The following is a 57,671-nucleotide window of genomic DNA, read 5'->3' on the forward strand; positions in this document are numbered from 1 at the left end:
GAAGCAGTGGCGGGGCATCGCGACCCGGTACGACAAGACCTCTCAGTCCTACAGAGCAGCCGTCACCCTCGCCTCACTCCTGATGTGGGCATGACATTTGAAGACACGCCCTAGCCCAACTGGTGACCGACACCGTCAGGGCCGCGGTCGCGGCGATGAAGTCCCTGCGGAGCATGCGCCCTCTCCCATCCGCCAGGCCGCCGAGTAGCGCCAGGTTCTGCGGCAGCTCCCAGCCCGCGCTGTTGCGGCAGTCCTGCAGGAGCCGGGTGAAGCGCCCGCCGGTGCCCAGGACTTCGTCATAGGCCGCGACCACGTCGGCAGTCAAGGCCCGGTTTCCGTTCTCGACGTTGCGCAGGTAGCTCTCGGCGTACCCGGCGCCGGCGGAGAACCGCACCCAGACCAGGCCCGAAGCGCGTCGGGCCTGCCGCAGTTGCTCGCGAATCCGGTCAGGCGTCACAGGGGTACCTCAGGAATGGGATCGGTGCTGGATCGGGTCGTTCCATTGTCCCGTCCCGGACCCCGGGATGTACTCGATCCACAGGGTTTTCTCCCTGGGGCCGCAGGTGCGCAGCCGCCCCTGCCCCGGCGCGTGCCCCCCTTCAGGCACAGGTCCGCGCGATGCGGCTCGTTTCGACACCGATTCTCAGGAGTGACAGATGAGCACGCCCACCATCGAGCAACCCACCACCGGCGTTGCGCCCGTCCCGCACGACTCCGGCGCCGGCGAGGGTCCCGGCGCGGCCGACCCGTTTGCGTTCGACATCGGTTTCATCGAGGGCACCCCGGCCAGCGAGTCGATCCTGGCATGCAGCACCGGGGACACCTGCGGCAGCTCCTGCCCCAGCGCCTGCGCCACCTCCTAAACCGACCAGGCCAGCAACCCGGTGGTGCGGGTCGGCCGGCCCGATCCGCGCCACCGCACCCACCAGAGGAAGGGAGGGCACAGATGACGCGTTCTCGACGCACCCTGTACCGGGGGACCGGACAGGGGATGCTGCGCGCGGCGGTCGCCCGAACGGTGCCGGACATGGCGCCGTGGCCGCAGGCCGACGCGCCCATCGAGCAGTGGCGGGCGTGGCTGGACTCCGTGTGGGCACAGGAGTCGTTCCGGGAGGCGGTGGAAGCCGCCAGCCCAGACCTGGCCGGCCGGGTGCAGGCCCTGGTGACCGGGCACACGCCCAAGCCACGGCGGGTGCGGCGGGCGGCGCTGGCCCTGGCCCGCTACGCGCTGCGGTCCGCGCACCGCTCCACCCCCTACGGGCTGTTCGCCGGAGTGGCACCGGTGGCGTTCGGCGACACCGTCCACATGGAGATCGGCGCGGAACACCGGGTGGTGTCCCGCCCCGATCCGGTGGGCTTGGACGCGGCGATCCGCACCTGGCAGGCCACCCCTGAGCATCTGGCCGAGGTGGAGGTGTGCGTCAACACCCTGGCCCGCCAGCGGGGCGACCGAGTCCATGTCCCGGCCGAGGGGGACGCCGAGTACACGCTCGCGTGGACGCCGGTGCTCGCCCTGGTGCTGGAGGTCACCCGCGCCCCGATCCGGTTCGCCACCCTGGCGGGCAAGGTCGCCGCCCAGTTCCCCGACGTGCCCGCCCCCCGCCGGCTGGCCGCACTCGCCGAGCTGGTGTGGGTGGGGCTGCTGCTGTCGTCGCTGCGCGCCCCGGCCACCCTGACCGACGCGACCGTGCCCCTCCCGGAGGCGGTGCAACGGCAGGCGGAGGCCCTGCCGGCGGCGTCGGACCTGCTGCTGGATGCCACTGTGCGGCTGCCCGCCGCGGTGGCGGTGGAGGCGGAGACGGCCGCGACCGTACTGACCCGCCTGTCCCCCGCACCGACCGGGACCGCGGCCTGGGCCCGGTACGCCGACCGGTTCACCGACCGCTACGGCGACGCGGTGGTGCCGCTGAACCAGGTCACGGCCGACCTGGGGCTGCCCGAGGGGTTCGAGAAGCCGTCCTCACCACCGCGTCCCATGAAGCTGCGCGACCGGCTGCTGCTGGACCTGGCCGGGACCGCCGCCCTCCAGGGACGCCGGTCGGTGACCCTCACCGAAGAGATGATCGAACGCCTGGAGGCCGCCGCAGGTGAGCGCGAGCAAACCCCGCCGCACCTGGAGGTGTGCGCCCAGGTCCACGCCCCCACACCACACGCCCTCCAAGCAGGGCGGTTTCGGCTGCACGTGGTAACCGTCTCCCGCGCCGCCGGGTCGATGACCGGCCGCTTCTGGCACCTGCTCCCTCACATGCCCCGGTCCTACGCTGGCCTGCCCACCGTCGCCCCCGGCACCGAAGCGGTGCAACTGTCCTTCCACCCCGCCCGGGTGGCGGCCGACCTGCTCACCCGCGCCCCGCAGGTGCTGCCCCGCCTGATCAGCGTCGGCGAGTTCCGCCACCCCGCCCCTGGGGTGCTGTTCCCGGCCGACCTGGCCATCGGCCAGGACGGGGGCCGCCTGTTCCTATGCGAGACCGCCACCAGGCAGCGCCTGGAGGCGCTCGCCCCCACCGCCCTGAACTTCGTGTGGAACCACTACACCCCGCCCCTGGTCCGGTTCCTGGCCGAGATCGCCCGCGCCCGCACCCCGCAGGTAACCGGGTTCGAGTGGGGCGCGGCGTGGACGCTGCCGTTCACCCCCGCTGTGCACTACCGCAGATCGGTCCTGGTGCCCGCCCGGTGGAAGCTCCAAGCCCGGGACCTGCCCGGCCGCACCGCGCCCTCGCAGGTGTGGGAGGACCGGTTCGACACCTGGCGGGCCCAGTCCGGTGTCCCCGACCGGGTGCTGCTGGTCCAGGACGACCAACAACTCCCCTTGGACCTCACGAAGCCGATGCATGTTTCGTGCCGGGTGTGATGGAGGCTCTCAAACCTGGGAAGGATGAGAGACATGCCAGCACCGAGGAAGTACCCCGATGAGCTGCGCGAACGTGCCACCCGGATGGTCGTGGAGGCCCGCCGGAACCCGGCCACGCGCCCCGGGGCGATCGCCCGGATCGGCGACCAGCTCGGCGTCAACCGCGAGACCCTGCGCAACTGGGTGAGCCAGGCCGAGGTCGACGCCGGAGACCGGCCCGGGACCACCACCGACCAGGCCCAGCGTCTGGCCGAGCTCGAGCGCGAGGTGCGCGAGCTCCGGCGGGCCAACGCGATTGTGAAGTCGGCCTCGGCTTTCTTCGCGGCGGAGCTCGACCGCCCGCACACCAGGTAACGGCCTACATCGACCTGTACCGGCAGGAGTTCGGGGTCGAGCCGATCTGCGAGGTGTTGCAGGTCGCCCCGTCCACCTACTACGCGGCCAAGAGCCGGGCCCCGTCGCTGCGCTCGCGCACCGACGAGGCCACCACCGAAAAGATCCACACGGTGCACGCCGACAACTACGGCGTCTACGGGGTGCGCAAGGTCCACGCCGAACTCGACCGCCAGGGCCACCGGGTGGCCCGCTGCACCGTCCACCGACTGATGAAACGCGCGGGTCTGCGCGGCATCACCCGCGGTAAGAGCCCTCGGACCACCGTGCCGGGACCGGCTCCCGATACCCGCCCGGACCTGGTGGAGCGCTCCTTCTCCGCGGACGCTCCGAACCGGTTGTGGGTCGCCGACATCACCTACATCCGCACCTTTGCCGGTTGGGTCTGCGCGGCATTCGTGATCGATGTGTTCTCCCGCCGCGTGGTGGGCTGGCAGGTGTCGAAGTCGCTGCGCGCCGGCCCGGCCCTGGACGCACTGGAGATGGCGGTGTGGAACCGGGCGCACGTGGGCCGGCGCATCGACGGCCTGGTCCACCACTCCGACCGAGGAGTCCAGTACCTCGCGGTGCGCTACACCCAGCGCCTGGCCGAGGCGGGCGCGGTGGCCTCGGTGGGCACCACCGGGGACTCCTGTGACAACGCCCTGGCCGAGGCGTTCCACTCGTTGTTCAAAGCAGAGTTGGTCCGCAACCGCGGCCCCTGGAGGAACCTGGACCACCTCGAGATCGCGGTGGCCGAGTACGTGGACTGGTTCAACCACCGCCGCCTGCACGGCGAGATCGGCCTGGTCCCGCCGTCGGAGTTCGAGGACAGCTTCTATGGGCAGCGGGTCGGGTCAACAGAAGGCGAAGCGTTGGTTCCGAGCCTCCAATAAACCCGGCACGAAACAGTTCAGCGTCCTGGTTTCCGGGACCCTGAACGTCGGTTCATCCCCACGTGCGTGGGGCTTGGCGGCGCCGCGCGAACTCGAGATCCTGGCAGTCAGGTTCATCCCCACGTGCGTGGGGCTTGGCGCATCTGCATCTGTTCGCGCACGTAGGTTCCCGGTTCATCCCCACGTGCGTGGGGCTTGGATCCCCACCGTCCGAGCAGACGCGGCCTGACGCGGTTCATCCCCACGTGCGTGGGGCTTGGGTCCGTCGTCGGCATCCTCACCCGGGTGATCTCGGTTCATCCCCACGTGCGTGGGGCTTGGACGACAACAGCGTCGACATGGGGGGGAGCACGCGGTTCATCCCCACGTGCGTGGGGCTTGGCTGACCAACGTCCTTTTTGATTCGTTGTTCGAAGGTTCATCCCCACGTGCGTGGGGCTTGGCACGGCGATGAAAATCGCTCACTCAATGTGAACGGTTCATCCCCACGTGCGTGGGGCTTGGTCCGCCAGACCCGCACGGTGTCGGATGGTCGGCGGTTCATCCCCACGTGCGTGGGGCTTGGTCGGGGCGTACCCACGCGCGGCGTTCGATGCCGGTTCATCCCCACGTGCGTGGGGCTTGGGGATCGCTACGTCACTCACGACCGGAGGGCGGCGGTTCATCCCCACGTGCGTGGGGCTTGGGCGGGGCCGCTGCGACTTCGCTCCATTCCCGCAGGTTCATCCCCACGTGCGTGGGGCTTGGATCAACGAGATCTCCGCGAAACTCCGTGAGCACGGTTCATCCCCACGTGCGTGGGGCTTGGGACGAGGTGCCCTACCAGCTGTGCACCAGCTACGGTTCATCCCCACGTGCGTGGGGCTTGGATCGCCGAGGACGGCGTGCAGGCCACCGTGGACGGTTCATCCCCACGTGCGTGGGGCTTGGCCCGGACCGGATCGCTCCGTCCCACAGGTTGACGGTTCATCCCCACGTGCGTGGGGCTTGGGTCAGGGCGTCGGCCTCACCGGTGCCGAACAGCGGTTCATCCCCACGTGCGTGGGGCTTGGGGTGGTGTGGGCGCGCATCGCGGCCACGTCGCCGGTTCATCCCCACGTGCGTGGGGCTTGGGCGGGCCTCACCGCCCTCATCTGAACCATTAACGGTTCATCCCCACGTGCGTGGGGCTTGGTCATGGATCAGCACCAGCGACGCCGCCGCCTACGGTTCATCCCCACGTGCGTGGGGCTTGGGGACCCCCGCCCCCCGGGGCCGGACCGGACCGCGGTTCATCCCCACGTGCGTGGGGCTTGGTCGGCGACCGCGCCGACCACCGCGACGCCAACCGGTTCATCCCCACGTGCGTGGGGCTTGGTCGGCGACCGCGCCGACCACCGCGACGCCAACCGGTTCATCCCCACGTGCGTGGGGCTTGGTCGATCTCGACGAGCCGCGCCAGCAGGGCGGCCGGTTCATCCCCACGTGCGTGGGGCTTGGGGGGTCCAAAAACCGCGCCGTGCTCACCAGTACGGTTCATCCCCACGTGCGTGGGGCTTGGTGTTAATGACCTGCGACTATGCGGAACGTTATCTCTGCGTTATCTTGCCTGAGGATGTCATCCAGGAAGACCTGACCACTACGAGACAGTCTGCCAGAAACACCGAGTCATTCTCGGTGAGAGGTAAAGGATACGACGGCTACCCGTCCCACCGAACGGCTCACCAGATACGCAGAGGCAGGCAGTAGGGAGTTCCCGGCACGGGGGCGCTTTGGCATCGGTAGAGGGACCTACTCGATGATCTTGAGCCTTCTGCCCGTTTCGGGGGCTGGAAGGGCGGAAAGCTCAAGATCATCCCGGGGTGAGGGCGGAACCGGTCTCCGAACCGCCGCACCACGGACCCCCGCACCGGAGGCTCCCTGCCTCCCATGTCATCCAGCACCATAGCTACCTGGAAGACCCTGACGACAGAGGGTCTTGAACGGGGCCTTACCCATGACTTTCAGACCTCCCATCGAATCGCCCTCACCCCGGAGGATCCCGAGGAGCCGATGCCACCCCGGGTTAGCATGGCTGAGGGATGCATCAGGTATGCACGGAAAGGCCCCCGGCGATCTCGCCGGGGGCCTTTCCGTTGGCTGGTTAGACCAGATCGGCCTTCACCTCAGCTAAAAACTCCCGCCACGCGGTAGTGCCGAACACGAGGTGGCCGTTGCCCGTGTTCTGCGAGTCTCGGACTGCTACAGCGCGGGACGTGTCCGCGACCTCGACGCAGTTCTGCGTCGTTGATCCGCTGTAGCTGGACTTTCGGAAAACCAGGGGGGGCGTTTCAGGCATGATGCCTCTTCTACAGGGACGTCAATCTGTTGCGGATGAGTTCGCGGGACTCGTCGGGGGACAGCGCCTCGGCCTGCACGTAGTCGTAGATGTGCTGGTAACGACGGATCTCCTCGGGTTTCTCGAGGTAGATCTCCTCCGACATCACCTCCAGGTACACCACAGGGTGGTCCGGCAGAGGGAAGTCCATGATGACAAACTGCCCGGTCATCGCGGCGTGCGGCCCCTTACTGAGAGGGAGTACCTGAATCCCGACGTTGGGTCTGCTACCCACTTCCAGAAGGTGCTCAAGCTGCCCGGACAGTTCAGGCGTCATGCGCAGCAGGGCGGCTTCGTCGATGACCGCCCAGTAACTCGGGGCATCGCTCCGCATGAAAACCTGTTTGCGGAACATCCGCGCCTGCACCCTGCGGTCGATGTCGGCCTCATCACCTACAAGGCCGTTGCCTCGGATAACAGCGCGAGCGTAGTCCTCGGTCTGCAACAGGCCCGGAACGGTCATCGACTCGAAGGTCCGGATAACCGATGCTTCCGCCTCCAGACCGACGAACTGGCCAGAGCCCAGCGCATCACCAAACGAAGCCCACCAACCTTTCTGGTTGGCTTCTTTTGCAAGAGCCGCGTAGGCGGCACGCTCCTCGGGGGCATCGATGTCGTAGATGTCGAGCAGCATGTTGACGTCGTCGGTGCGCAGCCGCTTCCAGTCACCGACTTCGAGTCGGGTCAGCTTGGACTCCGACCAGCCCCGGGGGCGGCCCGATCGAAGCTTCGCTTCGTTGGCGACCCACTTGGCGGTGTAACCACGCTGTTCTCTGGCTTCCCGCAGTAGACGCGAGAGGCGTCGGCGGCGAAGTGTCGGGCTGCTGGCCACGTCCTGTGCGCTCCTTGTATCGCAACGATCTCGCTGTCCGGATCCTACGCCGCTCCTCGACGAACCAGACATTTCACACACCACCCATTGATGCTAGAGACATGCGCCATCATTCACGACATCCTTTTTAATTTGGGACTTGCAAATCTATACGCATGCGGTGAACATGTAGCCACCTGATGTTTCCTGCCGGACCTCCCATCCGGCCCTTCCCGAGGAGTCCGCTCATGCGACTCGTCCGTTCTCTCGTCATGCCCTGGGCGGCGTTGCCGTCGTTCCTGGCTCCGCCTCCCCGTCGGGTGGCCCGGCACGCGCGCACGTCCCGGCCTGCGGCAACCCGGCCTGCCGTTCCCCGCACCGCCGCGCCCCGCACCGCCGTTCCCGGGGTTCCGTCGCCGCGCCGCCCCGGCTGGGCGCGGCCCCTGGCCCGTACGGTGGCGGTGCCGCCCGACCGGGTGCGTTTCGCCGAGGTCGCCCGGGCCCACCGGGCGTTGTGGGCGCTGTCCTACGACCCGGCCCAGGGCGCGTCCTTCCAGGCCCGTCACCGGGTCATCGGCACCCTGGTGGTGGCGGCCAGTGATCTGGAGGCGTTGGACTTCGCGCTCGCCGAGTTCGTTGCGCCTTCGCACGCGCGCGGCTACCTGGCCCGCCACCGCGACCGCGGCGTTGTCCGGCGCGCTTCGGCGGTGGTCTGATGCTCGACCTGACCCCCGAGGAGGCGCGCCGCCTGCGGCGGCTGGCCGACCAGATCGCGGCCCAGACCCAGGACCGCGCCTACTGGCTCATCGGGGTGCGGCACACCTGTCTGGCCCTGCTCGCCGAGGTGTCGGCGTGGCTGGGCGACGGCTGCGCCCGCCGCCGCCCCGGTCTGGGCACCGGGTGCGTGCGCCCCAGCGCCCATCCGGGGTCCTGTCTGGACGCCTTCGGTCACGCCTGGACCCACGACCCCGACGGGAGCACCGCGCCGTGACCGCCTTCCACGAGGTCCCGCCGCCGTCCTTCGACGGCGCGGCGGCGGCCTTCGCCACCACCCTGGCCGGGGTCCCCGCCAACGTCGCCGTGGCGCGGCGCTGGACGCGCGGCGTGCTGGCCCTGGCCCCGGGAGCCCGGGTTCCGGAGCCGGTGGTGGACACCGCCGTCCTGCTGGTGTCCGAGTGCGCCGCCAACGCCGTCACCCACACCCCCAGCGGACGGCCCGGCCAGGTGTTCGGCGTGCACGTGCGGGTGGCGCCGGGGCGGTTGCGCGCCGAGGTGCGCGACCGGCGCCCCCACGGCTCGGCGGCCCCGCGCGCCGTGGACGCCGCCCCCGACGCCGAGCACGGGCGCGGCCTGGCCCTGGTCCACGCCCTGTCCACCACCTGGGGGCCCCTGCCGTCGGCCTCGGGGGTGTTCTTCACCCTCACCTGGCCGCAGGCCCCGCCCCCGGTCCCCGACCCCTGACCACTGACCCCCGACCGGGGCAGGGCAGGGCTCTCAGCCGTCCAGGAGTGCTCCCAGGACGGCGGCCGGGTCGGTTCCGGGGCTGCCCGCGGGCCACCAGTCGCCGCTTTCGCGCCGGTAGGGGTACCACCGGCCGTCGGTGCCCCGGCGCAGTTGGACGCCCTGCCCGGCGAGCGTCCACCGGTTGCGCCACAGGCGCGCCTCCGGCGGGGCCCCGCCCTCCCACACCTCGGCCAGCGCGCTCCGGGCACGGGCCATCTCGACCCTCGGCGGGCTCCACGGCCGTTCGAGGACGTCCAGGCCGACCGCGCCGCCCTGGCGCCAGGCGCGCACCGCGCGCTCCAGGCCGCCGGGGCGGCCGCACGCCTGCTCCAGGCGGGCGCGGATCCGCCCTTCGGGGTGGGACGCGGCCAGGCGCACGGTGTCCTGCCACACGGTGAGCGACGGCGGCGTCCGGCCCCGCAACAGCTCGCCCGCGCGCGCGGCGGCGTCGGCCGCGAGCAGCCGCAGCGCCCCCGCGTCGACGCCCGGGGCGTCCGGCAGCTCCGGCGGCGCGCCCCCGGGCGGGAGCGGCCCCGGGTCGGGCAGCGGCCGGGGCTCCTCCGCGTAGGCGCGCGCGGCCGGGACCCCCTCGCCCCGCCTCTCCGCCTCCGGGCCGGGGACGCCGCCCGCGCCGCGCCGCCGGAGCTCGTCCAGCAGCGCGTGCTCGGCGCGGCCCCGCATGAGCAGCAGCAGGAAGGGGTCCTCGTCCAGCAGCCAGGCCGTCTGGTAGCACAGGGCCGCGGCGTGCCGGCAGGGGAACTCCCAGTCGGGGCAGTCGCACTCGGGTTCGAGGTCGTCGGAGCCGGGCAGCAGCCGCACTCCCGCGTCCTCGGCGGAGCTCACCAGATCGTGCGGCACGTCCCGGTCCAGCAGGGCGGCGATGTGCCCGGCCTTGGCGGCCACCTGGGCCAGGAAGCGGTCCCATTCGGCGTCGGTGAGCGGCGTGACGTACACGACGGTCCGGTAGCTGCCGCCGGCGTCGTGCACGGGCGCGGCGATGCGCCCGGGGCTGACGGTGATGGTGCCGACATGCCCGGTCCGGGCGTAGGCGCGGCCCTTCCTGAGGGGCTCCGCGTCCAGCGCGGTCTCCTCCACCGCTCCGACCCAGGCCCGCCCCCACCAGGTCCGGCCGCCGCCCTTGGCTCCGCGCCCCTTCAGCGCGGGGAAGGCGGGGAACCCGCGGGCTTCGTCGGAGGCGCGGGCGCGCTGTTCGCTCAACGGGTGCTCCTGAGGGCCACGAGGTCGGACAGTTCGGCGTCGGAAAGCTCGCTCAGGGCTTTCTCCCCGGAGCCGAGGACGGCGTCGGCGAGTTCGCGCTTGGCCGCCAGCATGTCGGCGACGCGGTCCTCGACGGTGCCTTCGGCGATCATCCGGTGCACCTGGACGGGACGCGTCTGGCCGATGCGGTAGGCGCGGTCGGTGGCCTGCTCCTCCACGGCCGGGTTCCACCACCGGTCGTAGTGCACGACGTGGTCGGCGCGGGTGAGGTTGAGCCCGGTTCCCGCCGCCTTGAGCGACAGCAGGAAGACGGGGCACCGGCCGTCCTGGAAGGCGCGGACCATCTCCTCGCGCCGCGCCAGCGGGGTTCCGCCGTGCAGCAGCAGGGTGGGCACGCCGCGCTCGGCCAGGTGCCTCTCGATGAGCCGCGCCATCGCCACGTACTGGGTGAACACCAGGACCGTGCCGTCCTCGGCGAGGATCGTGGCGACGAGCTCGTCGAGCAGTTCGAGCTTGCCCGACCTCCCGTCCAGGCGGCCGCCGGCCTCCTTGAGGTACTGGGCGGGGTGGTTGCAGATCTGCTTGAGACCGGTGAGCAGCTTCATGACCAGGCCGCGCCGCGCCATCCCGTCGGCCTCGCGGATCCGCTCCATGGTCTCGCGCACCAGCGCCTCGTACAGGCCCGCCTGCTCGGGGGTGAGCGTGACGGGCCGGTCGGTCTCGGTCTTGGCGGGCAGTTCCGGCGCGATGCCCGGATCGCTCTTGCGGCGGCGCAGCAGGAACGGGCGGACCAGGCGGGACAGCCGCTCGGCGGCGTCGGGGTCGGTCCCCGACTCGACGGCCCCGGCCCAGCGCGAGCGGAACCCGCCGAGGCTGCCGAGCAGGCCCGGGGTGGTCCAGTCCAGGACGGCCCACAGCTCCGACAGGTTGTTCTCCACCGGGGTGCCGGTCAGCGCCACGCGCGCGTCTGCGCCGATGCGGCGCAGCGCCTTGGCGGTCGCCGACAGCGGGTTCTTGACGTGCTGGGCCTCGTCGGCCACGACCAGTCCCCAGTGCCGCTCCGCGAGGAGGTCAGCGTCCAGGCGCATGGTCCCGTAGGTGGTGAGCACGAACCCGCCGGGGTCCGCGTCCGGGGAGCGTCCCGCCCCGTGGAAGCGGCGCACGGGCGTGCCGGGCGCGAACCGGCGGATCTCGCGCTCCCAGTTGCCCAGGAGGGAGGCCGGGCACACCACGAGAGTGGGGCCCGCGCCGCCGTCGGTGTCGGCCGCGCGGCGCAGGTGCAGCGCGATGAGCGTGACGGTCTTCCCCAGCCCCATGTCGTCCGCCAGGCAGCCGCCCAGGCCGAGCGAGGTCATGCGGTCCAACCAGCGCAGGCCGCGCAGCTGGTAGTCGCGCAGGGTGGCGGCCAGCGCGGCGGGCGCGCCGACGGGTTCGCGGCCGCCGTCGGGGTCGCCGATGCGTTCGCGCAGCGCCTCCAGCCAGCCGCCGGGGGCGACCTCGACGCGCTCGCCGTCCACCTCGGTGGTGCCGGTCAGCGCCGCGCCGAGCGCGTCGATGGGGGTGATCGGCTTGAGTTCGGGCTCGCGCGCCCTGCGGGCCAGTTCGGGGTCGACGAGCACCCACTCGCCGCGCAGCCGCACGACGGGCCGGTGGGCTTCGGCGAGGGTGTCGAGTTCGGTCTCGGTGAGCGGGGTGCCGCCCAGCGCGATCCGCCAGTTGAAGGACAGCAGGTCCTCTCCCAGCAGGGCCCGCGTGTCCGAGGGCGCCGCCCCGGCCGCCTCCACGGCGGCGGTCGCGGTGAGGCCCCGGACGAGTTCGCGGGGCCAGTGCACCTGGACCCCGGCGTCGGCCAGGGCCGTCGCGGCCGCCCCCGTGAGGTCGGCGGCCTCGGTGTCGGCGAGCACGAGCCGGTCGGGCACCGGGGCCTCCAGGAGGCGCTCCAGCGGCGGCCACACCCGCGCGGCGCGCCGGATCGCGAGCGTGCTGTCGAGCCGGGCGCGCGCGCCGAAGCCGTGGTCGGCGCCGCGCCACAGCTCGGCGGCGTCGATGACCAGGGACGGGTCGGCGAGGCTGTGGGCCTGCGCGACGGCGTGGAAGGCGACTCCCTCCAGCCCGTCGCCCAGGGAGTCGACGCCGCCGGGGATCTCCAGTCGCAGCGAGAGGCACACCCCGGAGTCGAGGCCCGCCGCGACCTCCTCGGCCCACGGGCGCAGCCGCGGCACCCGTTGGGGTTCGGCCGCGGCGAACGGTTTGGAGCCGGTGAGCCGGGGCGCGGCCGCCGTGCGCGCCATCGTGTCGGCGACGGCGTCGAGGAAGCCGCGCACCAGGGCGTGCGCGTCGGGCAGCAGGGGCGGGTCGGTGCCCTCGACGGGGACGGCGCGCGCGTGGGGCGGCATGGCGGCGGCGAGCTCCCGGACGCCGCGCGCGTCGTCGGCGTCCAGCGGTCCCACCCGCCAGGCGTCGTGGTCGTCCTCGGACACGCCGGGCAGGATCCGGCCCCGGTGGACCAGGCGCAGCGCCGTGACGGCGGCGGCGCCCCAGAACGCGGCCGCCGGGTGCGGCGCGCTCCCGGCGCGGGCCGCGACGAGCACCCCGAGCGCGTCGGCGACGGGGAGGCGGAGCACCGGGACGGCCCCGACGCGCACGCCGTCGGGGGTCGGCCGGGCCAGGACGAGTTCGCCCCGCTCCCCCTCCGGGGCGGGGAGTCCGCCGCCGTCCGGATCCCAGAACGCCATCGTCGCGGCGCGCGGCGGGTCGCCCGCCTCGAACACGGCGGCGCAGCGTGCCAGGCGCGCCGCCTCTGCCTCGGTCAGTGCCATGGGGGCGTGTGCTTCCCTTCGTGGGCTCCGGTGCGTACGGGCTTCGCAACGAACGGCGCGGCCGCGGGGATTCCCCTCGACCGCCTTTTCCACCGGCCGAGCGCCCGGTCGCGGCGCGCGGGCAGGGGGTGGAGGACCGCGGTGGGCGGCAGCGGCCACACCGGCACCATAAGGGCGGGGACGAGCCCGGCGGCGAGGCCGGGGCTCCTGCGCACGCCGCCGGAGTACCGCCTGACGGGTTTCCCTCCGCTGTCGGTGGGGTCGAAACCGTCCAGAGCCCGACCGCCCCCGTGCTCCTTGTCCGGGCCGTCGGCGGCGGCCGCGTGATCCGTGGGGTTCACCGCGCCCTCCTCCGCTCTGCGGCCGACTTTTCCGTACACTGTACCGTATGGTATACGGTCAAGCGGGCCGCGCGGCCGGGAGCCGGCCGCGCGGGACGCCGGGCCCGCCCCGGGCGGCACGTAGGATGACCGCATCATGACCACGGAGCACACCAGCGGCACCTCGGACCCCGCCCGCAGCCTGGCCCTGCTGTGGCGCGGCGGCGAACGCGCCGGGCGCAGGGGGAAGCACGACCTGAGCGTGGACCGCGTCGTGCGCGCGGCGATCGAACTGGCCGACACCGAGGGCGTGGCCGCGCTGTCCATGCGCAAGGTCGCCGAACGCCTCGGCGTGGGCACCATGTCCCTCTACACGTACGTGCCGGGCAAGAGCGAGCTCGTCGACGTCATGGTGGACACCGTCCACGGCGAGCTCGGGCGGCACCACGAGGCCCCCGGGGGCTGGCGGGCCCGTCTGGAGCTCATCGCCCGGGACAACTGGGCGCTGTGCCACCGCCACCCGTGGCTGCTCCAGGTGCTGACCAGCAGGCCTCCCTTGGGCCCGAACATCTCGCTCGACTACGAGTACCAGCTGCGCGCGATCGACGGGATCGGCCTGAGCGACCTGGAGATGGACTCGGTCACGACCCTGGTCACGGGATACGTCCACGGCGCGGCCCGGGGCTCGGTCGACGCCGCCCGCGACCAGCGCGACTCCGGCCTGACCGACGAGCAGTGGTGGGACACCCAGGCGCCGTTCCTGAGGAAGGTCATGGAGCCCGGGCGCTTCCCCGTCTCCAGCCGGGTCGGCGCGGCGGCCGGCGAGGCGTACAACGCCGCCTCCGACCCCGACCAGGCCTTCGAGTTCGGCCTGGCACGCGTCCTGGACGGCCTCCAGGTGTTCATCGACCGGAAAGCGGACGCGGCCCCGGAGCGGTGACGAGGCCGTTCACCCCGGGGTTCTCCCCGCCTGCGGGTCCGGCGCGGTCGGCGCTGTTTCCGGGGCCGCCGCCCGGGTAGCCGTCGCCTTACTGAACCCTGGACCCATTCGCGCCGCTGCCGGACGCGAGACCAGTGAGAAGAGAGCAGCGATGGCGGACCGTTCGGAGGCGCTGTCCGGCCTTCCCACGATGGGCGTGGAGGAGGAGTTCCTGCTCCTGGACGACCGGGGGCACCTGGCCGGGGAGAGCCCCGAGGTGCTCGCCCTCGCCGCGGACGGCGCGAGCGCGTTCCAACACGAGCTGACCCGCTACCAGGTCGAGTCGGCCAGCACCGTGGTCGGGGACTCCCACACCCTCCTGCGGGAGCTGCGGCTCTCGCGCGAACGGCTGTCACGCGCCGCCGCGGCCAAGGGGCTGCGCCTGGTGGCGGTCGGTACTCCGCTTCTCCGCGAGACCGCCCCGCCGGCCCTGAGCCCCGTCTCGCGCTACGCGCGCATGCGCGACGAGCTGGGTCCGGCGCTGCTGGAGTCGACGAGCACCTGCGGATGCCACGTGCACATCGCGGTCCCCGACCTGGCCTCGGGCCTGCGGGCCGCCAACCACCTGCGGCCATGGCTTCCCGCGCTGCTCGCCCTCACCGCGAACTCGCCCTACTCCGACGGCCGCGACACCGGCTACGCCAGTTGGCGGTACATCCGCTGGTCCCGACAGCCCGCGGCGTCCGCGCAGCCGTTCTTCGCCGACGAGCGCGAGTACAGGGAGAGCGTCGAGGCGCTGCTGGCGTCGGGGGCGGTGCTGGACAAGGGGATGCTCTACTGGGACGCGCGCCCCTCCGAGGTGTACCCCACCCTGGAGGTCCGGGTGAGCGACGTGGCCGCCACCGCGGAGGAGGCGGTGCTGCTGGCGGTGCTCGTGCGCGGGCTCGTCACCACGTTCCTGGCCGACGCCGCGCTGGGCCTCCCTCCGCCGTGCCTGCGGCTGGAGGTGCTGCGCGCCCACATGTGGCGCGCCGCCCGCGACGGCCTGGACGGCCGGTGCCTGGACCCGGCGACGGGGCGGCCCGGGGACGCCCGCGAGGTTCTCCCGGCACTCGTGGACCGGGTCCGTCCGGTGCTGGAGCGGTCGGGCGACCTGCGCTTCGTCGAGTCGATGCTCGGGCTGCTGTACACGACGGGCAGCGGCGCGCGGCGCCAGCGCGAACTGCGCGCCCGGTGCGCGGGGACCGGCGAGTTCGTGGACCGCCTCGCCGAGACCACGGTGGGCGGGCCGTTCCACACCGCGCACGGCGGCTCCCCCGTCGGGTGAGCGTCCCGCCTCGGGGTCAGGACCGCCCGCGGACCGGCTCCAGCTCGGTCTCGTCGACGACGCGGCGCAGCCCGGCGAGCCCTTCGGGCGCGGCCTGAGCGAAAAGGCGGACGAGCCACTCCCCGTCCAGCGCGGTCGCGGCGACCCAGGAGTGCGCGGTGGTGAGCACGGTGAACGGCCGCGGGACGCCGTCCAGGGCGATGTCCAGGCCGGACCAGGCCGCCTCGGCCGCGGGCGACGGGTCGGACCAGTCGGCCGCCCCCCGGGCGCGGCGCTGCATGAAGTCGCGTTCGGCGCAGAAGGCCCGCAGATGGCGCGCGTCGGGAGCCGCCCCGGCGTCCCAGCGCCGGGTGGCGACCTCCAGGTCGAGGACGGCCTCCGACGAACGCCATCCGAAGTCCACGACGACCTTGTCGGGCAGCGTGTGGCCGGGGCGTACGGTGGCGGCGCTGAGGCGTCCGCGCCCGCCGCGCCCCAGCGGCGCGAAGACGGGGACGGCGGCGACCAGTTCGGCCACTGACGCGGGTTCGGGGTTGCTCACGCCCCAGAGCCTAGTGTCGCGCGTCCGGGGTCCGCCGGGGGCACCCGGGACCGGGCCGCGAGAAGGCGTCCGGCTCCCGGCCCCCGCGGGGGTCCTGCTCGATGGTCGTGACGCCGGCGTTCCACTTCGTCCGTTTCACGCGGTTTCCATTGATGATCTTGCTGTTTCCCCCTGAAACCAAGGTTTTTCGGGGGAGAACAGCAAGATCACCGGACATTCGAGGGCCGGTTCCGCCTCATCCGGAATGATCACGGGCTTTCCGCCCTTCCAGACCCCGAAACGGGCAGAAAGCTCAAGACCGCCAATGAAACCACCGGTGCGCGAACCACCCCGGCGCCAGAGGCTCCCTAGCCGTCGAAGTCCATCGACTCGGCGTTCTCGGCGCGGCGCGCGAACACCTGGTCCTTCATGTCGTTCATGGTCTTGAGGACCTTCTTGCGCTCGCGCGCGGAGAGCCGGTCGATGTAGAGGCGGCCCAGCGTGTGGTCGGTCTCGTGCTGCAGGCAGCGGGCGAAGTAGCCGGTGCCCTCCACGGTCACGGGCCTGCCGTCCACGTCCGCCCCGGTGACCCGGGCGCGCGGGGCGCGTGCCAGGTCCGCGTGCGGGCCCGGCACCGACAGGCAGCCCTCGCTCTCCACGGTGACGCCCTCGTCCTCGGTCCCCTCGGTCTCCAGGACCGGGTTGACGACGTGGCCCACGTGCCGCACCCCGTCGTCGTCGCGGCAGTCGTAGACGAACAGCCGGAGGTCCACGTCCACCTGGTTGGCGGCCAGGCCGACGCCCTCGGCGACGTACATGGTGCGGAACATGTCGTCGACGAGCGCGCGCAGTCCGGGGGTGCCGAACTCGGTGACCTCGGCGTTGCGCCGGTGCAGCACGTCCTCGCCCACGACGGTGACCCGCAGGGCCCTCCCCCGCTCGGCCTCCGGGGCCCATTCGGGGTAGGAGTCGACGGGCTCGCCCTGGACCCACACCCGGGCGTCGATCGGCGGCTCGGACACGTGCTGCTCGGACATCACTTCGCTCGTCTTTCCAAATGGTTCGGTGGCCGCCCCGGGACGGACTCGGGTCCGGGCACGACCCTTGAAAGGTACCAGCGGACGAGGACCGGCCCCCCGCCCGACCCCTCCGCGCCGCCCCGGCCGCGGCGCTCCCAAGCCCCCTGGCGGCACGGAAACCCGTCTGTTGGGCGTATCGTCTGCGTATGTGCGTCGGAACACAAAGACGACGTGGCGACATGCCATCACAGACAGCCAGCGTCCCTCCCCTTCCGCGGCGGGCGGTCATGCGCGCGTGCGGCGAGGGCCCGGGTGACGCCCGTGCGTGAGCCGTGGACTCCTTCCGACGACCCGGCGCTTCCCTCCGGTGGAACGGAGATCCTGGCCCAGAGCCTGCGCGAGACGCTGGAGGGCCTCGGGGTCTTCGCGGGCGGCATCTACCTGGTGTCCCCCGACGAGCCGACCCTCGTGCTGACGATGCTGGCGGGCTGGCCCCGGGACTTCGTCAAGCCCTGGGAACGCATGAGCCTGTCCTACCCGGGGCCCGTCTCCGACACGCTGCGCAACGACAGCCCCACCTGGGTCCGGGACTCCAAGGAGTGGGTGCGCCGGTACCCGCACACCGCCGTGGCGATGCCGTACGAGTTCGCGATCGCCGCCTTCCCCGTCTCCGACGACACCACCGACTACGGGGTGCTGTTCGCCCTGTGGCCGGGCGCGCAGCCCGAGAAGCTCTCCCCCCACGACCACGACCACCTCCAGAAGTGCGCCGACCTGCTGGCGCGGCGTCTGGGCGCGGCCCCCGAACCGGTCCGCCCCGGCCCCGGACCGCTGTTCCTGCGCCCGGCCTTCGACGGCTCGGCCGAGGCGTTCGCGGCCCGGCTCCCCGAAGGGCTGTGCGCCCTGGACCTGCAGGGCCACCTCACCGTCGTCAACCCCGCGGGGGCCGAGCTGCTCGGCGAGAGCGCCGAGCGGCTGGTGGGAACCCACCCGTGGCGGGTGCTGCCCTGGCTGAACGACCCGGCGTACGAGGACCAGTACCGGGCCGCGGTGATCAGCCAGAAGCCCACCTCGTTCGTGGCGCTGCGCCCGCCCGACCAGTGGCTGTCGTTTCGGCTGCACCCCGATCCGACCGGGATCACCGTGCGCATCGCCCCGGCCCGGCCCGCGCACGACGGACCGGCGGCCCCGGCCGACGACGCCGGGACCGACGCCCTCCCGGTCGAACCCGTCCGGCTCGGGGCGATCTACCACGTCGTGCAGCTCGCCGCCACACTCACCGCCGCGGTGGGGGTGCGGGACGTGGTGGACCTGGTCGCCGACCAGATCATGCCCGCCTTCGGCGGACAGGCCCTGGCGCTGCTGACCGCCGAGGACGGACGGCTGCGCGTCGCGGGCTCGCGCGGCTACCCGCCGCACGCCGTGCGGGCGCTGGACCGGACTCCGCTGACCGCGCAGACCCCGGGGATCAAGACGCTGCTGGCCGGCGTGCCGAGCTTCTTCGAGTCGGCCGGGGAGCTGTACGAGGCCTATCCGCTGACGGGTTCGTCGTCCGGATCGGTCCTGCGCGGCACCATGTCGGCGTGGGCGTTCCTGCCGCTGATCGCCTCGGGCAAGCCGGTCGGCGTGTGCGTGCTGGCCTTCGAGCAGCCGCACGTGTTCACCCCGGAGGACCGCAACGTGCTCACCTCCCTGGGCGGACTGATCGCCCAGGCCCTGGAGCGCGCGCGCCTGTACGACTCCACCAACGAGCTGGCCCGCGGTCTCCAGTCCGCCCTGCTGCCCCACGCGCTGCCCCGCGTCCCCGGCCTGAACGCCGCCGCGCGCTACCTGCCGGGCACCAAGGGCATGGACATCGGCGGCGACTTCTACGACCTGATCCCGCTGGGCGAAGGCGCGATCGCCGCCGTGATCGGCGACGTCCAGGGCCACAACGTCACGGCCGCCGCGCTCATGGGCCAGGCGCGCACCGCGGTGCGCGCCTACGCCGCCACCTCCGACGGCGACCCCGGGCAGGTCCTGGAGCGCGTCAACCGGCTCCTGACCGAACTGGACACCGGGCTCTTCGCCAGCTGCGTCTACCTGCACCTGGACCTGGCCGGCGGCGAGGCCCGCATCGCCCGCGCGGGGCACCCCCAGCCGCTCCTGCGCCACCCCGACGGCCGCACCGAGGTCCTGGACATCCCCGGCGGCCTCGTGCTGGGCGTCGAGGCCGACGCCCGGTACCCACACGTGCGGATCCCGCTGCCTCCCGACTCCGTCCTGGCCCTGTACACCGACGGGCTCATCGAGAAGCCCGGCATCGACCTGGACGACGCGCTGGCCGAACTGGCGGAGCGGCTCGCGCTCTTCGGCGACCAGTCCCTGGAGGGGCTCGCCGACATCCTGGCCCGTCCCGCCCGCCTGGCCGGGCACCGCGCCGACGACGTCGCGGTGCTTCTGCTGCGCCCCACCGCGGCCCGCCCCTGAGCCGCGGCCCCGGTCCGTCCCGCCACGGAGACGCGCATCACACAGGTGGGATCATCGGTTCTCGGAAGAGAGGACGTCGAACAGGGGTTTCCCTACCGTGCCCTCTCTCACCACCGCCCCACGCCCCCCGTCGGCCGCCCTGGCCGTGCTCGCCCTCGCCATCGGCGGGTTCGGCATCGGAACCACCGAGTTCGTGGCCATGGGCATCCTGCCCGAGGTCGCCGCGGACTTCGACGCGTCGATCCCCGCCGCCGGATACATGATCTCCGGATACGCCCTGGGCGTGGTGGTGGGCGCACCGCTGCTGACCGCGCTCGGCGCGCGCGTCGACCGCAAGGCTCTGCTGATCGCGCTGATGGCGATGTTCACCCTCGGCAACGTCGCCGCGGCCCTCGCGCCCACCTTCTCGACCCTGATGGCCGCCCGCGTGTTCACCGGCCTGCCGCACGGCACCTTCTTCGGCATCGGTTCGGTGGTGGCGGCCGGGCTGGTCCCCGCCCACAAGCGCGCCCAGGCCATCTCCATGATGATGGTGGGGTTGAGCGTCGCCAACATCATCGGGGTCCCGCTGGCGACCGCGGCCGCCCAGACCGTCGGCTGGCGCAGCACCTACTGGATGGTGACCGCCGTGGGCCTGGTGACGCTCGTCGCGCTGGCCGCGTTCGTGCCCCGCACCCCCACCTCGCCGCACACCACGATGCGCTCGGAGCTGGGCGCCCTCAAGCGCCCCCAGGTGTGGCTGGCGCTGGCCACCGGCGCGGTCGGCTTCGGCGGCATGTTCGCCTCCTACAGCTACATCGCGCCGATGATGACCGAGGTCGCCGGGCTGGAGGCCGCGGCGGTGCCCCTGGTGCTCGCCGTGTACGGCGTGGGCATGACCGCGGGCAACCTGCTGGGCGGGCGGCTCGCCGACTACCGGCTGATGGCCAGCATGTACGGGTCGCTGGCGGCGATCATCGTCCTGCTCGCCCTCTTCTTCGTCACCGCGCACCACCCCGTCACGGCGGTGGCCACGGTGTTCGGCGTGGGCCTGGCGGGAAGCGCGCTCGTCCCCGCCCTGCAGACCCGGCTGATCGACGTGGCCCCGGGCGCGCCGTCCCTGGCCGCGGCCCTGAACCACTCGGCGCTGAACCTGGCCAACGCCTCGGGCGCGTGGCTGGGCGGCCTGGTGATCGCCGCCGGGTACGGCTACACCTCGCCCAACCTGGTGGGCGCGGTCCTGGCGGTGCTGGGGCTGGGGCTGATCGTCGCCTCGGGCCTGCTGGACCGGCGCGCCCCCGCCGCGGCCGGCCCCCGCGCACCGGTCCCGTCCGCCGCCCCGTAGTGCCCGGTCCCGAGGCGCGGCCTACGACCGGGCCTCCCCTCCGGGGAAGCTCCGCGCGTCGTCGTCGTGGTCGGGGTCGTGGCGGGTCGGCTCGGCGGGCAGGGTGTAGCGCTCGTCCACCAGCCGCGCGACCTCGTCCCGGCTGTCGGCGGCTGCGCGGTCCTCGTCGTCCTCGACCCCGCGCACCAGGTCGGCGAGCTCGGCGTCGCCCACCGCCTCGCGCAGCCACCGCGAGTAGTCGTGGCGGCGCAGGTGGTGCGTCCAGGTGTCGTCGTCCACCCCGTCCGCCAGTTCGAGGAACGAGTGCAGGTTGCGGGCGCGCAGCCGCAGCCGCCCCTCCGGGCCGGTGAAGTAGAAGCTCTTGTCCGGGGACATGGTGCCCGTGGCGTACTTGCGGCGGTGCCGGGTCCGGTGCGCCTCCCCCGGCGCCAGGAGGACCCTTTCCGCCTTCTCCTCCCCGACCCGCCACACGGCGATGTCCGAGACGATGGAGCCCTGCCTCTCGTCGGTCCCGGGCGCCTCGCCCAGCGCGGGCGCCGTCCTGCCCGTGGCCGAGGCGAACGCGTCCAGGGTGTCGCCGGGCTCGTCGCCGACCGCGACGACGGTGTCGACCAGCTCCAGCGCCAGCGGGCTCAGCGTCTCGGGGTGCACGGTGACCATCATCAGGCTGCCCACGTCCGTCGGGACGCCGACCGGCAGCTGCGCCAGTTCCACCGGCATCAGGTGGTGGGCCTCGTCCACCACGACCCAGTCGGGGTGGCCGAGTTCGGCGCGCAACCCCACCAGCCTGGGCAGCAGGTCGGCGAAGAACGCGGGCCGGTCCCGCAGCGGGACCGCGAGCAGGTTCACGGCCACGCTCTGGCCCGGGTCGCGCAGCGCCCCCAGCACCTCGTCGACCGACGGCCCCCGCGTGGGGTCGCCGAACACCGTCACCCCGCCGAAGTCCGCGTAGTCGCCCTCGGGGTCGATCACGCAGTACTGGTACCCGGCCTCGCCCAGCCGCTCCAGCAGCGCGGTGGCGGCCGTGGACTTGCCGCTTCCCGAGGGTCCCGCCACCACCACCGACGTTCCGTACGGCGCGATCGCGGACGGCCGCTCCCCCGCCGTGCCGAAGTGCAGGTCGTGGCGGCTCGTGGACACCTCGGCCAGATCGGACTCCAGCAGCGAGGCGGCCAGCGCCGCCACGCCCCGTCCGCGCGGCTCGGTGAGCACCAGGTCGCTGTGCTCCTTGACCGAGTCCAGGGCGTTGGCCACGGCCACCGCGCACTCGCACATGGACAGCATCGCGTGGTCGTTCTCGGCGTCTCCCACGGCGACCGTCGAGTGCGGCGACATCTCCAGGCGGCGCAGCGCCTCGGCGAGCCCGGACGCCTTGTTCACCCCCGGCGGCAGCACCATCACCGCGCCCTTGTTGTACACCACCTGCATCTCCATGCCCAGCTCGCGGATCGCGTCCAGGACCGCGCGGTCGTGCGGTTCGCGGGTGGCGACGATCACCGAGCCCACCCCCAGCGGCCGCACGCCCTGGGCGCGCAGCCGCTCCACGAACGCCTCGGGCGGCGCGTCGGCGAGCGGTCTGCGGTCGCGCCGCGCGGGGTCGTACACGACGCCCCCGTTCTCGGCCACGACCATGTCGAACAGGTCGACGTGCGTGAACACCCGCAGCAGGTCGTCGAGTTCCCGCCCCGTGACCAGGACCAGGCGCCGACCGGAGCGCGACAGGCGCTCCAGCGCGGTCACGGTCTCCTCCTCCACCCGCCCCTCGTGCGCGATCGTCTCGTCGAAGTCGCAGGCCAGCACGTGGTACCGCATCCCTCACCTCCAGCGCGGCCGCGGGCGCGGCCTCTCCCGCCCAGCCACTGACCCGGCGCGGCCGTTTCACACGTTCGGCGGGACGCTAGCGCCGGGCGTGGCGGATCCGGCGGCCCAGGAGCGCGGCGGCCAGCAGGGCGGCGCCGCCCGCCAGGACCAGGGGTGCGCGACCCTCCCCGGGAGCGGGGTGGCGCCTTTCACAGGGCGCGCGAAACCCCCTCCGACACGGCGGTTACGCGGACGTGTGGCAGGTCACGGTTTCAGCACTCCGCGACCCGGACTAATCTCGCTGGTCAGGGGGTTCAACCTCGCGTAGCCCCCAGGTCGCGTCCGTCCGTGCGTCCCGTCTCCACGATCGCCGGGCGGAACCCCTGCCACGTCGGCACCACCCCGGTCTCCCCGGGGTGCGTCTTCCGGACCGCTCCCGGATTCGTGGGCGATCGTCCACGCGGTTCTCCGCGAGACAGTCCGCGAAGAACACCCGGTCTCGTCCGTTCGGGCGGTCCGGCGCAACGAACCGGGAGACACCTCCCGGAGCGGTCCACGCGGATCGCCGACGGTCACCTGGACCAGGCCCCTGAGCCGGGCCACAACCCCTGCGCCCCGCGGTGTGACATGCCGGAGCGCTTTTCCCGCCCTGTCGTCTCCTTCGACATGCCCACGGAGTATGCAGTTGTCCCTCACCGCCCTGCGCCCGCGTCCGTCCGCCGCGCGCACCGCTTCCGCCGCTCCGGCCCCCGGGCGCAAGCCCCGTTCGTCGGTCGTGCTGCTGGTGTTCGTGCTCGGTCTGCTCTCGGCCACCAGTTCGCTGGCCACCGACCTGTACCTGCCCGCCTTTCCCAGCATCGCCGCCGACCTGGGCGCCACCCAGTCCCAGGTCCAGCTGACCCTGACCGCGATCATGATCGGCCTGGCCGTGGGCCAGCTCGCGATCGGCCCCATGAGCGACCGCTGGGGGCGGCGCGGCCCGCTGCTCGTCGGCGTCGCCGTGTTCACCCTGTCCTCGCTGGCGTGCGCCGTGGCCCCGTCCGTCGAGGCGCTCAGCGTGCTGCGGTTCGTCCAGGGACTGGCCGCCGCCGCGGGCGCGGTGATCTCCCGCGCGGTGGTGCGCGACACCTTCGACGGCGACGACGGCGCCCGCTTCTTCTCCCGCCTGGTGCTGCTCGTGGGCCTGGCCCCGATGCTGGGCCCGATGCTGGGCGGGCAGCTGCTGCTGGTGGGGTCGTGGCGGCTGATCTTCGTCGCGCTCGCCGTGGCGGGCCTGGTGAACCTGGCGTTCGTGTTCTTCGGGCTGCCCGAGACCCTCTCCCGCGAGCAGCGCGGACAGCGCGGACAGCGGGGCCGCGGGTCCCTGCGCGTCCTGGTCCGCCTGCTGCTCGACGTCCGTTTCATCGCCCCGTCCCTGATCATGGCGCTGAGCTTCGCCATGACGTTCACCTACATCTCCGCGTTCTCCTTCGTCTCCCACGACGAGTTCGGCACCACCCCCCAGCAGTTCAGCCTCATCTTCGGGGTCAACTCCCTGGGCATGGTCCTGGGGAACCAGGTCAACGCCGCGCTCATCGGCAGGATGGACACCTCCCGCCGCCTCCTGGCCGGCCTGGTCGGCAGCCTCGCCTCCGTCGGGGTACTGGCGGCGCTCGCCCTGACCGGCGGAGCGAGCCTGGTCTCGGTCACCGCCGTGCTGTTCGTGATGATGTTCTGCACCGGCCTGATCTCGCCCAACGCCACCACCCTGGCGATCGCCGGCCAGCCCGCGTCGGTGGCGGGCGCCGGGTCCGCGCTCCTGGGCACCCTGCAGTTCGCGATCGGCGGCGGCCTCGCGGCGGTCACCGGCATGGGTGAGGGCGGCCAGGCCAGCATCGTCAGCATGTCCGGGGTGATGCTCGCCACCGCGGCGGCGGCCCTGGCCGTGTTCGTCGTCCAGGCGTACCTGGGCTCGGCCCGCCGCTCCGCGCGGGTCTGACGGCGGGCCTCCCGTCCGTCAGCCCCGCGCCGGTTCCGGCCCCGCGGTGAACACCGCCTGCACCACGTGGCGGCGGTGCCGGGCCACCTCGGTCATCAGGCGCGGCGCCTCGCTCAGCGGCACCACATCGGTGACCAGGTGCTCGCGCACCCGGTCCCCCTTCGCCACCAGCAGCTCCACGGTCTCCACCGAGAGACGCTCCCTGTCCCACAGGTGCGCCATCCCGCGCGGCACCCTGCCGATCTGGGCGCACCGGATGGCCAGCCCGTTGTGGTGGAACTCCTCCCCCAGGCGCACCGACGCGGCCGCGTCGGTGTAGAACGCCAGGTCGATCACCGCCCCCTGCGGCCGCAGCACGCGCAGTGCCGCGGCCAGGAAGCGCGACCGGCCCCGGCACTGGAAGACCACGTCGGCCCCGTGGTCGCCCGCCCCGTGCCGCCAGCGCTCCTTGAGCACCGGCGCCGCGTCACCGGCGTCCATGTCCAGGGTGTCCAGCCCCAGCCGGCGGCACACCTCCAGGCGCTCGGGGGTGGCGTCCAGCACGACGACCTCGGCGGCGCCGTGGTGGACGGCGAACAGCGCGGTCAGCACCCCGACCACGCCCGCGCCCAGTACCGCGACCCGCCGCCCGGCCACACCGTCGCCCAGCGCCCGCACATCGGGGCCGCACACCTCGGCGGCGGCGTGCAGGAGTCCGTTCGCGCAGATCGGCCCCATGTGGGCGACGTACACGCCCAGCAGCGGGTCCAGGTCGTCGCCCAGCACCACGAACCGGTCGACGCGGGGGTCGGCCACGTACCCGGTCCGGTGCCCGTACGCCATCGCCACGGTCTCGCCCTCGGCCACAGCGCGGGTGCGCGTGCGCACCACCCGTCCCACCTGCATGTACCCCAGTCGCCGGACCGGGTACACGGGGGTCCGGGGCTCCCCGGTGAACAGGCCCAGGCCGCCGTCCCAGCCCCCGGTCAGCGCCGGGTTGGTGCCGTTCAGGAACGTCAGCTCCGTCCCCGCGGACAGCCCGCTGTACATCGTCCGCACCTCGAAGCGGCCCTCTCCCAGCGGCGGAGCCTCCTCCCGGACCAGTTCGACCCGCCCCGGCCCGGTCACCCACAGCGCCTCGTACCCGCCCCCGCCGCTCACTCCGCCCTCACCTCGACCGGACCGCCCGTGGCCGCCGACTCCGCGATGGCGCACGCCACCCGATGGGTGCGCAGCGCCTCGGCGTAGTCGGTGCGCACGTCCGAGCCCACCCCGCGCACCGCGTCCACGAACGCCCGGTCCACCCGCGTCCTGGCGTCCCCCGTGTCCGCGACGTGCTCGGGGTCCGCGCCGGTGTACACGTCCAGCCGCTCCTCCGACACCTCCAGGACCATGCCCTGGGCGTACACCTCCAGGCCCGCGCGGTGCTTCCACGCCAGCAGGCAGGTCGCGGCCAGGCTGCCCACCGCCCCGTCCGCGAAGCGCAGGGCCGCGGTCGTGGCGGCGGCCACATCCGCGTCCGGCACTCCCGCCGCCTTGGCCGCGGACTCCAGCGCCCACACCTCCACCACCTCGCCCGCCAGCAGCCGCGCGGTGTCGATGACGTGCGCGGCTTGCTCGACGATCTGCCCGCCCGAACCGTCCAGGCGCGCCCACCAGCCCACCGGCGGGACCTTGTCCAGCCAGTACCCCAGCACCATGCGCACGCCGCGCCCCTCCAGCAGCTCACGGGCCCGCTCGATACCGCTCAGGTACCGCCACTGGTGGCCGACCGCGGTCAGGAGGCCCCGCTCGCGGACCCCCGCCGCGATGTCCTCGGCCAGCGCGAGGTCCAGAGCCAGGGGCTTCTCCACGAAGAACGGCAGCCCCGCCTCCAGCGCGGCCTTCTCCGGCGCCCCGTGCGCGAACGGCGGCACGCAGATGTACACCGCGTCCAGTGCCTCTCCCGACAGCATCGCGAGGTGGTCCGGGTAGGCGCGTGCCCCCAGACGCCCGGCCAGCGCCCCGGCGCGCAGCGGATCGGTGTCGGCGACCGCCGCCACGCGCACGTCCCCGAACCCCGCCAGCACCCCCGCGTGCCGCGCCGCGACGCCGCCCGCGCCGATGATCCCGACCGCGCACTCGCTTTCCACGCGCGACCCACTGCCGCGAAGGAACCGGATTAAACCGGCTGCTTGATGTTCATAACGGATGTTCCCGGTTAGGGGGGCGCGCGTACGACCAGCGGCGGAACGGTCCGTTACGCCGCCTGGCCGCCCAGCGCACCCGCGCGACGGCCCGGCTCCTGCCGCAACCGAAGGAGTTGCTGATGATGCCGACCCGCACCCGCCAGTGGATGTCCCGGAACACCGGTTCGCACCTGGACTGGCCCGCCGAACGCGCCCTGGCGCACAAGGGCGCCGAGACCGTCAGCGTCGTCCTTCCCGCCAAGGACGAGCAGGAGACCGTCGGCGCGATCGTCGAGGCCATCAGGAAGCCGCTCGTGGAACGCCTGCCACTGGTCGACGAGATCGTGGTCATCGACTCCCGTTCCGGCGACGGCACCGCCGTCACCGCCCGCGAGGCCGGAGCCCTCGTCTACCACCAGGACGACATTCTCCCCGACCTGCCCGGCCTGTGGGGCAAGGGCGAGGCCCTGTGGAAGTCCCTGGCCGTGACCACCGGGGACGTCGTCGTCTTCGTCGACGCCGACATCCGCAACTTCGGCCCGCACTTCATCACCGGCCTCGTCGGGCCGCTCCTGGCCGATCCGGACATGGGCTACGTCAAGGGCTGCTACAGCCGTCCCCTCCTCGAGGAGGGCTCCGTCGCCCCCGCGGACGGGGGGCGCGTCACCGAGCTGGTGGCCCGCCCGCTGCTCAACATGTGCTGGCCGCACCTGTCGGGTTTCGTGCAACCGCTGGCCGGCGAGTACGCCGGGCGCCGCGCCGTCCTGGAGGCGGTCCCCTTCGTGTGCGGGTACGGCGTGGAGTTCGCCCTCCTGGTCGACCTCGCCGACCTCCTGGGCGTGGACCGCATGGCCCAGACCGACCTGGGCGTGCGCGAGCACTCCCACCAGTCCACGGCGGCGCTGGGCCGCATGTCCGGGCAGATCATCAACACCGCGTGGTCCCGCCTGCACCGGCACGGCCTGGCCACCGCCGCCCGGCCGCCCGCCACCGGGCTCACCCAGTTCGTCCAGACCCCCGTCGGCTACCACGCGCTGGACTGGGACGTGGACGTGCCCGAGAGGCCTCCGATGCGGCAGGTCGCGCATGCCCGGAGCGCGCAGTTCCCGCCCGGACGGGTCCAGCGGTGAGCGTCCTGAGCGTCCTGGTCAACGTCGGCCCCTGGCTGCCCGTACCCCCCACCGGCTACGGCGGGATCGAGAACGTGGTGGCCGCGCTGATCCCCCAGCTGCGCGAGAGGGGGGCGCGGGTGATCCTGGCCGGGACGGGGTCCTCGTCGATACCCGCGGACGAGTACGTCTCGGTGTTCCCCGACGGCCAGTTCGAGCACATCCAGGCCCCGTACAACCAGGCGGCGGGCATCGCCCACGCCCACATGCAGGCCGTCCTGGAGCGGCTGCGCCGCCACGGCGACGTCGACCTGGTGCACGACCACATGGAGGTCGTGGGCGCCTCCGTCCTCGGCGCCGCCGGAACGGCCGTGCCGCCGGTCCTGCACACCCTGCACTGGGACCTGTGCAAGCACCCGCACTTCTACAACGGCTTCGACGGACGGGGGCGGCTCTTCGTCAACGGTGTATCGGAGTCCCAGCTGCGGCGCGCCCCGGCCCGGCTGCGCGCGCACAGCGTGGGCCACGTCCACCTGTCCACGCCCCTGGCCGTGGACGCCGACCGGCGCCGGGGCCCCGAGCGCCGCGAGGGCTTCGTCGTGGTCGGGCGGATCACCGCGGCCAAGGGCACCCACATCGCGGCGCGCGCGTGCCGCCGGCAGGGCCTGCCGCTGCTGCTGGCCGGCCCCGTCAACGGGTTGGACTCCCCCGAGGCCCTCGACAAGGTGCTCTCGGACCCCGACGACCCGCGCCACGGGGCGCCCGACGTGCGCTACTACGCCGAGCACGTCGCGCCCCACGTCGACGGCGACCTGGTGCGCTGGATCGGCACCGTGGCGGGGCCCCGGCTCCGGTCCCTGCTGGAGAACGCGCGTGCCGCGCTGTTCCCGGTGCAGTGGGCCGAGCCCGGCGGCACCGCGGTGGTGGAGGCGCTGGCGTGCGGCGCCCCGGTCGTCGCGCTGTCGCGCGGCTGCCTGCCCGAACTCGTCGAGCACGGCCGGACGGGCCTGCTCACCGAGACCGACGACGGCTTCGAGGCGCTGCTGCGGCGCGTCGCGGAGATCGACCCCGCGCAGTGCCGTGCCGAGGCCGCGGCGCGGTTCACCCCCCGCGCGATGACCGAGCGCTACCTCGACCTGTACGAGGAGACCCTCAGGCGCGCACGGCGCGCGTAGACCCGTGGTGCCTCCTCCGGTGATCTTGACCTTTTCGGGGTCTCGGAGACGGTTGAGACCCCGAAAAGGTCAAGATCACCGAGGGAAAGGCGTTCCGGCGCGGCGCTCGGCCGGTCAGCGGAACCAGTCGTTGTCCTGGCCCAGGCAGCGTGCCAGGTAGTCGCGCAGGGACACCACGGCGAGCCTCCGTTCGTCGGTCTCGTGGTCCCACTTGACGATCCCCGGGCCGTATCCGGTGTGGACGTAGGCGAACTGGGGTCCCATGTCGCTGTCGCCGAAGAACATCAGGTCATCGAACGGCGCGTACAGCTCATGGTGGTCCGGCTCCGCGCGGATCGCGAGGTTGTCCTCGACGATGCGCTCGGCGGGCCAGACCACGGCGTCGCCGTACTCGTTGTGGACCCCGTTGGTCTCGCGCAGCAGCTCCACCAGCTCCGGGGGGACCGGCAGGCCCAGGTTCTCCTCGATCCGCCAGAACAGCGCCTCCTTGGCCGGCTCGGGGAATTCCGCGTCGGGATACAGTTCACCGATCAATAAACGCCACACCGTTGAATAATCACAGGTGCGCCCGGGTCACGGGAAATCGACGGGCCCGACGGACGCGAATCCGCGCCGATTTCTCCCGCCCGCAAAGGCGCGCGCGACTCCTCGTACCGCATCCGCCGTACTCCGGAAGCCGCTTCCCGGACGACGCGGCGCGCCCTCCGACGGTGCAGAGTGGTGGGTATGACACGAACCACGAGCCTTCGCCCTCCTCTGCCCGCAGGGGTGTCGCACCCGTGAGCACGCTGTGGATCGCGGTCGGACTGTCGGTGGCCTCGGCGGTGTGCTACGGCGGCGGCGCGGTCACCCAGCGCCGCCTGGCGGGGGCCGTCGGCGGGCACGGCACGCTTCGGCGCGCGGTGCCCGCCCTCTTGGAGCAGCGGCTGTGGTGGCTGTCGGTCGCGCTCAACGCCGCCGGCGCGGCTCTGCACGCGCTGGCACTGGTGTACGGAACCCTTGTCGTGGTGCAGCCGCTGGGCACGCTGGTCCTGGTGTTCGCCCTGCCGTGGTCGGCGTGGCTGGCCGCGCGCCGGGTGAGCGCGCGCGAGTGGCACGGCGTGGTCCTGACGGTGGGCGCGCTGAGCGTCATGCTCGTGGCCGCGGGCTCCGGACCGCAGGGGCACACCCTGTCCGACCAGGGCGGGCTGTGGCTGTCGCTGGCGGCGGCCGCGGCGGTGGGCGCGCTGGCGCTGGCCGGGGCCCGCGCGTCCGCCGCGGTACCGCGCGGCCTGCTGCTCGCGGCCGCCTCGGGGGTGGCCTTCGGCACGGCCTCGGCGCTGACCAAGGCGGTCCTGCACGCCGCCGCCGAGCAGGGGGTGTGGGCCCTGCTGGGATGGACCGGGCTGGGCCTGGTGGTGCTGGCCTGCGCCGGGGTGCTGCTGTCCCAGGCCGCGTACGCGCGCATGGACGTGGGCGCGCCGCTGGCCGTGATGACGCTGGCCAACCCGCTGGCGGCGGCCGCGGCGGGTGTGCTGTTCATGGGCGAGGGCTACGCGGGCGGCTCGTGGGGCGCGGGGGTGACGGTACTGGCCGCGATCGTTGCGGCGCGCGGCGTGTTCCTGCTGTGCGTGGTCCCCGAGGGCCCCGCCGCCCCGCCCGTGCGCCGTGGCGATCACCCCGGCGCGTCCTCCCGGCGGTCCTGACGTCCGCGGGGGCGCGGCTCCGGCCGGGCCCCCGGGGCGCCGCCCTCACACCAGTGCGGGCTCCACCAGGCTGTCAGCGGGGGGACGCTCACTGATGGCCGTCTCGCGCGGGTACGGCACGTACGCGCCGTCGGCGGTGTCGCCGCGCGCGTACTGCACGAGCGTGGTGGCGGCCGGGTCCCCTTCGACCAGCCGCCCCGACCGCACCAGGCGGGTGCGGGCGGTGTGCTGGATCTGCGCGGCCATCACCCCCAGGTCCGGCGTGGACTGGTTGGTGTGCTCGCGCACCCCCAGGTCCACCTGGGCGAGCGCGTCCAGGCCCTCGGCCTCCAGCAGGTCCACCAGCAGCCCCAGCTCCACCCCGTAGTGGGACACGAAGGGCATCCGGCGCAGCACGTCGGCGCGGCCCGCGTACTCCCCCGACAACGGCTGGACGAACCCCGCCAGGCTCGGCCAGTACTGGTTGAGCAGGGGGCGCGCCACCAGTTCGGTGACGCGCCCCCCGTTGAAGGCCTCCCCGGGGGACCCCTTCAGCGGCCGGTCGTAGCAGGCCTTGACGTAGGCCACGCCCGGGTCGGTGACCAGCGGGCCCAGCAGGCCCGTCACGTAGTCGGGGGTGAAGCTCAGCAGGTCCGCGTCGACGAACACCAGGATGTCGCCGGTGGCCACGAACAGCGACTTCCACAGCGCCTCGCCCTTGCCCTCCCCGCCCGCCAGGTCGGGCCGGACGGCGTCCTGGTGGTAGACGGTGGCGCCCGCCTCCGCCGCGACGCGGGCGGTGCCGTCGGTACTGCGCGAGTCGATGACCACGATCTCGTCCACCAGCGGCACGTCCTCGCACAGCGCGGTTCGGATGCTGGTGACGATCCGGCCCACGGTCGCGCTCTCGTCACGGGCCGGCAGGACCACGGTGACCCGCTGGTCCCGTTTGTCCCCGGCGAGGACGCCGGCGTCCCAGTCCCGCGCACGGCTGGTGCGCCGGTCGAGCCATGCCTCTACCTCTGGCAGCACGGTGCCTCCCTGAATCGGCTCTGGCGTGTCCCGGCGCGGCACCGGTCGGTGAACCGCGCCAGGCGATTCGTTATAGCCCGCGAATTTTTCCGGCGTGTCGCCGGCGTGTGGCCAACGTGTGACGCCGTTTCGCGTCCGCCCCTCGCCGCGGTCCTTACGTCCGGGTTCACCCCTGACACACCACCTTGGTCCGCTCCCTGGCCTGGGCGCGCCTCCACGGGCTCAATGAGACCAGTGACGTGGTCAGGCCATGACCTTCCGCACACCGTTCCTTGCCGATGGGGGATCCATGCGCGACTACCGACGCCCCGCCGCGGCGGCCGCCGCGGCCGCCGCACTGCTGCTGGCCGCACCCGCCGCGACCGCCGCGGCCATGACGGCGCCACCCGCCACGACCAGCTACTACGTGTCGATGACCGGGACACGCGCCGACCTGGAGACCGCGCGCGACGCGGGCTGCGCCCAGGGCCGCACCGGCCTCGACGGGCTGCGCGTCCTGTTCCTGGGCACCCAGGAGCGGGGGAACGTGCTGCGCCCGCCCGGCACCCGTCCGGACACCACCGCGCCCCGCGTGGCGGCCGCGCGCGGCGCCGCGGTCGCCGCCCAGTGGGCGCGCGGGTTCACCGAGTGCCGCGTCTCGGGGGCCACCGCCGTGCTGGCGCTGGGCGTGAACAACAAGTCCGACGGACACGTCGACAGCGCCGCGGCGGGCCGGGCGTGGGCGCGGACCGTCACCGCGGCGGCCCGGAGGGCCACGACCGACGCGGTCGCGGTCGCGGGCGCGGTGGACGCCGAGCCGTCCTGGTCCTCCCCCGCCTGGGCGCGGGCCTGGGTGGACGCGTTCACCTCCGCCTCGCCGGCGCCGCTGTTCACGATGAACTCCGCGGACGGCTGCCCGGTGTACGGCTCGACGTCCACCGCGTGCGGCAACGGCTGGACGGTGGCCGACGTGCACTACGTGTCCGCGGGCGCCTCCCCCGCCCTGGTGCCGGTCCCGCAGATCTACCGCACCGACGGCATCCAGGCGCGCCAGTGGGCGAACGTGAGCGCCTGGGGCGTGGCCCACGGGCACGGCCCGGTCCGGTTCGGCGGGGCCCTGTCCCAGTCCGCCGCGTGCGCCCAGCGCGGCTGCGCCCGAACCGACAACACCCCCGAGCAGGCGTGGACGCAGCTGTTCACCGAACTCAACTCCCACGAGGAGACCCGTCTCGACTCCCTGCCGTACTCCACCGACATGAGCTGGCCCCGCTGAGGCTCCCGCCGGTCGCGCGGGGCTTCCGGCCCCGCCGCCGCCCGGGTCAGGCCGGCGCCATCGCTGTCGTCCGGCGCTTGTCGTCGCGGGCGGGGCCGGAGGACGAGAGGACGCACGGCGCGCCCAGTTCGGCGGCGACCGCCTCGCACCAGGCGCCGGGGTCCACGGCCTCGACGCGGGGCCGCACCTCCTCGAGCCGCCGGGTGAGCCGCTCCTGGGCCGCGAGGTCGCCCACGACCGCGCCCGGAAGCTCCGCGCACCGCCCCTGGTCGGTGTCGTAGGCGCGGCACATCCCCAGGCGCGCCCGGTGGGGGGCGTCGGTGTGGGTCACCGCCACCGCGTCCACCCCGCCGGTCGCGGCCACCGCGTAGCGGTGCAGGACCGCGTCGAAGTGCCCGGTGCGGAACGCCCCCTGCCAACGCCCGGTCGTGTTGTGCGCCTCGCCCAGCGCGGCCAGCAGCGCGGGGTCCTCCGTGGGCAGCGGGCCGGGCCCGTGCCGGGGGGTGTAGGTGCGCACCACCCCCAGCGTCGCCCCGTCGGCGCCGGCCCCGGCCAGCAGGGCGCGCGCGTTGGCCGCGGTGGTGGTGGACCAGGTGGTATACGGGTGCAGGCCGTGCCACTCGTCCAGGAGGACCCCCTGGGCGCCCTCGAACACGACCGGCCCGGCCCCGAGCAGGTGCCGCAGGCGCGCGGCGCCGTCCACGATCCGGACCCGCTCGGCGAACGCCCCGAACACCGCCGCGCAGTCGGCGACCGGAGGCGCCTCCAGCGGACCGAGTTCGGCCTCCAGGGCCTCGCGCAGCCTCCCCAGCAGCCGCCGCAGCCGCACCGGGTCGGCGCAGTCGGCCGCCCTCGGCGCCCACCCGGGGTTCGCCAGCGCGTACGCCGCGGTCTCGCCGACGCCCATCCCGCACGAGCCGTGCCGCCCCGCGCCGCGCGCGCTCTCGCGCGCCCGGTTGGCCGCCTGGTGGTAGGGGGTGGTCACCAGCGCGTCGGCGTCCACGGTGAGCCGGTCCAGCGCGTCCGGCACCCCGATGGCGGCCAGGTGGTCGGCCTCGGCCGCCAGCGCCAGCGGGTCCACCAGCATGAACCGGGACAGGTGGGTGGCCACGCCGGGGGTGAGGGTGCCCGAGGAGAACTGCGCGAAGGTGTGGTGGCGCCCGTCGGGGGCCACCACGTTGTGGGCGGCCTGGGCGCCGCCGTTGAACCGCACCACCGCGCGGTGGCCGCCGAGCGCGCACAGCCAGTCCACGACCGTGCCCTTGCCCGCGTCGCCGAACCCCAGGTCCACCACGATGGTGTGGCCGTCCAGCTCCGCACCGGCGCGGGGCGCCATCACAGCCGCCGGGTGCGCCCGGCGGCGCCGTCGGCGTCCAGGTCGGCCGGGGCCTCGGAGGCCCTGACGGGGGTGCGCGAGCGCGCCACGGGCTCCAGCGCGGCCGAGACCGCGCGCACCGCCTCGTCCTCCGTACCGTTCTCGCCCAGGTCCGCCAGGCCCTCGGCCAGGTCGATGGCCTCCTCGGCCAGGCCGACGGTGACCGCGATGGTCTCGGCGACCGCGTCCAGGTCGTCGAGCATGATGACGTTCTGTCCGAACAGCGACCGCCAGAACTTCTCCACCTTGCCGTCGGCGGCGTGGTACGCGCCCGCCGGGACGATGTGGAACACCTCGAACTTGGCCTTGAGCTCGGCCACGATCTGCGGCAGCGGGATGTCCTCGTCCAGGTCGTCCCCGATCACCTCGCGCACCTCGCGCGCCTTGACCTTGCCGTACGCCAGCTCGTCGCCCATCAGGAACAGGTACCCGCGCCTGCCGCGCTTCTCCAGGCAGTCCATCGCGGTGTGCCGCGCCATGAAGTACATGGCCAGCTCGTAGGACTCGGTCAGCTGGCCGCCGCCCCCGCCCTCCAGCAGGATGTTGCCGAGCTGCTCGTCCATGCGGTTGTCCGACTCGAACTGCCCCACCTGAAGAGGGACCCGGTCGCAGGTGGCGTCCCCGATCCCGCCGAACATGATCTGCGGGTGCTGCACGTACCCCTTGCGCAGCAGCAGGCCGAACAGCTCGGGGAGCTTCGTCTGCATGGTCCGCGGGATGGACCCCATCGACCCGGTCACGTCGAACAGCACCGCGATGGCGGTGGAGGCGGGGTGCTCGTCGGAGTCCCGGCTCTCCCGCACCCCCGCGTTTCCGGGGTCCAGGCTCGGGTGGGCCGTCCAGGTGCTGGGCGGCGCCGACGCCGCCACGTGGTCGGTGTAGGCGAAGGCGCTCGTGCCGGTGCTCGCCCGGTACGAGTTCGCGGCGTTGTAGACGTCGGTGGACCAGTGTCCGCTTCCCATGGTGTTTCCTCTCGTAATTCCCTGTCGCCCGCGCTGTCGGGGCGGGGTGGTCAGTAGGCGGGGTCGGTGGGCATCGTGAACGGCCGGAAGGAACGCGGGCCCCACAGGCGCTCCAGGAGGCCGTCGAACTCGCCCAGCAGCGCCCACGCGTCCTTGGGGCGCATGGAGGGCGCCTCCAGCGCGCAGCCGCGGGCGAACGCCGCCATCGGCGCGGGCATGCGCGGTCCGATGAGCCGCGCCATCGTGCGGGTGGCCATGTGGATGTCGGTGGCCGGGGTCGCGGCCCCGCCCTGGGGGATCTCGGGCGCGTAGTCGTCCTCGTACGCCTCGACCACGGCGCGCACGCGCTGCCCCTCGGGTACCGCGTAGCACCAGTCGGCCAGCACCAGCCCGTGCTTGCCGGGGTGGACGAGCACGTTGGCCGCCACGACCGCGCCGTGCACCAGCCCGGCGGCGTGCGCGTTGCCGACCGCCACCAGCAGGCGTCGCCACATCCACGCCGCGTCCCTGGGGTCCAGTCCGCCCGGGTGCGCCGCGGCCACGTCGGCCAGGGTGTGGAAGCCGCGCAGCGGCTCCAGGACCGTGACGTCGCGCACCGCCCCGGTGGCGGCGTCGCGGTGCCGCGCCGCCTCGACGAGGCGGGGCGCGTACGCGGCCAGGTCCGGGCGGCCGTGTTCGGCGAGCACGGCCAGCGACTCGGCCTCGGCGGCCATCAGGTCGTTGTCGGCCACCGAGCGCGGCATCTTGACCACGGCGTCGTGGTCGCGGCCATCCTCGTGCCAGACGGCGCGGTACACGTTCGCGATGTCCCCGCGGGCGATGAGCGCGCCCACCCGGTAGACGCGCCGCCGCGTGGTGACGGTGACGCCGCCGGTCTCGGCCTCGGTGCGCCGGTGCGCGCTCCAGTGCGCGGCCAGGCGGCTGTAGGCGGCCAGCGCCCGCGCCCGCTCGTCCTCGCGCGCCCGGTCCGGGTGCAGCACGCGCGCCAGGCTCCGCCAGGTGCGCGCCGCCTCGTCGGTGGGAGCGGCCCCGCCCTCGGGCGCGGGGCCGAACAGCTCGGCCGGACCGCTCGCGGCCAGGACCCGGTGCTCGGCGCGGTCGAAGTCGGCGCTCACCGCCCGCTCCTCGGTTCGGGCGCGGCGGGGCGCAGCAGCGCCGGGTGCAGCGCGGTCGCCGGACCCGCGCTGTACAGGCGGGCCCGCCGCCCGCCGCGCGCGCCTCCGCTTTCGGTGAGCCGTCCGGTGTCGGTGACCAGGCCCGGCACCGAAAGGACCTTGCGGTGGAAGTTCGCCGCGTGCAGGGGGCGGCCCCACACCGTCTCGTACACCCCGCGCAGGTCCGCGACGGTGAACTCCGCGGGCAGGAACGCTGTGGCCAGGGACGTGTACTCGAGTTTGGAGCGGGCCCGCTCCAGCGCGTCGGCCGTGATCCGCGCGTGGTCGAACGCCAGCGCCTCCCCCTGCTCCACCTCGGCCACGGTCCGCCACGCGGCCTCCGCGGCGTCGCCGCCCCCGCGTGGTTCGGGCAGGTCCGGGGCCATCACCATGTGGGCGACGGACACCACCCGCATGCGGGGGTCGCGCTCCGGGGCGCCGTAGGCGGCGAGCTGCTCCAGGTGCGGGGTGGGCGGCAGGTCGGTCTCCTCGGCGAGTTCGCGCAGGGCCGCCCCCGCCAGGTCCTCGTCCTCGCGCACGAAGCCGCCGGGCAGCGCCCACTCCCCCTCGAACGGCGGCTCCGCGCGCCGCACGCACAGGACGCACAGTTCGCCGCCCCGGATGGTGAGGGCGACCACGTCCACGGTGACGGCCACCGGCGCGAACGCGCGCGGGTCGTAGGCCGCCAGGAACTCCGCCTCCCGCCGCTCCCGTTCGGTCTCCACCGCAGCCTCCAGTAATTCTCAAAACGAGATTTTCTCGCCTTGAGAAGAACATAGGGGACGGAGGCCCCTCCTGTCCACCCTCCCCGCCCCACCCCTTCCGAGAGTGGTCGCAGCACCACCGACCGCGCCCCGCCCCATCGGACACAATAGGGAACCGGGAACGCGTGTCCGACGGACCGCTCCGGGCCCGCGGACCCGATCCGGAAGTCGTCCGCCCACCGCTCCCCCGCCGCCCGTCCACAGAAGAGGAACCCGCCACCATGGTCGTCCAGGACTACCGCGCCAAGCGCCTCAGGCTCCTGAGCTGGTGCCTGGCCCTGGCCACCACCGCCGTCCTCGGCCTCCTCCTGCTCCCCCTGTTCCTGCTCGCGGGCGTCCTCAGCCTGCTGTGGATCGGCCTGCCCCTCCTGGCCGGCGTCACCCACCTCACCCGCCGGTTCGCCGACTACCACCGCCGCGTCCTCGGCCAGTGGCTGCCCTCCCCCGTCCCCGCCCCCTACCGCCCCCTGCCCAGGGGCGTCATCCCCGCCGTCGGCACCATCCTCAGGGACCCCGCGACCTGGCGCGACCTGGCCTGGCTCGTCCTCAACCCCCTCCTCGGCCTCGTCCTGCTCCTCCTGCCCGTCGTCCTGTTCGTCCTCGGCGTCAACAGCCTCCTGGTCCCCCTCTACTGGCCCCTGATGCCTCCCGACACCCTCGTCGTGTTCGGCGCCGTCCCCGTCAGCAGCCAGGCCGGCTCCTACTTCACCCTCCTGCAGGCCCCCGTCGCGTTCCTGGCGTTCTGGCTCGCGACCCCGCCCCTCATGCGCGTCTACGCCCACCTCAACCGGTTCCTGCTCGCCCCCAACGCCGCCGCCCGCCTCACCGCCCGCGTCGCCCACCTGTCCGCCTCGCGCGACGACGCCGTCGACACCCAGGCCTCCGAGGTCCGCCGGATCGAACGCGACCTCCACGACGGCGCCCAGGCCCGCCTCGTCGCCCTGGGGATGAGCCTGGGCATGGCCGAGCAGATGCTCGCCACCGACCCCGCCGCCGCGCAGAGGCTGCTCACCGAGGCCCGCGAGAGCACCCGCCAGGCCCTCACCGAACTCCGCGACCTCGTCCGCGGCATCCACCCGCCCGTGCTCGTCGAACGCGGCCTCGACGGCGCCGTGCGCGCGCTGGCCGTCACCCAGCAGCTCCCCATCTCCGTGGACATCGACCTGGCCGGCCGTCCCGAGGACCCCGTCGAGTCCGCCGTCTACTTCGCCGTCGCCGAACTCCTGACCAACACCGCCAAGCACGCCCACGCCACCCGCGCCTGGGTCCGCATCAACTACGGGCTCGGCCGCATGGTCATCGTCGTGGGCGACGACGGGAACGGCGGCGCCGACACCGCCAACGGGTCCGGCCTCACCGGGGTCCGGCGCCGGCTCGGCGCGTTCGATGGCACGATGATGATCGCCAGCCCCCCAGGGGGTCCGACCATCATCACCATGGAGCTACCGTGCGCGTTGTCATCGCCGAAGACCTCGCCCTCCTCCGCGACGGGCTGATCCGGCTCCTCAACGCCCATGACTTCCAGGTCGTCGCCGCTGTCGACACCGGTCCCGACCTGCTCGACGCCCTTCTGGAGCACCGTCCCGACGTCGCCGTCGTCGACGTGCGCCTGCCCCCCACCCAGACCGACGAAGGCCTCAAGGCCGCCATCACCGCCCGTGAGCGCGTCCCCGGGCTGCCCGTCCTCGTGCTCTCCCAGCACGTCGAGCAGCTGTACGCCCGCGAACTCCTCTCCGGCGGCCAGGGCGGCGTCGGCTACCTCCTCAAGGACCGCGTCTTCGACATCGGCCAGTTCATCGAGGCCGTCCGCCGCGTCGCCGCCGGCGGCACCGCCATGGACCCGGAGGTCATCTCCCAGCTCCTCGCCAAGCACACCCTCGAGAGCCCCCTGGGCGCCCTCACCGCCCGCGAACGCGAGGTCCTGGGCGAAATGGCCGAGGGCCGCTCCAACTCCGCCATCGCGGGCCGGCTCTTCATCACCGAGAAGGCCGTCAGCAAGCACATCAACAACATCTTCGCCAAGCTCGGCCTCCCGCCCTCCTCCGACGACAGCCGCCGCGTCCTCGCCGTCCTGGCCTACCTCAACGGCTGAGAACGGCGACGGGGCGGGGGCGGCGCGCCGACGCGCATCGCCCCCGCCCCGTCACACGGGCCTCCGGATCACACCGGGCCCGGACCCCCGATACCGCCCAGCGGCGGCTCGGGACGGTCCCCGCGGACCTCGCCCCGGCCCGGGCGGACCTCGCCGCGCCAACCGCCCTCGGGCGCGGCGCCCCGCTCCTCGATGAACTCCTTGAACCGCTTCATGTCGCCCTTGGCGCGCGACTTGACCACGCCCAGCTTGTCGCCCAGCTTCTCCACCATTCCCTCGGGAGCGGTGACCATCTGCAGCGTCACCCGCGTGTGGGACGGGTCGAGCCGGTGGAACGTCACCACACCCGAGTGCGTGGTCCCGTCCACGCTCTTCCACGCGATCCGCTCATCGGGGATCTGCTCGGTGATGACCGCCTCGAACTCGCGCTTCTGGCCTCCCATGGAGACCTGCCAGAAGGTGTGCGTGTCGTCCCTCTGCTCGACCCGCTCCACGCCTTCCATGAACCGCGGGAACGTCTCGAACCGGGTCCACTGGTCGTAGACCTGACGCACCGGAACATCAACCTCGACGGCCTCGATGACCTCAGACATTCTGTCGTGTCCTCTCCTCGCGTCGACTTCGCGTACCCGGCGGAACCGCACCGCGCCTCCGCCACGGCCGCCGCTACCCCGCGACGCCCCGAACACACACGGTTCTCCCGGCGGACTCGGCGCTCCCGCGCCGCCGCACCCGCTCGGGGCCGCCGATCCCCAGGTCACCGACGGGTGCCCTCCCCGGTGATCCCGGCCTCTCCGGGGTCTCGACCGCCGGTGAGAGCCCGGAAAGACCGAGATCGGCGGGAGGAACGGGACACTGTGGAGTCTCCGCCGCGGGGGTGGTCCGGCGCCGGGAGTCCGCCGACCCGATCGTCGGGGTGCTCTCGTGCTCGGCGCCGTGACGAGGCGGCGACGGCGGGTGGCGGCCGGGGCCGCGCCCACGACGTCCGCTGCGTGAGGGGTCCGTTGACGGTCTTGGGCTTTCTGCCCGTTTCGGGGCCTGGAAGGGCGGAAAGCCCAAGATCATTCCGGGTGGGGGCGGAACCGGCCCTCGAATGTCCGGCGATCTTGCCGTTTCCCCCCGAAATCAAGGTTCTCGGGGGGAAACAGCAAGATCACCAACGGAAACCACGCGAAACGGACGTCGTGGCCCCGGCCCCGACCCGCACCCGCCGTCGCCGCCCGCCGTAACCTCGCGGTTCGCGGGCGTGAGGCCGAAAGACCCACCCAAAGCACCAGCACGCCAAACACCCCCGCGCCGGAGACTCCCTAGCGGCGCTCTCCGGTCGGGGGAACCGCGTAGAGCGACTCGATCTCCTCGGCGAACGCCCGCAGCACCGCGTCCCTCCGCAGCCGGCCCGACGGCAGGAGCAGCCCGCTGGAGGGGCTGAACTCCTCCGGCAGCACGTGGAACGCCCGGATCATCGACTCCGGCGACACGCTGCTGTTGACCTCCTCCACCGCGCGGCGGATCTCCGCCCCCATCTCGGGCGCGAACGCGATCTGCTCCAGCGGCGTCGACAGCGGATGCCCGTTCACCAGCCGCCAGTACTCCAACTGGTCCCGCTTCAACGTGATCAGCGCCGTCGCGTACGGCCGGTTCTCCGACAGCACGATCACCTGGCTGATCAGCGGATGCGACAGCAGCCGCGTCTCCAACGCCACGAAGTCGGGCAGCACCCCCTCGCCCCCGGAGTCCACCACCGCGCCCGTGACCACGGCCCCCGCCGCGGCGGGCACGTCCGCGGCGGCGGACGCCGCGGCCACGACGGCGGCGGACGTGGGCGCGACGGGCAGCTCCGGAGACGGCTCCGCCGACCGCGCGGCGGCCGCCGGACGCGCCCGCCGCGGCCCCCGCACGACCAGGCGCCCCTCCCCGTCCACCTCTCCCAGCCACCCCGTGGCCAGCCACCCGTCCCGCAGCGCCCGGTCGGTGTCGCGCGCGGCGTTGTGGTAGCCCGCGAACACGCACACGCCGCGCACCATCACCTCACCCGAATCGGACACCCTCAGTTCCACCCCGTCCAACGCCGGTCCCACCGTGCCCGGCCGGTGCGCCCCCGGCACGTTCAGCGTCACGAACCCGCCCGTCTGCACCAGGCCGAACCCCTCCAGCACCGGCACGCCCGCACCCCCGTAGAAGTGCGTCAACCGCGGTTCCAACCCGCCCTGCGGGCACACCACCACCCGCACCCCGCCGCCCAGCGCGTCCTTGACCCGGGTGTAGGCCCACTCGTACAGGGCGCGCGACACCCGCTGCCACGCTCCCCGCCGGCCCTTCTTGTCGATCTCCACCGCCAGCTGCGTCGCGGCCTTGAACGCCTGGACCCCGTCCCAGCCGCCCTCCTTGGAGCGGGTCCTCTCCAGTTCGTACGTGCGGGTCAGGAACGGCGCGTCGGCCACCAGCAGCGTCGGCGAGAACTCCCGCACCTGATGCGCGAAGTCCGCGTCCTCACGCGCGAAGCCCACCCGCACGCCCCCCAGCATGCACGCCACGAGCACGCCGTAGCCCGCGACCCCGTCGGCCCCGGGGCCCAGCAGTGTCACCGCCCGCCCCTCGCCCATGTCCGCCAGCACCGGCTCCAGCCGCCCCACCAGGGCCCGCCCCGACACCAGCAGGTTCCGGTGCGTCAGCACCGCCCCCCGCACCCGCCGCTGCGGCGTCGCCGTGTAGCAGATCACCGCCGCGTCGTCGGGCCTGCACTCCTCCACCCGGAACCGCACCGCCGACGCGTCCATGTACGCCCCCGGCTTGGCGATCCCCTCCAGCCCGGCCTCGTCCAGCTGCCAGGTGCGCCCCAGGTCCACCAGCTCGTGCTGCAGCGACGCCACCACCCGGGCGTGCTCCCGGCTGCGCACCACCGCCGCCGCCGGGCGGCTGTCCCGCAGCACCCGGCGCAGCAGCCCCGGCGAGCACCCCGGCGGCACCCACACCACCACCCCGCCCGCCGCCCACACCCCGAAGGTCACCAGCGTCTGCTCGTACCCCGCGGCGGCGGCGACCAGCACCCGGTCCCCGCGGCCGACCCCCGCCGCGATCAACCCCCTGGCCAGCCGCGTCACCGCGGACAGGAACTCCGTGGCACCCACGTCCCGCCACCCGTCCCCCGCCACCGGCCGGTGGAAGGCCGTCCTCTCACCGTCCGCCGACCGGGAACTCGAATAGACCAACTCGCCCAGAACACCCGGGCTCGGCAACGGCGAAACGGGGGACCGTGACTGGCGCATGCCCTCAACACTCCTCACAGGAAAGCCGGGGGGCACCGCTAGCGGCCGCCCCCCGGTCACGTGAATGAGCCCTACTGTGCACGCAACCGTCACCTTTGGGCAAGCCGCCAGCATGGCCGATTACAGCCAGCCACGGCGTCCGGCGATCGAGTCGACCCACCCGTGCAGGTACCCCTGCCAGTCCTGGGCGGCCGCGCCCCGGTGCTCCACCGTGAACCGGTGAAACGAGTCACTTCCCTCTCCCAGCAGCAGCCCCGGCTTCTTGTCCAGCTCCAGTACCACGTCCACGCCCCGGTCGTCGGCCACGAACGACAGCTCCAGCTCGTTCAGCCCCCGGTACCGGCCCGGCGCGTAGAACTCGATCTCCTGGTAGAACGGCAGCCGCTGACGCGTCCCCCGCAACCGGCCCCGCTCCAGGTCCGCGTGCTTGAACCGGAACCCCAGCGACACCAGGGCGTCCAGCACCACCCGCTGCGCCTCCAGCGGCGCCACCCGCACCGCGTCCAGGTCCCCCGGGTCCAGGGCCCCCGCCACGCTCAGCCGGGTGTTGACCCCGAGGTTCATCCCCGCCAGGTGCGACCCGCCGTACCAGGTCACCGGCGTCTCGAAAGGCACGTTCATCTCGAACGGCACCGAGAAGCGCGCCCCCGGCGTCAGGTGCAGCTCCCCGCCCAGCCGCTGCCGGGTGAACTCCACGTCGCTGGAGTGCTCGCTGTCGCCCGACTCCACCTCCACACGCGCCTGCAGGCCGACCGTCAGCTCCTCCACCCGCTGGTCGACCGTCCCTCCCTCGATCCGCACCTCACCGCGCACCACGCCGCCCGGCACCACGTCGGCCTCGGTCAGCACCGTCTCCACCGACGCGCCGCCGAACCCCAGACCAGCCAGCAACCGCTTGAACGCCACGACAACCCCCATACGACCGGGAACACGAAAGGACAGGACCGAAGCCCTGTCCCGTCAGACGAGCAGGTCCCCGCCGGGGTTCCCGGCGGGGACCTGCGGCTACACCACCGCCGCGGGGCGGCGCCGCCCGAGCCAGCCCGCCGCGGCGAACACCGCGAGCGCGGCGAACCCCGTCGACACCATCACCACCGCCATGCTCGCCAGCGACGCCTCGCCCGTGGCGGTCAGCCCCGCCAACGCCGACAGGCCGCCGCCCAGCGCGAACTGCAACGCGCCGACCAGCGCCGAAGCGGTCCCCGCCACCGACGCGGGCTGCGACGAGATCGCCAGCGTCGTGGCGTTCGGGAACACCAGCCCCATACCGAACATCATCGTGAAGAACACCACCGTCAACGACACCAGGCCGGCCGCCCCCACGGCCTCCAGCACCGCCATCGCCAGCACGCTCAGCAGCCCCAGCGCCAGCCCCAGCAGCAGTCGGCGCGACGTCTCCACCCGGCCGATCAGGAACGCGTTCACCTGCGTCCCCGCGATCAGCCCGATCGTGTTGACCGCGAACACCACGCTGAACCCCTGCGCCGTCGCGCCCAGCTCGTTCTGCGACACGAACGAGAACGACGAGATGTAGGTGAACATCATCGCGAAGCTCAGCCCCAGCGTCACCGTGGGGCCGACGAACCGCACGTCGCGCACCAGGCGGCCCACCGTCCTCAGCAGCGCGCCCGGCCGCATCGGCGTGCGCTCCCCCGCCGGCAGGCTCTCCGGCAGCCCGAAGTACACCACCACGAAGCTCACCGCGCTCACGAAGGCCAGCAGCGCGAAACTCATCTGCCACGGCCCCACCAGCAGCAGCTGGCCTCCCAGGACCGGCCCCACCATCGGCGCCAGCCCCGTCACCAGCATCAGCCGCGAGAAGAACCGCGCCGCGTCGTCGCTCTCGAACAGGTCGCGCACCACCGCGCGCGAGATCACCGCTCCCGCGGCCCCCGCCACGCCCTGCACGAACCGCAGCGCCACGAACGCCGCCGCCGAGTCCACGAACATGCACAGGACCGACGTCGCGGTGAACACCGCGACGCCGACCAGAAGCGGGCGCCGCCGCCCCCAGGCGTCGCTCATCGGCCCCAGCGCCAGCTGCCCCAGCGCCAGCCCCACCATGATCGCCGTCAGGGTCAACTGGATCTGCGCCTCGGGCGCCCCCAGGTCCTCCGCGATCATCGGGAACGCCGGCAGGTACAGGTCCGTGGCCAGCGGCCCCGAAGCCGTCAGCACTCCCAGCACCATCACCATCATCGCCACCGACCGTCGCGGCCTCGGCGTGGCCGGTCCAGAGTCAGCCACACCCGACGCGGAAGAGGCGGGGGGGCTGGTCGCACTGCGCGTCACTGCACTCCTTCGTATACATGGGATGGTCCGATGCCCGACCCGGCAAGGGAACCTCTCACCCCAACAACCGCCGTTCCCGAGAAAATCCCGAAAAACGGCGGACAAAGGTGATCCCGGTTACCCCGGGCGGCGCGGACGGCCGGCCCTCCGCCACTCCCTAAGATCGGGAGCGTGCTCCCGGAGATCATCCTCACCAGATACGTCACGCCCCTACGCGAGGGCGGCTCGCTTCCCGCCATCGTCGAAGCCGACGACCTCGGCACCTACGTCATCAAGTTCACCGGCGCCGGCCAGGGCCGCAAATCCCTCATCGCCGAGATCGTCTCCGGAGAACTCGCCCGCCGCCTCGGCCTCCCCGTCCCGGAGCTCGCCCTCATCCACCTCGACCCCCTCATCGCGCGCGCCGAGCCCGACCCCGAGATCCAGGAGCTCCTGCGCGCCAGCGCGGGCCTCAACCTCGCCATGGACTACCTCCCCGGCTCCATCGGCTACGACCCCGCGGTCCACACCGTCGACCCCCGGCTCGCCGGCCGCGTCCTCTGGCTCGACGCCTACACCAACAACGTCGACCGCACCTGGCGCAACCCCAACATGCTCCTGTGGCACGGCCGCCCCTACCTGATCGACCACGGGGCCAGCCTGATCTTCCACCACAACTGGCCCGGCGCCGCCGGGGCCACCACCCGCCCCTACAACGCCGCCGACCACGTCCTGGCCGCGTCCGGCCCCGACCTCGCCGCCGCCGACCGCGACCTCGCCCCCCTCGTCACCCCCGGCCTCCTCACCGAGGTCACCGCGCTCGTCCCCGACCAGTGGCTCGCCGACGAGCCCGGCTTCACCACCCCGGACGACGTCCGCGCCGCCTACACCCGCCACCTGCTCGCCCGCGCCACCGACCGCACCTGGCTCCCGGAGACCGCCCGATGACCCGCACCCCCTACGAGTACGCACTCCTGCGCGTCGTCCCGGACCTCCAGCGCGGCGAACTCATCAACGCCGGGGTCATCCTCTACAGCCAGCACCACCGCTACCTCGCCGCGCGGACCCACCTGGACGCCGACCGCCTGCGCGCCCTGGCGCCGGACGCCGACGCCGACGCCGTCCGCACCTCCCTGCGCGCCGTCGAGGTCGTCTGCCACGGCGGGCCCGCCGCCGGACCCGCCGCGACCGACGACGCCGGGCGCCGCTTCCGCTGGCTCACCGCGCCCCGCAGCACCGTCGTCCAGCCGGGCCCCATCCACACCGGTCTCACCGAGGACCCCGGAGCCGAGACCGAGCGCCTGCTCGACCTGCTCGTGCGCTGACCGGGGCGTCAGTCGCACGAGCACGAGCAGTCCGAACCGCCGCAGTCCCGGCAGCAGTTCCCGCAGGTGCAGCACGCCCTGCACCCCTCGGCGCACTGCGAGCACACCTCGCACCCGTCGCACAGCACCGAGCAGGCCGACTCCCGGGGCTTCCCCTTCCACGGCCCCGGGAACGGGTCCCGGCAGCACAGCTGACCGGTGCACCCCATGAACAGCGCCGCCCCGCACCCCGCCCAGAACCCCCTGCGCCGGGGCGGGTACTCGGCGGCGGGCGTCGTGCAGCACCAGCCGCCCTGGTCCGCCATCCGGCTCCGCTCCCCGTCCGGGCCGCCGCCCGCGGGCGGGTGGTCCCTCCCGCCCGCCCCGGCCCCGCCGCCCCCGATCGGTCCGTGCGAGTGGCGCCCCCCGTGCCCGCCGCCCGGCGGCCGCGGGTGCCCCGCCGACACGAACACCCGCCCCACCGCCCGCTCCAGCTCGTGCACCAGCAGGGCGTGCACCAGGCGGCCGTCCACCAGGTCGGCCTCCGCGAGCGCCAGCCGCACCCCCAGCACCGCGTCCTCGCACAGCCGCCGCACCCGCGCGGCGTCGGTGCCGGTCGCGGTGATCGGGTTCCACGCGCCCGAGGCACGGTCGGCCTCCTGGTCCTCCACCGCGTCCAGCAGGTGCGCCACCCGCCCGAACAGCCGCCCCGCCTCGCGCAGCGGGGCCTCGTTCCGGGGCCGCCCGGCCAGCACCGCCGTGTGCGCGAACGCCTCCCCCGTGGCGTACTCGGTCGGCCCGGTCACGGCGAGCAGGTCGTCCCCCGTTCCCACCCCCGACTCCAGTTCCCGCTGGCGCTCCAGCACCGACAGCAGCGCGCCGCCGTCGAACCCCAGCCGCTCCCCCGACGCGTGGGCCCGCACCGCCCAGCGCCCGGCGACCGCGCGCGCCACACCGCGCACCGGGCGCCGCCCGTACACCCCGTCCCCGTCGCTGACATGGTCGTCCACCGCGACCGCGGCCAGCAGCAGCGACACCGACGCGGCCAGCCGGGCGCCCGCCCCCTCCGCGACCTCGGCCCCGCGCATGCCCCGCAGCGGGCACGGGCCAGCCGTCCGCGTCCCCCTTCCGGCCTCGCTCTGCGCGGCGGTCAGGGCCGAGACGACCAGCCCGTCGTAGTTGGTGGCGACCCGTGCCAGCTGGCCGTGCTCGTCGCGCAGTGCCAGGCACAGTCCGCACAGGTGGGACATCCAGGCCGCGGCCAGGTCACCGGGCAGCGAGTGCCGGCACGGCCGAAGGATTCCGAACAACGCGGTCCACCGCTTTCACAACCGAGAAGGGAACAGACGCGGATATGATGCCGGTTCGCCCTCCAAGGTTCCGGTTTCCCCCGGACCGGGGCCGGCGGGGCGGCCGTCCCGCCGTCGGGGGTGGTCCGTCGATGCCCCGGACGAGCCGCTCCTCCTCGCGGTCCCGGCGCGCCTCCGGTTCCCCGCCGACCGCGCGGGGTCCGCCCGGACCCGCTCGCCGTCGGCGGGCTCCAGGCCGGGGATCCGCGTCGGGCGCGCCTGTGGACACCGGATGCGGATGTCGTCACCGCTCGGCATACTTTGGGGTCGACACGGAGACAGGGGGTGCGACGTGCTGGTCGTGCACGCGGCCTGGGCCGGGGACGCGCTCACGCTGTGGGCCGAGGACCCCCGCGCGCCCGCCGCCACCGCGTCGCGGGCCGCCGCGCCGCGGCACCCCTACGCCTGCGACGCCGAGACGCTGCGCGGCGCGCTGGCCGCGCCGGCCGGGAGCGACACCGTCGCCAAGGCCGACCCCGTCGAACTGGAACTGCGCCTCCCCGGCTCCACCCGGCACCCGCTCCCCTCCCCGGAGCTCGGCCCCCGCGCGGACGCGCCCGCCGTGCGCGCGGTGTCCGCGCGTCGCTGGCTGGTCCCCGCGCTGGCCCTCCGCACCGGAGCGCACGCGCTCCTGGCCGCGCTCGACGGCGCCCCCCGCGAGGACTTCGCGATCGGGGCGGGGCTGCGGCACCTGGTCGAGGTGCGCGCCTTCGCCGAGCACCTCGTCGACACCGCGCGGCTGGCGCCGCTCGTCACCGGCTCCGCCGACGCTCCCCCGGCCGCGCGGTGGCGTCCCCTGCTCACCGGCTCCGACGCCGCGCGCTTCGCCGACCTGGCCGCCGCCCTTCCCCCCGTCGCGCACGCCCACCTGGACCCCGCAACACCGCCGCCGGCCGGCGATCAGGTGTTCGCCGCGCTGGCCGCGTTGGTGGACGAGGTCGCCCGGGACCGGCTCGCCGCCGTCCCCCCGTCCGCCACCGCGCCCTGGACCGACTCCCTGACCGGCGCGGACACCGGGCCGCACCATCTGGACGAGGCGCTCGCCACGCGCCTGCGCGAGTCGTTCGAGGCCGCGCACCGCTCCCCCGCCGGACCCCGGCTGCTGCTGCGGCTCACCGAACCCGAGCCGGGCCCCGAGCCCACCGCCGAGGCCGACGAGGTGTGGCGGGTGGAGCTCTGGATCCAGTCCGCCGCCGACCCCAGCCTGCAGCTGCCCCTGCGCGACCTGTGGAACGGCGAGGGCGGCGCCTGGCTCGGCCCCGAGGCCGAGACGACCGCGCTGCGCGACCTCGCCCGCGCCGCCCGCCACTACCGGGCGCTGGCCCCCGCGCTCGACGAGCTGGCCCCCGCCGGGATCACGCTCGGCAGGGGCGGGGCGTACACCTTCATCCGCGACGCCGCTCCCCGGCTGACCGCGGCCGGGTTCGCCGTCGTCCTGCCCGAATGGGCGGGGCGCCCCGCCCTCACCCTGACGCTGGCCACCCGGGAGCGCCCGTCGGGCGCGGGTGGCGGCATCGGCGCCGAGGACCTCGTCGACTTCTCCTTCTCCGCTGTCCTCGGCGGAGAGCCCGTGGACACCGACGCCCTCGCCGAGCTGGCCCGGCTCAAGCAGCCCCTGGTGCGGGTGCGCGGCCGCTGGGTGGAGGTCGACCCCGCCTCCGTCCAGGGCGCGCTGGACTTCCTGCGCCGCCGCGGCCGGGGCCGCATGCGCCGCTCCCAGGCACTGGAGCTGGCCGTGTCCCCCGAGGGCCCCGCCCCCGTACCCATCGGCGAGGTGGACGCCGACGGCGCGCTGGGCGCGCTGCTGAGCGGAGGCGCCGAGCGGAGCCTGGAGCCGATGGCCACCCCGCCGGGGTTCGGCGGCGCGCTGCGCCCGTACCAGGAGCGCGGCGCCGCCTGGCTCCGTTTCCTGGGCGGCCTCGGCCTGGGCGCGGTCCTGGCCGACGACATGGGCCTGGGCAAGACCGTCCAGCTGCTGGCGCTGCTCGCCGACGAGCACGCGCGCGGCGCGGCCGGGCCGACCCTGATGATCTGCCCGGTCTCCCTCGTGGGCAACTGGCAGCGCGAGGCCGGCCGGTTCGCGCCCGGGCTGCGGGTGCGCGTCCACCACGGCCCGGACCGTGCGCACGGCAACGACCTGGCGCGCCTGCTCGGCGGGAGCGACCTCGTGGTGACCACCTACGGGGTGGTCACCCGCGACGTCGACGAACTGGCCGCGATGCCGTGGCGGCGGGTGGTCTGCGACGAGGCTCAGGCGATCAAGAACAGCGGCACGCGCCAGGCCCGCGCGGTGCGCGAGCTCAAGGCCGAGGCCCGGATCGCGCTGACCGGCACCCCGGTGGAGAACAACCTGGGCGAACTGTGGTCGATCATGGAGTTCGCCAACCCCGGGCTGCTGGGGTCCGCCGCGGCCTTCGACCGCGCGATCGCGGCCACGGCCGGGCGCGACGACGTCGAGGGCTCCGAGCACGGCACCGCGCTGCTGAAGAGGCTGACCGGTCCGTTCATCCTGCGCAGGCTCAAGACCGACCGCACGATCATCTCCGACCTGCCCGAGAAGCACGAGATGCGGACCTGGTGCACGCTCACCCCCGAGCAGGCGTCGCTCTACAAGGCGACGGTGGACGAGATGACCGAGCGGATCGACGAGGCCGACGGCATCCAGCGCAAGGGCCTGGTCCTGGCGACGATGGCCCGGCTCAAGCAGATCTGCAACCACCCCGCCCAGTTCCTGGGCGACGGCTCGGCGCTGGAGGGCCGCTCGGGCAAGCTGGACCGGCTCGAGCGCCTGCTCGCCGAGGCGGTCTCCGAGGGCGACAAGGCCCTGTGCTTCACCCAGTACACGGCGTTCGGGGACCGGCTCGCCCCGTACCTGGCGGAGCGGCTGGACCGCGAGGTGCTGTGGCTGCACGGCGGGACCCCGCGGGCGCGGCGCGAGGAGCTGATGCGCCGCTTCCAGGAGTCGGCCGAGCCGATGGTGTTCCTGCTGTCGCTGAAGGCCGCGGGCACCGGGCTGAACCTGACCGCCGCCAACCACGTGGTCCACGTCGACCGGTGGTGGAACCCGGCGGTGGAGGACCAGGCCACCGACCGCGCCTTCCGCATCGGGCAGCGGCGCGACGTGCAGGTGCGCAAGCTCATCTGCGTGGGGACGCTGGAGGAGCGGGTGGACGAGATGATCGAACGTAAGAAGGCGCTGGCCGAGCGCGTGGTGGGCACCGGCGAGGAGTGGCTGGCCGGGCTGTCGACGGCCGAACTGCGCGAGGTCGTGCGCCTGGCCCCCGAGGCGGTGACCCGGTGAGCGGGCACCGCTGGTGGTCGGCCCGGTTCGTCGCGGCGCTGGAGGAGGACACCGAGAGCGGCAGGCTGCGGCGCGGGCGCGCTCTGGCCGACGGCGGCGCGGTGGCCCGGCTCAGGGTCGGCCCCGGCGAGGTGCTGGCCCGGGTCCAGGGATCACGGCAGGCGCCGTACCGGGTCAGCCTGATCTTCCCCGTGCTGGACGATGGGCAATGGGACACCGCCGTCGCGGCGCTCAGCGGCCAGCCGCTGTTCCGGGCCCGGCTGCTGTCCGGCGAGCTGCCGCCCGAGGTGGAGCGGGTCTTCGACGTCCTGGGCCTGCCGCTGTTCCCCCGCGGCCTGGACGACCTGGTCCTGACCTGCTCGTGCCCCGACTGGGGCGACCCGTGCAAGCACGCCGCGGCGGCCCTGTACACCCTGGCCGACCGGTTGGACGAGGACCCGTTCCTGCTGACCGCGTGGCTGGGCCGGAACCGGACCGAGCTGTTGTCCGCGATGCGGCTGCGGTCCCGCTCCTCCGCCGCGCCGCACGCGTTCGCCGACGCCGCGCCTCCCGTGCACGTCGCGGCGCGCCCGCTGCCCGAAACGGCCGAGGCGTTCTGGCACGCCCCGGCGCTCCCCCGGCGGCCGCGCCCGGGCCCCGTCCAGCCCCCGCCGTTCCCGTCGGACTCCGACGGGAACGGCCTCGCCGCGGCGCTGGCCCCGTTGTACGCGCGGCTGACCGCCCCCGCGCCGCGGCCCGGCGGCGGGGGGCCGGCCGTCTGACGTCCGCGGTGTCCGCCCTTCTTCGCCGGCGCCGCTCCCGCGGTCGTTTCCGGGGAAGGGGGCCGGACCCGTTTCGCGGCGCCGCGCGGCCCCCGGGCATGGCACGATGGAAGTTGGTTTCCTTTCCCGCGGTGGAACCGGGGGATTCCGACCCCACCGGTCCCGGTTCCCCGACGCACCGCCGTTCGGCCGCCCAGAAGGGCTCCTCACCCCTGGATCCGGTCGCCACCGTCGTCCCGTTCACCGATCCGACGTGAGGAGGTGCGGCGCCTCCCTCCCCGGGGCCGAGGACCCGGGGAGCGCGCCGCGAACCCGATGATGGAGGGCCATCCGGCCGAGAGCCCGATACGCGGGCGGCGCGCCGACTCCTGCCGCAACCACGAGCGGATCATCCGCGCCGCCACCGTGCTGCTGGCCGAGCGTCCCGAGGCGACCATGGACGAGCTGACCACCGCCGCGGGTCTGGGGCGCACCACCGTCTACCGGCACTTCCACGCCCGCGAGCAGCTGGTCGCCGAGGTGTACGCGACCGCGTTCTCCGGGACCCGGCGGCTCATCGCCGAGGCCGCCCCGGAGGCGTGCCCCCGGGAGGAGCTGCTGGAGCGGGTGGTGGCGGCGCTGATGCGCGCCGTGGAGACCTACCCCGTGCTGGCCAACGGCCCCGGCCCGGCCCCGGCGACCGGCGGGAGCGACACCACCGGGTACGAGGCGTGCCTGGAGGCCCTGGCCCGGGTGATGCGCCGGGCCCAGGACTCCGGCCTCCTGGACGCGTCCCTGCCGCCGCGATGGCTCGCCGGTTCCCTCATGGACGACTGCGCGGGCGCGGTGGTCTTCTCCGCCGAGCTGCGCGGCTGCGCGCCGAGCCCCGCCGCCCTGGTCCGCGCGGCGTTCGAACGCGCCTGGGCGGCGGTTCCCCGGGACGGGAAGGCGTGGTGAGGGTGCCCAGGGAGGGATGCGAGAGTATGTCCGGATCGACCAACGATTGGAGTCATCGGCCATGGACTCGTGGATCTCCCAGTCCGCGCACCGGAACTGGCTGGACGCCGAGGCCCGGCGCCTGCTGGAGTTCGTCTCCGCCGCCGAGCACCCGGCACACGGGTTCGCCTGGCTGGACGCCGACGGCGCCGCGGTGCCGGACCAGGGTGTGCAGACCTGGATCACCGCGCGGATGACGCACGTGGCGTCGCTGGCGCACCTGGAGGGCGTCCCGGGCGCGGGGCCGATCGCCGACCACGGGGTGCGGGCGCTGTCCGGGCCCCTGCGCGACGCGGTCCACGGCGGCTGGTTCTCCGCGCTGGACGCCGACGGCGCACCCTCGCAGACGCGCAAGGACGCCTACCAGCACGCGTTCGTGCTGCTGGCCGCGTCCAGCGCCGCGCTCGCGGGCCGGCCGGGGGCGCGCGAACTCCTCGACGACGCGGCCTCGGTCGTCGGGGAGCGGTTCTGGGACGAGGAGGCGGGCCGCTGCCGCGAGAGCTGGGAGCGGGACTGGAGCGCGGACGAGGCGTACCGGGGCGCGAACAGCAACATGCACCTGGTGGAGGCGTTCCTGGCCGCGTCCGACGCCACCGGCGACCCGGTGTGGGCCCGGCGGGCGCTGCGCATGGCGCGGTTCTTCGTCCACGAGGTGGCGGGCGGGCGCGGCTGGCGCCTGCCCGAGCACTTCACCGCCGACTGGGAGCCCGTCGAGGACTACAACTCCGGTGACCGCGCGCACCCGTTCCGCCCGTACGGGGTGACGGTCGGGCACGTGCTGGAGTGGGCGCGGCTGCTGGTGCACCTGGAGGCGGCGCTGGACGACGCCCCCTCGTGGCTGCTGGCCGACGCCGAGGAGATGTTCGCCTTCGCGGTGGAGCGCGGCTGGTCGGTGGACGGGGCCGAGGGGTTCGTGTACACCCTGGGCTTCGACGACACCCCGGTGGTGCGCTCGCGCATGCACTGGGTGGTGGCCGAGGCCGTGTCGGTCGCGGCCGTCCTGCTCCGCCGCACCGGGGACGACCGGTACGAGCGCTGGTACCGGGTGTGGTGGGACCACGCCGCCGCGCACTTCGTGGACACCGGTCGCGGCGGCTGGCGGCACGAACTCGACGCCTCACTCGCGTCCCCGGCCGGCGCCACCTGGAACGGCAAGCCGGACGTCTACCACGCCTTCCAGGCGACCCGGCTTCCGGTGCTGCCCCTGGCCGCGAGCCTGGCCGGCGCGCTGGCCCGGTAGCACCGAGGTCTCCCGGCGCCGCCCGGGGAGCGCCGGGAGACCTCGGACGGGGCGGTCGCCCCGCCCCGGTCCCGGCGCGCGAAAGCCCGCGGGGGCCGCCCGGTGAGAACCGGACGACCCCCGCGGGGTGAGGTATGGACTACTGCTCAGACCGCGCGGACGTTCTCGGCCTGCGGGCCCTTCGGGCCCTGCGTGACGTCGAACTCGACGCGCTGGTTCTCTTCGAGGTTACGGAAGCCGCTTCCCGCGATGTTGCTGTAGTGCACGAAAACGTCGGGGCCACCGGCGTCCTGGCTGATGAAGCCGAAGCCCTTCTCGCCGTTGAACCACTTGACGGTTCCCTGCGTCATGCGATCTCCCAATTCTTTGGAGACAGTTCCAGACCCGCACTCTGCGGGTCTGCGGGTGCTGCGAACCTTCTTCAAAGAAAAACGCCCGCTGGTCAAAAACTCCGCAGGCGATCACATGCGATCAAGGCGAAATCAACGACTGCAACCCGATGCTCACGTTAGCACACCGCTTCTTCCGCGACCAGGGGCTTCTCCCGTGGTCCGCGCCGCTCCCGGCCGGCCTCCCCCTCGCCCCGGCGGACGTCTGCTGGGATGATCGGAGCGGGCGGTCCTCTCGCACCGGGGCCGCCGGCCGCCGTCAACGCCGGGTGTCCCAGGGGAAGAAGAGGTCTTGCCATGTCACGCGCTCCGCACGAGGACCCCCGCCAGGACGCCCCCGAGGTCACCGAGCCCGGGCGGTCGGCAGCGGGGATTCCCGCCGTCGTCAGCAGCGTCCGGGTGGTCGGCGGCCAGGCGGGCGCCCGCCGGGGGATGCTGACGCTGCTGGACGTCAACCAGAAGAAGGGGTTCGACTGCCCCGGCTGCGCCTGGCCCGAGCCCGGCCACCGGCACCCGGCCGAGTTCTGCGAGAACGGCGCCAAGGCCGTGGCCGAGGAGGCCACGCGGCGCACCGTCACCCCGGAGTTCTTCGCCCGCCACGGGGTCGCGGACCTCGCGGGCCGCTCGGGGTACTGGCTCGGCCAGCAGGGGCGCCTCACCCGGCCGATGTACCTGGCCGCAGGGGCCTCGCACTACGAGGCCGTGTCCTGGGAGCGCGCGTTCGACCTCGTCGCCGAGGAGCTGGCGGCCCTCGACTCCCCCGACGAGGCGCTGTTCTACACCTCGGGGCGCACCAGCAACGAGGCCGCGTTCCTCTACCAGCTGTTCGCGCGCAAGTTCGGCACCAACAACCTGCCCGACTGCTCCAACATGTGCCACGAGTCCTCGGGGTCGGCGCTGGTCGAGACGCTCGGCGTGGGGAAGGGGAGCGTGCTTCTGGACGACCTCTACCAGGCCGACCTGATCATCGTGGCCGGGCAGAACCCGGGCACCAACCACCCGCGGATGCTCACCGCGCTGGAGCGGGCCAAGCGCGGCGGCGCGCGGATCATCACGGTGAACCCGCTGCCCGAGGCGGGCATGCGGCGGTTCAGGAACCCGCAGACGGTGCGCGGCCTGGCCGGGGGCGGCACCCTGCTCACCGACCTGTTCCTCCAGATCCGCCTGGGCGGCGACCTCGCGCTGTTCAGCGCGCTGAACCGGATGATGCTCCAGATGGAGGAGCTCCGCCCCGGCTCGGTGCTGGACCGCGACTTCATCGCCGAGCACACCCACGGCTTCGACGTGTTCGCCGAGGCCCTGCTGGAGCAGGACGACGACGCCTTCTGGTCCGAGGTCGGCGCGGCCACCGGCCTGCCCCGCGAGCAGATCGACGAGGCCCTGGCCATGGTGCTGGGCAGCAGGCGCGTCGTGGTGTGCTGGGCGATGGGCCTGACCCAGCACAAGCACTCGGTGCCGACCATCCGCGAGCTCGTGAACTTCCTGCTGCTGCGCGGCAACGTGGGCCGCCCGGGCGCGGGGGTGTGCCCGGTGCGCGGGCACAGCAACGTGCAGGGCGACCGCACGATGGGGATCTTCGAGCGGCCCGCGCCCGCGTTCCTGGACGCCCTCGGCGCGGAGTTCGGCTTCGCCCCGCCCCGCGAGCACGGCCACGACACGGTGCGCGCGATCCGCGCGATGCGCGACGGGACCGCGAGGGTGTTCTTCGCGATGGGCGGCAACTTCGTGTCGGCCTCACCCGACACGTCGGCCACGGAGGACGCCATGCGTCGCTGCCGCCTCACCGTGCACGTGTCCACCAAGCTGAACCGCTCCCACGTGGTCACGGGGGCGCGCGCCCTCATCCTCCCGGCCCTGGGCCGCACCGACCGGGACGACAGCGGCGGGGCCGAGCAGTTCGTGACGGTCGAGGACTCGATGGGGATGGTGCACGCCTCGCGCGGGTCGGTGCGGCCGCTGTCGGACCAGATGCGCTCGGAGGTGGCGATCGTCGCGGGACTGGCCCGGCGGGTCCTGGGTCCGGACGACGACGTGCCGTGGGAGGACTTCGCCCGCGACTACGACCTCGTCCGGGACCGCATCGAGCGCGTCGTCCCGGGCTTCACCGACTTCAACGCCCGCGTTCGCCGCCCCGGGGGATTCGCCCTGCCGCACGCCCCCCGCGACGAGCGCCGCTTCCCCACCGCCACCGGGAAGGCGAACTTCACCGCCAACCCGCTGACCGCCCCACGGGTCCCCGAGGGCCGCCTGCTGCTGCAGACCCTGCGTTCGCACGACCAGTTCAACACCACCGTGTACGGCCTGGACGACCGGTACCGGGGGATCCGCGGCGGCCGTCGGGTGGTGTTCGTGCACCCCGACGACGCCGCCGGACTGGGCCTGGCCGACGGGGCGTACGCGGACATCGTCAGCGAGTGGGAGGACGGGGTGGAGCGCCGGGCCCCGCACTTCCGGATCGTCCACTACCCCACGGCCCGCGGCTGCGCCGCCGCCTACTACCCCGAGACCAACGTCCTGGTCCCGCTGGACTCCACCGCCGACGTCTCCAACACCCCGACGTCGAAGTCGGTCGTGGTCCGCTTCGAGGCCGACTCCGGGGAGGCGTGAGGGGACGGCCCGTGGTGGTCTCCCCGCTGATCTTGACCTTTTCGGGGTCTCAACCGTCCCCGAGACCCCGAAAAGGTCAAGATCAGCGAAGGAAGGGACTCAAGGGCGGGCTCCGATGTTCCAGGCGGCGGGCCGCCAGGACCCGCAGCAGGCGGCCGCGGGCGACCATCCGCGCCCCCCGCGTCGGGGCCGTCCATGCCTCCGGTGGCCACGGTCCTCCGGTCCGGGAGCGGTCCCTCCACCGAGGCGGTGGAGGGACCCGGGGCCGTCAGGGGGACGGCGTGAACGCCAGGGAGACGTTGTGGCCGCCGAACCCGAAGGCGTTGGTCAGGGCCGCCGGCAGCGGCCCCTTGCGGGCCCGGCCCGTGACCACGTCCAGCGTGATCCCGGGGTCGAGGTCGTCCACGTTGCGGGTCGGCGGGATCACCCCGTCGCGCACGGACAGGACGGTGGCCAGGGCGCCCAGCGCCCCGGCCGCGCCGAACAGGTGGCCCGTCATCGACTTGGTCGCGGTGACGGCCGGGTGCGGGCCGACGGCCTCGGTGATCGACGCCGCCTCGACGGCGTCGCCGACGGGCGTCGAGGTGGCGTGCGCGTTGACGTGCGCGACCTGCCCGGGAGCCAGGCCCGCCGAGGACAGCGCCATGCGCATGGCGCGGACCTGCCCCTCGGGGCTGCCCGCCGTGATGTGGTGGGCGTCGGAGGTCACGCCGCTCCCGGCCAGCACCGCGTGGACGCGGGCCGAGCGCGCCGCGGCGAACTCGGCGCGCTCCAGGACCAGCAGGGCCGCCCCCTCGCCGATCACGAACCCGTCGCGGCCCGTGTCGAAGGGGCGCGAGGCCCGGTCCGGCTCGTCGTTGCGGGTGGAGTGCGCGCGGGCCTGGGCGAACCCGGCCAGGGTCAGGGGGTGGACGCACGCCTCGGCGCCGCCCGCCACGACCACGTCGGCCCGGCCCAGCCGGATGAGGTCGAGCCCCATC

The 57,671-nt window shown here is 73.8% G+C and carries 47 protein-coding genes, 1 CRISPR repeat array and 1 other annotated feature (1 of these 49 running past the window's edge); of the genes, 24 read left to right on the forward strand and 23 right to left on the reverse strand.

The features are described from left to right. Window positions 1-73 precede the first annotated feature (73 nt). The gene (locus tag EV190_RS20085) at window positions 74-457 is read right to left on the reverse strand and encodes a helix-turn-helix domain-containing protein (RefSeq protein ID WP_133743153.1); all 384 of its coding nucleotides are present in this window, start codon (window positions 455-457) and stop codon (window positions 74-76) included. A gap of 199 nt (window positions 458-656) precedes the next feature. Here EV190_RS20085 and EV190_RS20090 point away from each other — a divergent pair, with 199 nt between their 5' ends. The 3 genes from EV190_RS20090 (at window position 657) to EV190_RS20100 (ending at window position 4,119) form a co-directional block, all read left to right on the forward strand. After that, window positions 657-863: an FxLD family lanthipeptide gene (locus tag EV190_RS20090; protein ID WP_133743154.1), complete on the forward strand. Its 207-nt coding sequence runs from the start codon at window positions 657-659 to the stop codon at window positions 861-863. A gap of 83 nt (window positions 864-946) precedes the next feature. Further along, window positions 947-2,851 (forward strand): lantibiotic dehydratase family protein, encoded by a 1,905-nt coding sequence (locus EV190_RS20095; protein WP_208113257.1) that lies wholly within the window; start codon window positions 947-949, stop codon window positions 2,849-2,851. A gap of 33 nt (window positions 2,852-2,884) precedes the next feature. Next, window positions 2,885-4,119 (forward strand): IS3 family transposase gene (locus tag EV190_RS20100; RefSeq protein ID WP_243742690.1). Its coding sequence is split into 2 segments (ribosomal slippage): window positions 2,885-3,164 and window positions 3,164-4,119, totalling 1,236 coding nucleotides; the frame shifts between segments, so codons are not numbered across the junction. Continuing rightward, window positions 3,163-3,276: a sequence feature (AL1L pseudoknot), on the forward strand. (Overlaps the previous gene by 114 nt.) Window positions 4,120-4,167: 48 nt before the next feature. Next, a CRISPR array of direct repeats spans window positions 4,168-5,659; the repeat unit is 29 nt; unit sequence CGGTTCATCCCCACGTGCGTGGGGCTTGG. A gap of 582 nt (window positions 5,660-6,241) precedes the next feature. On the opposite strand, the gene EV190_RS20105 is transcribed toward EV190_RS20100, so the two are convergent. Continuing rightward, the gene (locus EV190_RS20105) at window positions 6,242-6,436 is read right to left on the reverse strand and encodes a DUF397 domain-containing protein (RefSeq protein WP_133743155.1); all 195 of its coding nucleotides are present in this window, start codon (window positions 6,434-6,436) and stop codon (window positions 6,242-6,244) included. Window positions 6,437-6,446: 10 nt separating this feature from the next. Continuing rightward, window positions 6,447-7,307, reverse strand: coding sequence for a helix-turn-helix domain-containing protein (locus tag EV190_RS20110; protein WP_133743156.1), 861 nt, complete (start codon window positions 7,305-7,307; stop codon window positions 6,447-6,449). A 227-nt stretch (window positions 7,308-7,534) separates the two neighbouring features. Here EV190_RS20110 and EV190_RS23545 point away from each other — a divergent pair, with 227 nt between their 5' ends. From EV190_RS23545 to EV190_RS23555, 3 genes are read left to right on the forward strand one after another with little or no spacing between them, the layout of a single operon-like run. Then, window positions 7,535-8,002: a hypothetical protein gene (locus EV190_RS23545; RefSeq protein WP_166655513.1), complete on the forward strand. Its 468-nt coding sequence runs from the start codon at window positions 7,535-7,537 to the stop codon at window positions 8,000-8,002. Beyond that, complete coding sequence (locus tag EV190_RS23550) at window positions 8,002-8,277, forward strand: hypothetical protein (RefSeq protein WP_166655514.1); 276 nt, start codon at window positions 8,002-8,004, stop codon at window positions 8,275-8,277. The genes EV190_RS23545 and EV190_RS23550 overlap by 1 nt, the downstream gene beginning before the upstream one ends. Then, window positions 8,274-8,747 (forward strand): ATP-binding protein, encoded by a 474-nt coding sequence (locus EV190_RS23555; RefSeq protein WP_166655515.1) that lies wholly within the window; start codon window positions 8,274-8,276, stop codon window positions 8,745-8,747. The genes EV190_RS23550 and EV190_RS23555 overlap by 4 nt, the downstream gene beginning before the upstream one ends. 33 nt (window positions 8,748-8,780) lie before the next feature. Here EV190_RS23555 and EV190_RS20125 read toward each other — a convergent pair whose 3' ends face one another. Together EV190_RS20125 and EV190_RS20130 are read right to left on the reverse strand one after the other, a co-directional pair. After that, window positions 8,781-10,007: an SWIM zinc finger family protein gene (locus EV190_RS20125; RefSeq protein WP_133743158.1), complete on the reverse strand. Its 1,227-nt coding sequence runs from the start codon at window positions 10,005-10,007 to the stop codon at window positions 8,781-8,783. Next, a complete protein-coding gene (locus EV190_RS20130; RefSeq protein ID WP_133743159.1) occupies window positions 10,004-12,826 on the reverse strand; it encodes a DEAD/DEAH box helicase in 2,823 nt (940 codons plus the stop codon). The genes EV190_RS20125 and EV190_RS20130 overlap by 4 nt, the downstream gene beginning before the upstream one ends. 477 nt (window positions 12,827-13,303) lie before the next feature. On the opposite strand from EV190_RS20130, the gene EV190_RS20135 reads away from it, so the two are divergent. Together EV190_RS20135 and EV190_RS20140 are read left to right on the forward strand one after the other, a co-directional pair. After that, on the forward strand, window positions 13,304-14,086 hold the full coding sequence (locus EV190_RS20135) for a TetR/AcrR family transcriptional regulator (RefSeq protein ID WP_133743160.1): 783 nt from the start codon (window positions 13,304-13,306) through the stop codon (window positions 14,084-14,086). Between the two features lie 151 nt (window positions 14,087-14,237). Then, window positions 14,238-15,392, forward strand: a complete 1,155-nt coding sequence (locus EV190_RS20140) for a carboxylate-amine ligase (protein WP_208113259.1) — start codon at window positions 14,238-14,240, stop codon at window positions 15,390-15,392. A gap of 16 nt (window positions 15,393-15,408) precedes the next feature. On the opposite strand, the gene EV190_RS20145 is transcribed toward EV190_RS20140, so the two are convergent. Together EV190_RS20145 and def are read right to left on the reverse strand one after the other, a co-directional pair. Then, window positions 15,409-15,933: a hypothetical protein gene (locus EV190_RS20145; protein WP_243742691.1), complete on the reverse strand. Its 525-nt coding sequence runs from the start codon at window positions 15,931-15,933 to the stop codon at window positions 15,409-15,411. 347 nt (window positions 15,934-16,280) lie between these two features. After that, a complete protein-coding gene (gene def / locus EV190_RS20150) occupies window positions 16,281-16,949 on the reverse strand; it encodes a peptide deformylase (protein ID WP_133743161.1) in 669 nt (222 codons plus the stop codon). A 303-nt stretch (window positions 16,950-17,252) separates the two neighbouring features. On the opposite strand from def, the gene EV190_RS20155 reads away from it, so the two are divergent. Next, window positions 17,253-19,400 (forward strand): SpoIIE family protein phosphatase, encoded by a 2,148-nt coding sequence (locus tag EV190_RS20155; protein ID WP_243742692.1) that lies wholly within the window; start codon window positions 17,253-17,255, stop codon window positions 19,398-19,400. Window positions 19,401-19,497: 97 nt separating this feature from the next. After that, window positions 19,498-20,724, forward strand: coding sequence for an MFS transporter (locus EV190_RS20160; protein ID WP_243742693.1), 1,227 nt, complete (start codon window positions 19,498-19,500; stop codon window positions 20,722-20,724). Between the two features lie 21 nt (window positions 20,725-20,745). Here EV190_RS20160 and EV190_RS20165 read toward each other — a convergent pair whose 3' ends face one another. Continuing rightward, window positions 20,746-22,536 (reverse strand): HAD-IIB family hydrolase, encoded by a 1,791-nt coding sequence (locus EV190_RS20165; protein ID WP_133743163.1) that lies wholly within the window; start codon window positions 22,534-22,536, stop codon window positions 20,746-20,748. Window positions 22,537-23,209: 673 nt separating this feature from the next. Here EV190_RS20165 and EV190_RS20170 point away from each other — a divergent pair. Next, complete coding sequence (locus EV190_RS20170) at window positions 23,210-24,502, forward strand: multidrug effflux MFS transporter (protein WP_394345541.1); 1,293 nt, start codon at window positions 23,210-23,212, stop codon at window positions 24,500-24,502. A gap of 18 nt (window positions 24,503-24,520) precedes the next feature. Here EV190_RS20170 and EV190_RS20175 read toward each other — a convergent pair whose 3' ends face one another. Both EV190_RS20175 and EV190_RS20180 read right to left on the reverse strand, forming a co-directional pair. Continuing rightward, window positions 24,521-25,642: a zinc-dependent alcohol dehydrogenase gene (locus EV190_RS20175; RefSeq protein ID WP_243742694.1), complete on the reverse strand. Its 1,122-nt coding sequence runs from the start codon at window positions 25,640-25,642 to the stop codon at window positions 24,521-24,523. Further along, window positions 25,639-26,613, reverse strand: a complete 975-nt coding sequence (locus EV190_RS20180) for a Gfo/Idh/MocA family protein (protein WP_133743165.1) — start codon at window positions 26,611-26,613, stop codon at window positions 25,639-25,641. Before EV190_RS20180 ends, EV190_RS20175 begins: the two co-directional genes overlap by 4 nt. A gap of 176 nt (window positions 26,614-26,789) precedes the next feature. Here EV190_RS20180 and EV190_RS20185 point away from each other — a divergent pair, with 176 nt between their 5' ends. Together EV190_RS20185 and EV190_RS20190 are read left to right on the forward strand one after the other, a co-directional pair. Then, window positions 26,790-27,779 (forward strand): glucosyl-3-phosphoglycerate synthase, encoded by a 990-nt coding sequence (locus EV190_RS20185; protein WP_133743166.1) that lies wholly within the window; start codon window positions 26,790-26,792, stop codon window positions 27,777-27,779. Then, window positions 27,776-28,933 (forward strand): glycosyltransferase, encoded by a 1,158-nt coding sequence (locus EV190_RS20190; protein WP_243742695.1) that lies wholly within the window; start codon window positions 27,776-27,778, stop codon window positions 28,931-28,933. The genes EV190_RS20185 and EV190_RS20190 overlap by 4 nt, the downstream gene beginning before the upstream one ends. Before the next feature lie 114 nt (window positions 28,934-29,047). Here the strand turns inward: EV190_RS20190 and EV190_RS20195 are convergent, their stop codons facing one another. Further along, complete coding sequence (locus EV190_RS20195) at window positions 29,048-29,479, reverse strand: SMI1/KNR4 family protein (RefSeq protein WP_133743167.1); 432 nt, start codon at window positions 29,477-29,479, stop codon at window positions 29,048-29,050. A 233-nt stretch (window positions 29,480-29,712) separates the two neighbouring features. On the opposite strand from EV190_RS20195, the gene EV190_RS20200 reads away from it, so the two are divergent. After that, a complete protein-coding gene (locus EV190_RS20200; RefSeq protein ID WP_133743168.1) occupies window positions 29,713-30,618 on the forward strand; it encodes a DMT family transporter in 906 nt (301 codons plus the stop codon). A 45-nt stretch (window positions 30,619-30,663) separates the two neighbouring features. Here EV190_RS20200 and EV190_RS20205 read toward each other — a convergent pair whose 3' ends face one another. Beyond that, complete coding sequence (locus EV190_RS20205) at window positions 30,664-31,629, reverse strand: glucosyl-3-phosphoglycerate synthase (protein ID WP_133743169.1); 966 nt, start codon at window positions 31,627-31,629, stop codon at window positions 30,664-30,666. 289 nt (window positions 31,630-31,918) lie between these two features. Between EV190_RS20205 and EV190_RS20210 the strand changes: the two genes are divergently transcribed. After that, complete coding sequence (locus tag EV190_RS20210) at window positions 31,919-32,881, forward strand: hypothetical protein (protein ID WP_133743170.1); 963 nt, start codon at window positions 31,919-31,921, stop codon at window positions 32,879-32,881. A gap of 46 nt (window positions 32,882-32,927) precedes the next feature. Here EV190_RS20210 and EV190_RS20215 read toward each other — a convergent pair whose 3' ends face one another. Genes EV190_RS20215 through EV190_RS20230 form a run of 4 tightly spaced genes read right to left on the reverse strand, consistent with a single transcriptional unit; the run spans window position 32,928 to window position 37,097 of the window. Further along, window positions 32,928-34,217, reverse strand: a complete 1,290-nt coding sequence (locus EV190_RS20215) for an adenylosuccinate synthetase (protein ID WP_133743171.1) — start codon at window positions 34,215-34,217, stop codon at window positions 32,928-32,930. Further along, a complete protein-coding gene (locus EV190_RS20220; RefSeq protein WP_133743172.1) occupies window positions 34,217-35,218 on the reverse strand; it encodes a hypothetical protein in 1,002 nt (333 codons plus the stop codon). The genes EV190_RS20215 and EV190_RS20220 overlap by 1 nt, the downstream gene beginning before the upstream one ends. 50 nt (window positions 35,219-35,268) lie before the next feature. After that, window positions 35,269-36,333, reverse strand: a complete 1,065-nt coding sequence (locus EV190_RS20225; RefSeq protein ID WP_133743173.1) for a molecular chaperone DnaJ — start codon at window positions 36,331-36,333, stop codon at window positions 35,269-35,271. Continuing rightward, complete coding sequence (locus tag EV190_RS20230) at window positions 36,330-37,097, reverse strand: NUDIX hydrolase (protein ID WP_133743174.1); 768 nt, start codon at window positions 37,095-37,097, stop codon at window positions 36,330-36,332. Before EV190_RS20230 ends, EV190_RS20225 begins: the two co-directional genes overlap by 4 nt. A 260-nt stretch (window positions 37,098-37,357) precedes the next feature. On the opposite strand from EV190_RS20230, the gene EV190_RS20235 reads away from it, so the two are divergent. Further along, the gene (locus EV190_RS20235) at window positions 37,358-38,632 is read left to right on the forward strand and encodes a sensor histidine kinase (protein ID WP_133743175.1); all 1,275 of its coding nucleotides are present in this window, start codon (window positions 37,358-37,360) and stop codon (window positions 38,630-38,632) included. Further along, entirely contained in the window at window positions 38,584-39,228 is a 645-nt protein-coding gene (locus EV190_RS20240) for a response regulator transcription factor (RefSeq protein ID WP_133743176.1), read from the forward strand. The genes EV190_RS20235 and EV190_RS20240 overlap by 49 nt, the downstream gene beginning before the upstream one ends. Before the next feature lie 68 nt (window positions 39,229-39,296). On the opposite strand, the gene EV190_RS20245 is transcribed toward EV190_RS20240, so the two are convergent. The 4 genes from EV190_RS20245 to EV190_RS20260 form a co-directional block, all read right to left on the reverse strand. Next, a complete protein-coding gene (locus EV190_RS20245) occupies window positions 39,297-39,821 on the reverse strand; it encodes an SRPBCC family protein (protein WP_133743177.1) in 525 nt (174 codons plus the stop codon). 714 nt (window positions 39,822-40,535) lie between these two features. Further along, entirely contained in the window at window positions 40,536-42,494 is a 1,959-nt protein-coding gene (locus tag EV190_RS20250) for an AMP-dependent synthetase/ligase (RefSeq protein WP_133743178.1), read from the reverse strand. Between the two features lie 120 nt (window positions 42,495-42,614). After that, window positions 42,615-43,400: a sporulation protein gene (locus EV190_RS20255; protein ID WP_133743203.1), complete on the reverse strand. Its 786-nt coding sequence runs from the start codon at window positions 43,398-43,400 to the stop codon at window positions 42,615-42,617. Between the two features lie 99 nt (window positions 43,401-43,499). Then, window positions 43,500-44,693: a Bcr/CflA family efflux MFS transporter gene (locus EV190_RS20260; RefSeq protein ID WP_133743204.1), complete on the reverse strand. Its 1,194-nt coding sequence runs from the start codon at window positions 44,691-44,693 to the stop codon at window positions 43,500-43,502. 264 nt (window positions 44,694-44,957) lie between these two features. On the opposite strand from EV190_RS20260, the gene EV190_RS20265 reads away from it, so the two are divergent. Together EV190_RS20265 and EV190_RS20270 are read left to right on the forward strand one after the other, a co-directional pair. Beyond that, window positions 44,958-45,713, forward strand: coding sequence for a HipA family kinase (locus tag EV190_RS20265; RefSeq protein WP_208113260.1), 756 nt, complete (start codon window positions 44,958-44,960; stop codon window positions 45,711-45,713). Continuing rightward, window positions 45,710-46,090 (forward strand): DUF3037 domain-containing protein, encoded by a 381-nt coding sequence (locus EV190_RS20270; protein ID WP_133743180.1) that lies wholly within the window; start codon window positions 45,710-45,712, stop codon window positions 46,088-46,090. The genes EV190_RS20265 and EV190_RS20270 overlap by 4 nt, the downstream gene beginning before the upstream one ends. An 8-nt stretch (window positions 46,091-46,098) precedes the next feature. Here the strand turns inward: EV190_RS20270 and EV190_RS20275 are convergent, their stop codons facing one another. Beyond that, window positions 46,099-47,379 carry a DUF5685 family protein gene (locus EV190_RS20275; RefSeq protein ID WP_133743181.1) on the reverse strand — a complete coding sequence of 427 codons (1,281 nt, stop codon included), beginning with the start codon at window positions 47,377-47,379 and terminating at the stop codon, window positions 46,099-46,101. A 331-nt stretch (window positions 47,380-47,710) separates the two neighbouring features. On the opposite strand from EV190_RS20275, the gene EV190_RS20280 reads away from it, so the two are divergent. From EV190_RS20280 to EV190_RS20295, 4 genes are all read left to right on the forward strand, one after another. Beyond that, window positions 47,711-50,719 (forward strand): DEAD/DEAH box helicase, encoded by a 3,009-nt coding sequence (locus tag EV190_RS20280; protein WP_133743182.1) that lies wholly within the window; start codon window positions 47,711-47,713, stop codon window positions 50,717-50,719. Next, on the forward strand, window positions 50,716-51,480 hold the full coding sequence (locus EV190_RS20285) for an SWIM zinc finger family protein (protein WP_133743183.1): 765 nt from the start codon (window positions 50,716-50,718) through the stop codon (window positions 51,478-51,480). The genes EV190_RS20280 and EV190_RS20285 overlap by 4 nt, the downstream gene beginning before the upstream one ends. 318 nt (window positions 51,481-51,798) lie before the next feature. Beyond that, complete coding sequence (locus EV190_RS20290) at window positions 51,799-52,416, forward strand: TetR/AcrR family transcriptional regulator (RefSeq protein WP_166655516.1); 618 nt, start codon at window positions 51,799-51,801, stop codon at window positions 52,414-52,416. Window positions 52,417-52,477: 61 nt separating this feature from the next. After that, the gene (locus tag EV190_RS20295) at window positions 52,478-53,695 is read left to right on the forward strand and encodes an AGE family epimerase/isomerase (RefSeq protein WP_133743185.1); all 1,218 of its coding nucleotides are present in this window, start codon (window positions 52,478-52,480) and stop codon (window positions 53,693-53,695) included. A 146-nt stretch (window positions 53,696-53,841) separates the two neighbouring features. Here the strand turns inward: EV190_RS20295 and EV190_RS20300 are convergent, their stop codons facing one another. Beyond that, window positions 53,842-54,045: a cold-shock protein gene (locus EV190_RS20300; RefSeq protein WP_133743186.1), complete on the reverse strand. Its 204-nt coding sequence runs from the start codon at window positions 54,043-54,045 to the stop codon at window positions 53,842-53,844. A gap of 336 nt (window positions 54,046-54,381) precedes the next feature. Here EV190_RS20300 and EV190_RS20305 point away from each other — a divergent pair, with 336 nt between their 5' ends. Further along, window positions 54,382-56,691, forward strand: coding sequence for an FdhF/YdeP family oxidoreductase (locus tag EV190_RS20305; RefSeq protein ID WP_133743187.1), 2,310 nt, complete (start codon window positions 54,382-54,384; stop codon window positions 56,689-56,691). A gap of 268 nt (window positions 56,692-56,959) precedes the next feature. Here EV190_RS20305 and EV190_RS20310 read toward each other — a convergent pair whose 3' ends face one another. Continuing rightward, window positions 56,960-57,671: the 3' portion of a beta-ketoacyl-[acyl-carrier-protein] synthase family protein gene (locus EV190_RS20310; protein WP_208113263.1), read on the reverse strand. The gene runs 506 nt beyond the window's last position; 712 of the gene's 1,218 nt are visible here — the last part of the coding sequence; its start codon lies beyond the right edge, outside the window — the gene reads right to left on this strand; it ends in the stop codon at window positions 56,960-56,962.

Source organism: Actinorugispora endophytica (assembly GCF_004363075.1).
In the GTDB taxonomy this organism is placed as follows: domain Bacteria; phylum Actinomycetota; class Actinomycetes; order Streptosporangiales; family Streptosporangiaceae; genus Actinorugispora; species Actinorugispora endophytica.

Coding starts and splice junctions, on each gene's coding strand:
- EV190_RS20135 (WP_133743160.1), top strand. CDS start 13,304: ATGACCACGGAGCACACCAGCGGCACCTCGGACCCCGCCCGCAGCCTG.
- EV190_RS20300 (WP_133743186.1), bottom strand. CDS start 54,045: ATGACGCAGGGAACCGTCAAGTGGTTCAACGGCGAGAAGGGCTTCGGC.
- EV190_RS20090 (WP_133743154.1), top strand. CDS start 657: ATGAGCACGCCCACCATCGAGCAACCCACCACCGGCGTTGCGCCCGTC.
- EV190_RS20270 (WP_133743180.1), top strand. CDS start 45,710: ATGACCCGCACCCCCTACGAGTACGCACTCCTGCGCGTCGTCCCGGAC.
- EV190_RS20140 (WP_208113259.1), top strand. CDS start 14,238: ATGGCGGACCGTTCGGAGGCGCTGTCCGGCCTTCCCACGATGGGCGTG.
- EV190_RS20215 (WP_133743171.1), bottom strand. CDS start 34,217: ATGGCGCCCCGCGCCGGTGCGGAGCTGGACGGCCACACCATCGTGGTG.
- EV190_RS20220 (WP_133743172.1), bottom strand. CDS start 35,218: ATGGGAAGCGGACACTGGTCCACCGACGTCTACAACGCCGCGAACTCG.
- EV190_RS20235 (WP_133743175.1), top strand. CDS start 37,358: ATGGTCGTCCAGGACTACCGCGCCAAGCGCCTCAGGCTCCTGAGCTGG.
- EV190_RS20095 (WP_208113257.1), top strand. CDS start 947: ATGACGCGTTCTCGACGCACCCTGTACCGGGGGACCGGACAGGGGATG.
- EV190_RS23545 (WP_166655513.1), top strand. CDS start 7,535: ATGCGACTCGTCCGTTCTCTCGTCATGCCCTGGGCGGCGTTGCCGTCG.
- EV190_RS20210 (WP_133743170.1), top strand. CDS start 31,919: ATGCGCGACTACCGACGCCCCGCCGCGGCGGCCGCCGCGGCCGCCGCA.
- EV190_RS20290 (WP_166655516.1), top strand. CDS start 51,799: ATGGAGGGCCATCCGGCCGAGAGCCCGATACGCGGGCGGCGCGCCGAC.
- def (WP_133743161.1), bottom strand. CDS start 16,949: ATGTCCGAGCAGCACGTGTCCGAGCCGCCGATCGACGCCCGGGTGTGG.
- EV190_RS20130 (WP_133743159.1), bottom strand. CDS start 12,826: ATGGCACTGACCGAGGCAGAGGCGGCGCGCCTGGCACGCTGCGCCGCC.
- EV190_RS20245 (WP_133743177.1), bottom strand. CDS start 39,821: ATGTCTGAGGTCATCGAGGCCGTCGAGGTTGATGTTCCGGTGCGTCAG.
- EV190_RS20305 (WP_133743187.1), top strand. CDS start 54,382: ATGTCACGCGCTCCGCACGAGGACCCCCGCCAGGACGCCCCCGAGGTC.
- EV190_RS20260 (WP_133743204.1), bottom strand. CDS start 44,693: ATGATGGTGATGGTGCTGGGAGTGCTGACGGCTTCGGGGCCGCTGGCC.
- EV190_RS20165 (WP_133743163.1), bottom strand. CDS start 22,536: ATGCGGTACCACGTGCTGGCCTGCGACTTCGACGAGACGATCGCGCAC.
- EV190_RS20250 (WP_133743178.1), bottom strand. CDS start 42,494: ATGCGCCAGTCACGGTCCCCCGTTTCGCCGTTGCCGAGCCCGGGTGTT.
- EV190_RS20105 (WP_133743155.1), bottom strand. CDS start 6,436: ATGCCTGAAACGCCCCCCCTGGTTTTCCGAAAGTCCAGCTACAGCGGA.
- EV190_RS23550 (WP_166655514.1), top strand. CDS start 8,002: ATGCTCGACCTGACCCCCGAGGAGGCGCGCCGCCTGCGGCGGCTGGCC.
- EV190_RS20185 (WP_133743166.1), top strand. CDS start 26,790: ATGATGCCGACCCGCACCCGCCAGTGGATGTCCCGGAACACCGGTTCG.
- EV190_RS20295 (WP_133743185.1), top strand. CDS start 52,478: ATGGACTCGTGGATCTCCCAGTCCGCGCACCGGAACTGGCTGGACGCC.